Here is a 57,671-nt window from a genome sequence, read left to right on the forward strand (position 1 = left end):
ATCTACAGAAATATTATCCGAACATAAAAAAATAATGTAAAGTAAATCAATAAGAAACGGTATAAAAACGTGCTTATTAGAACTTACTTTACATTATTTCTAACTTTACATAATTCCCATAATGTAAAGCTTTACATTATGGGAAGACCTGGATTTCAAATGCATTAGGTGTCCATGCATGTCGTTCAAGAAAACGTGTAAAATATATTCGTTTGCCAGAACTGCTTATGGATTTAGAAACAGCCAGAATTCAAGGAACATATCGCAAGATGATGAAGCAGTTGGGAAAACTTGATCTACTTATCATCGATGAATTTTTATTATCATCAGTAAATGAAACAGAAGTCAACAGCATTCTAGAAATCATGGAATTGAGATGTAATAAAAAATCAACGATACTTTGCAGCCAATGGACACCTGAAGGATGGTATCAAAAACTTGGTGGTGGACCGATAGCCGATGCAATATTAGATCGAATCATCAATAGTTCTTATAAAATATTACTGGAAGGTACTTCCATGAGAGAAGAATATTCAAAACTCAAATAGCTAAGAAGCCAGTCTGTATGGACTGGCTCTCTTATCGGACGATGTGGCTCTAACTAGCGGTTTGGTGGTGGCTCTCATATAGCGAACAGAGTGGCTCTCGCCACCCGTCATATACACTGAGGTATACTTTTTATATTTTTGGTGTTATTTTGGTGGGAATATCATTTATGCCCATTAATGAATATTTCACTTTAAAAATCGAATAGTATTACTTGTTTGATGTCGTCATCACACCTGTGTGATGACGATTTTTCTTTTATTTTTGTTTTTCTTTGTAAGCACTAAATAATAAAGTCTATTTGTAAAGTTGATTGAATTGATAAGATAGATCCTATAATTTAACGGGAGGATTTAAATAAATCTTTCAGTTTTATTTTTATATAAAATAGATTTAACTATAACCTTACTGTAAAATCAGAATTTCATTATTGATCAGATTCATCGGAATAACTGGTCAGAATAATCAGAATATTAGGAACAATATTGGTTAATTAGGAATATCGGAATAATTGGTCAACTTGAGCAGAATAATCAATAGCAGATGCCATACTTGATAGAATAGTAACGTCTTCATATACTATTCATATAAATGGTGACAAATCAATGAGAATACAAAAAAGGATTAATAAAAAGATGCCACTATGGTCAAATCTATAATGACTATTTTATCATCACACTAGTGTGATGACGTCATCAAATGAGTGAAACGGTGTCATCTTTTTAGTGAAATACTCACATTAAACTATGATAGAGTTATTATCATACATTTTTAATAAACTTATATACAGGATTTGTAACTCTAGTATTATAGTTATGTCCTTGTACTATAACAGTTATTATCAAACCATTACCATTCTTGCTTTATATCACAGGAAATATACCAGCATGTACTTCTATTGACGGGTTTAACTTTATAGGTAATCCATTTTACAAATGTTTCCTTCTTTGTATCTGCATTATAATCGTAAGCGTAAAATGAAAAAGCCATATTATTGATCAACAACATTGATTATAATTGTGGCTATAATAAATATCCCACTCGTATTATGTTTTTGAAATCCAATTATAATATTGACTTTTATCATCTATATACTGGAAGCTGAAATAACGCAGTGTCATTTGTATATTGTGTATGGAATTTTAAAAAAAGTTCCTTTGTATTTTTATGAATAGAATATGCTAATTGAGCTGAATATGTTTGATTTTTCTTTATTATTCTAGGCTTATTATGAATCAATGAACAATCAATATATTCAATTTGTTGATTTGAATCATCAACCACATCGAAATTCTTTTGATTAATTATAAAATTATCTTCAATATTATTGTTTTTATAAGTGAAATCTATGATAACGATTTCGCAATCAGAATATGTCTGTACTTTTGATATATTATTGATAGTAAAAGTATAAAGCTGTTTATCATTTACTTGGACTCCATACTCGGTTCCAATTGAAAGTGTTTCATTAATTTCTTTATTTTTTTTCATAAAGCTAACAAAAATAATCACTATAGTGAATACCACCAATAGAATTATTGGTATCATTTTCTTTATTTTCACACTTTTACCTCCTCAAAGTATTCTTATATATTATTCAATAAAAATAATTATGATTTTACGCTAATGAATCTATACTTTAATAATAATTTAAAAATAACGATTTTGTACAAAAGAGTCTATTATTTTAGAGCTTTTTTCACCTCTTGTTTATATTCTTCTATTGACTGACTTGCATTAGTCACTTCTTCTTTCACAATTTCATATGCTCCCAAATTTCCACCACAAATCATTTTTACTTGAGAAGCGATAGGTCCTTCATAATCATAGAGATAGAGTATATATTGTTGATTTTTCTCAAGAGGTGTAAACATTTCTTGTTCTCTTAAAATTGTAATGCTATCTTTTAATTCGGATTGAGAGTATAATATATCATTAATATGAAATGTTATTTTAACAAATGGAATGCCTCCATATTCAAAAGATGGACTGATATCAGTTACTGTACCTTCAAGAATATAAGGTGCTTTAATAAGATCATCTTCGTCTAAATAATCTCCTACTATTTTTGCAGTAGAATTATCAGGGATATGTTTTACAACAGTTACTTGCTTATTATGGGAATAAAATATAAATATTATAAAAACAAATATAATAGCTGTAAGACAAACGATTAAAACTTTCCATTTTTTTAGTACTGTTTTCATACAATCTCCTCCTACCATATTTTATGATAACCAGTAATGTCTCCAGCATATAGACTAGCTGAACCTTTTAAACCAGTTGAACGCATCAATTCACTTTGCCAATTTACATGTCCTAACCCTAATGTATGTCCTAATTCATGAGCAACTACTTCTGATCTCTGTGTATCATTTTTAACTGCTGAATCGTTTAAATATATTGTGTATTTTGTAGTGTTTCCGGCCCATGAAGCAGTATCATAAGCTTTACTTTCTATTTTATAAGTAGAAGTCTCTAAACTGATGCTTGCACCTTCGTCATTCCATTGTTTCATACCATTTTTAATAGAAGTAGTCCAATTTGTACTTCCATTTTTAGTATATTGAAGTTTAAAGTTTTTCTTTCCATATTTGACAGAAGAGCTTATTACATAATGGGCTGCATGTTTTTGATATTTTAGGTGTTAAGGCATTAACGATATGATTTGATGAAATGAAAGTTAAAAATGTAATTATAAATGTAAATATAAAGATTTTGCTATATTTTATTATATTCGATAATATATATTGTAACTTCTTGTAAATTTATTTTATAATATTGACTACACTCTAAAATTTATGATTATTCATAAAATACAAAACAGAGATTATAATATGGGTAATTATAAAATATTGTGTTATATATTTAACTCATTTACTTTTATGGTCATACATTTATACATTGGAATCACCTTCTTTTATAACTAACTAATAAAAGTCAATTCTAAATAGACTAACTGTCATAATAATACAAAATAATATATATTAAATATTATACATATATCTAAACCATTAAAATATTATAGTGATAACAATTAAATGTATGACTTTCTATATTTAGTTTATCATATATACTTTTAATTTAAAAGTTCTTTTAATATGATGATTATATTTTTTGATAAGTTCTTTTTTTACAAATTTATGCTATACTTATTACAGTAAATGTTTCATAAAAAATCTTAATAATGCCTTAAGATTTTATAAGAACAAAGGAGAATTATTTTTATGAAAGCATCTGAAAAATTATCATTAATATCACAGGTACAGGATGATGTAGATTATCTCTTGAATAAAAAAATATCATGTCATTATCCAAAAAGTCTTTGCTTTTTGGATAATGGGATTATCTCTATATTCAGTATTTTGTTTTATCATTGATAATATCAATATATATTATCAGCTCTACAATTTTTCTTTTTATTATCCAATAAAGAACTCATGTCAAATTGGTTTCAATTGTATTCTTTTAATTCTATTATGGAAATCAATCAACAAAGTAATTTCATTACAGGAAAGGAGATTTTTAAAAACTTGGTTCATATTTCCTTTGCTTATTTCTTCAGAACAAATTATGAGCTGCATAATGACTTATATAAATGCTGATTTCCTTTTTACCTTTTACTTGACTTTTCCAATGTCTATGATTATCAACATTATCATGTTATTTTACATACATTACTATATAAGACAGAGATATATTCTTTGGATCATAGGAATAAATATTGTATATTTAATATTTAGCTTTTTATACTCAATATATTTCCCTACATTGACGAATATTTCTTTGTTTACACAGACATTGTTTTCATTAATAGACATTATCAAAACATATCTAATAGCTTGCATTCTATCGAATTTATTTGTTGTGCTATATATGGGAGGTGAGAACAATGAACAACATATCTGAACAATCTAAAGCATTTGAGTCAAATATACGTTTACAGATTATTGCTAGTTTGTATAAAAGTGATCTTTCATATAGACAATTAAAAGAGATATGTAATTGTAGTGATGGCAATATGGCAACACATCTTAATAAGCTCATTCAAAGTCAGTTCATTTTAAAACACAAAAGAATTTACAATGATAAACCATTAACAACATATCATTTGACAGACTATGGAAGAAACGAATTCATAAAATACGTTGAAATACTAAAAACAGTGATAGAAAAGGAAAGAATCGAAAATGAAAAAGAAAATATTATTGATAATCAACCTGTTACTAATGATTTTTCCGTTGAATAATGTAAGAGCTTATGATGATGAATAAAAAGAATATAAAAAACTCCCTATTTTCATAAGGAGTTTAACTTTACATATGGAGCGGGTGATGGGAATCGAACCCACGTAGTCAGCTTGGAAGGCTGAAGTTCTACCATTGAACTACACCCGCATACTCTGGGGCGGTCGATGGGAATCGAACCCACGAAATGCCGGAGCCACAATCCGGTGCGTTAACCACTTCGCCACGACCGCCAAATCTTGTATACCTCAATCAGGCAAATACAAGTATATAAGATTTTAAAGCATTTGTAAAGTTATTTTTTTATTTTTTCAAAATTATTTTATTTGAGTATGAAAATAAGAAGTGTTATAAGTGAGAATCTCGTTAAAAATTTGATAGTTATATAAGAAATGAGAGTTTGTTAAATAGTTTGAAATATGTAATCGTGATATATAAATGATGTCTTCTTTTATAGGGATCATATCTCAATGAAGAATTCATCATTTTTTTACTTTATGATTGAATAGCAGGAATATAGATGATTTGATCGTTTTCTATTCCAAATAAATAGACTGGCTGATAGAAACCTTTAGAATCTTCAACATAGACGAGGTTCGCAGAATGGATAATGATTTCCTGATCCAAACTCATCATCCAATCCTGATTGAATTTTCCATCTTTTATAAGTTCAAAAGCCTGTTGTTGAGAAATGATTGGAAATTGTTTATAAGAATCATAGGTTTTTAAATCATAACCTAAAGAGATAAGTGTTTTATTTGCGTTGATTTGACAAGAAATAGAGCCATTGAGGTATTGATGATCAACGATATCCTGAACTTCAAATATGTACTGTCCATCATCTAATGATGTAAAAGTGGCTTGTTGAGGAATCTGGATGCCTTCTTTTTGAATAATGTCTTTAACTTCTTGTTCAGTTAAATTGTCTTGTGGTGTATCTGATTCATTGGTATACCAAAGATGGAAAGTTCCACCACTATAATCAATATTGGCTAGGATTTCTCTGTTTTGAGAATAGAAATAAATAGTTTCATCATAGATATCTGTTTGAGTATCATCAATAGTTAATCCATACTTGTTGAAAAAAGGTTGAATGATATCATAACATTCATCTTGTGTATACTGTTTGGTTTTATAGACATCTTGCAAAGATGGCTCATCAGATAATGGAACAAGACTAGTCACTTCAATATGTGACATATCAACAGTTTTATAATAGTTTTGTTGCAGATTACCTAATTCCTGTTTGGAATAGGAAATAAATATAGTAGAGAAAGCAATGATTGTTAATAGGAGAGGTATTTGAGCCATAAATGTATGTATCATATTTATTTGATGCTTTTTATATTTTTGATAGATGTAACGTCCTAGAGAATAGAGTCCAAAACCTATCATACATCCTAAAGCATTATTCAAAATATCATCTATTTCAAATATACCACGATTGGTTAACAATTGTGTAAGTTCAATACACAGCGTCAAAAGGATTCCAACTATGTAAGTCACCCACCAATGCTTCATTTTTGAAGATACAAGCGGTAATAAGAATCCTAAAGGTATAAACATACATATATTTAAAATGATATTACGCCATTCACGCATATCAAAATGATTTATAGCGAGTCTATATGAGCTAAATAATTCAGTGCTGGCTTTCATATCAAAAGAATAGCTTGGACGACCTAGCGTTGCTATTATGACAACTAAAATATAGCCTATCAATAATCCTCTATAAATAAGTTTTTTGATATCTAGCGGTGTTTGTTGATATTTTTTTGATTTGAAGATGTAAGCCAAATAAACAATAGCCAGAATACCTACAATAAAGCAGGCTACTCCAACTGAAGGAATTGCTAATCTTAAAAATTCAGATAATCGCATTTATATTCTCCTTTACTCATGTGTTGGTGAACATTATAACATATATAAGTCATATATCAAAAATCATTTTTGTATCATTCTGTCAAAATCACGTGTGATATGATATAAGCGGATAGTGATTATCTTTATGTTGTGATAAAATATATATAAAAGATGGAGGGACTTATAATGAAAGTAATTATGAATGCAGATGATTTTGGTTTTTCAAAAGGTGTTAATTGAGCTATTTTAGAAGGATTTCAACAGGGAATTTTGACTTCAACAAGTTTAATGGTCAATATGCCTGGTTTTGATCATGCAGTTTCGTTGATGAAACAATATCCTGATTTATTACATGTGGGGATTCACCTCGTTACAACAGCGCAATATTCAATTGTGAAAGGATTAAAGACATTAACTGATGAAAATGATCATTTTTATCGTGATCCACAAATCATTGAAAAGAGTGATCAAAGTGAACTTGATTTGGAATATCAGGCTCAAATGGATAAGTTTTTAGCAACGGGTTTACATCCTGATCATATTGATTTTCATGTTTGTACAACACCTAAACAATTAAAGGCAGCTATGAAACTGGCTCAAAAATACAATTTACCAATGCGTGCTCAAACACAGGAAATAGAAGCTATTTTAGCACAAAATGGTATTCGTTATGCACCATGCCATATTCCAGATTTTTATGATCATGGGACTGTAGAAATGTTACTGGAATTATTGAATCAAAGTTTAAAAGAACAAAGAGAAAGTGTTGAATTTGCTTTGCATCCAGCTTATGTTGATCAAACTTTATTAGAATTAAGCAGTTATAATATCCAAAGGGCAAAAGAATTGGCAACATTAATGGATCCAAGAGTTATGGGATTTATACAAGAGCATCCTATTGAATTGATTCATTTTGGAAACATATAAAAATGAATTTGAAAATGTCATGATAAAAAATCCCATATTTTGTTGGATTATGTTACAATGTAAATAGGGAAGGAGAATATCTATGAAAAAACTATTAAAAACGTTGTCGTTGTTATTAGCTGTTTTCTTATTAACAGGATGTATGAAAATGACAATCAATCTTGAAGTCAATGCTGATAAAAGTGTCAATACATCTATGGACTTTTTGATGGAAGAAAGTGCTTTGACAGCTTCACAAATGACAAAAGAAGAATTTGTTGAACAAATGAAAGAACAGATGTTATCTTCAGAAGAAACAAAAAATGTCAAAGTGATATCAATTGAAGAAACAATCAATGCATCAAATTGGGTTGGTGTACGTATGGAAGGGTTAGCTTCAACAGCAGATGAAATGGGAGTGAACATTACTGAAGAAACCATTGATGGTAAGGATTGTATAGTTCTTAAATTACCAATGGAAGATCTCAGTCAACAAATGGATTCTCAATTATTACAATCAGCAGATTACTCTGTAGATAAGATGAAAGCATTAGGTTTAGAAATGGTTATTAATGTCAAAATGCCAGGGAAAGCAACATCTAATGTAGGAACTGTTGATGGACAAAATGTAAAAATTGATCTTTTAGAATTAGTAAGCCAGTCTCATGCAACAAATGAAATCGTAATTTCATCACCAAAATCAGCTGGTATGGATATGACATTTATTTTTATTGGAATTGGGGCATTAGTTATTATTGGAATTGTTGTGTTTGTTTTAAAAAATAAAAAGAAAACAAAACAAACATTGATAGAAGACAATATAGATTCTCAATTAGATGAATCTGTAGAGTCTACGCCAGATACGCAAACAGAAACAATTCAACAAGAACAGATAATAGAACAGGATCAAAAACAACCACAAGATCATACAGATGAAAATAACGGCTAAGCCGTTATTTTTAATATACACTATGATAATAGATAATCATGAGTAATAAAACAATTAATAAAATAGAAATCGTTTGATTGATTTTTTTAAACATATATTTCATAGACTCACCTTATTTTTAATATATGCAAATATTTCAAAAGACTTTTCATTATATCAAAAAAATGTTAATATATTTCAAAAAGATAGAGGTGAAAAAATGCTAAAATTTACAAAGATGGAAGGACTAGGAAATGATTATATTTATGTAGATGGAATCCATCAAAAAGTGGATATGACCCCTGAGTTTATTACCCGCATCAGTGATCGTCATTTTGGTATTGGTAGTGATGGTATGATTGTGATTTTACCTTCACAAAAATATGATTTTTTCATGCGTATGTTTAATCGTGATGGTAGTGAAGGAAAGATGTGTGGGAATGGGATTCGCTGTTTTGCTAAATTCGTTTATGATCATCATTTAACAGATCAAACTTATTTGGAAATTGAAACATTGGCTGGGGTCAAAAGAGTCTGGTTACATGTTGAAAATGGAACAGTGCAGTCAGTCAAAGTAGACATGGGTCAACCGTCTTTGAATACGCAGGATATACCTTGTCTTTTTAATAAGGAACAAATGGTTGATGAACCCTTAAACATCAATCATCATATTTATCGTTGTACAGCTGTTTCTATGGGGAATCCCCATGTTGTAACATATGTTGATCAGCTTGATTTTGAAATTGAAAAGATAGGTCCATATTTTGAAAAAAATGAAATGTTTCCTGAATCAGTCAATACTGAGTTTGTTCAGGTGATTGATCGCCAGCATTTAAAGATGCGTGTCTGGGAAAGAGGATCAGGAGAAACAATGGCCTGTGGAACAGGAGCCTGTGCCGTCATGTATGCCAGCTATGTCAATGGATTATGTGACTCACAGGTTGATGTGGAACTTTTAGGTGGTATTTTAAATATTCAATATCAGGACGGACATATTTTCATGGAAGGACCAGCCAGAACAGTTTTTGAAGGAATAATGAATGAGGAGGATTTTAAGAATGTATAGTACAGCACAAGAAATTATTCAATATATTAGAGATGCAAAGAAACAGACACCTGTAAAGGTTTATGTTAATGGACATGATTTACCAACAGATGACTCTATCAAAGTATTTGGAACAGAAACAAGTCGTGTTTTGATTGGTGATTTGGATAATGTTCAAAAATATTTAGAAGCTCATCAAGATCAAATTACAGAAACGTATTTAGAACAAGATCGTCGTAATAGTGCTATACCTATGTTAGATATGCGAAATATTAATGCACGTATTGAACCTGGAGCATTTATTCGTGAAAATGTGACAATTGAAGATAATGCCGTGATTATGATGGGGGCTGTCATTAATATTGGTGCTAAAATTGGTGAAGGTTCAATGATTGACATGGGAGCTGTCTTAGGTGGTCGTGCTGAAGTTGGAAAACACTGCCATGTTGGAGCTGGAGCAGTCTTAGCAGGAGTTATTGAACCACCTAGTGCCAAACCCGTTGTTTTGGAAGATGATGTTTTAATTGGTGCGAATGCAGTTGTTGTAGAAGGTGTTCGTATTGGTAAAGGTGCTGTTGTTGGAGCTGGAAGTATTGTCTTGAATGATGTGCCAGCTGGAGCTGTTGTTGCAGGAAATCCAGCACGTATCATTAAAGAAGAAAAAACAGATGAAACAAAAGAAAAGACACAGTTAATGGATGATTTAAGAAAAATTTAAGGTGAGATTATGGAAGATGTCAAACGCTGGAGAAGAGATTTACATCAGATTCCCGAATTAGGTTTAAAAGAATATCAGACGGCAGAGTATTTACGTCATGAATTAGAACAGATGGGATATCATTGGGAAAGTATTATCGAAACAGGAACGCTTGTTTATATTGATTATGGTTGTCAGTCAACTTTGGCTTTTCGTAGTGATATTGATGGTTTGCCTATTCATGAAAAAAATCAGGTGGATTATGTTTCAAAACATCCAGGCTGTATGCATGCCTGTGGTCATGATGGACATATGAGTGCCTTATTAGGTTTTGCGAAACGTTTAAAAGAAATCAAAGAACCATTGAACTATAATATTCTTTTGTTGTTTCAGCCTGCTGAAGAATCACCAGGCGCAGCACGTCTGGTTGTAGAATCGGGTGTCTTAGAAAAATATCATGTGAAAGCTATTTTTGGAATGCATTTAATGCCAATGATTGAGGAAGGCAAAATTGCCTGTAAAAGTGGACCGTTAATGGCTATGTGTGGTGAAATGGATGTGACCATTCATGGACAAGGAGCACATGCAGGATTACCGCAGGAAGGTATTGACAGTATCATGATTGCTAACCATGCCTATATGCAATATCAGACAATGATTTCCAGACATATTTCACCGTTTTCACCAGTTATTTTCAATATTGGGGAAATACATGGTGGAACAGCACGTAATAGTGTCGCTACACAAACTTGTATGCATGGAACATTACGCTGTTATGATGAATCTCTTTTTCATAAAATGGCACAGGAGATACAAGCTATTCATGATGGTTTAATGAAAAGTTATAACTGTCAGATTGAATGGAGTTGTCCACCTATGTATCCACCAGTGATGAATCATCAATCATTGTATCAGCAATTGAAAGCATGTGTGGATCCATCGACATATATTGAATTGGATGAACCATTGATGTTAGCTGAAGACTTTGCTTTTTATCAAAAAGCAATTCCTGGGGTATTCTTTTTTGTAGGTACAAAATGTCAGGAATATCAAAGTGGATTACATACGGAAACGTTTAATTTTCATGAAGAAGTTTTAGAAACGGCAGTTGATTTATATGAGAAATTGGCTAGAAATATAAAGGGGGTATAAATTGTGGAAGATTGGTATACAAGAGGGGAAAATGCTTTTTTAAAAGCTTATGGTCGTTATGATGTTGTTTTAGAAAAAGGTGAAGGTGTTTATTTATATGATACAAATGGACGTCGATATTTAGATTTTTATGCAGGTATTGGGGTCAATTCATTAGGATATCATTATCCTGCCTATGTTGAAGCTATGCAAAAACAGATGGCAACATTAACACATGTATCAAATTATTTTTATACACCAATTGCTATAGAGGCAGCTGAAGCTGTCAAAAAAGCAACACAGTTAGAAGCCGTCTTTTTCTGTAATTCAGGAACAGAAGCGACAGAAGGCGCTTTAAAACTGGCTAGAAAATATTATTATTTAAAACATGGTAAAGCAGATAGTGAGATTATATCATTTCATCATTCTTTTCATGGACGTTCAACAGGTTCTGTCAAATTAACAGGGAATCCAGCTTATCAAAAAGCCTTTGGACCACTCATTGATGGTGTCTGTTATGCCACATTAAATGATATCGAAAGTGTCAAAAGTCTCATTAATGAACGTACTGCAGCTATTATTGTGGAACCTGTTCAAGGTGAAGGTGGTGTTTATCCTTGTGATAAAACCTTCATGCAAGAATTAAGAGCTTTATGTAATGAACATGATATTTGTCTGATTTTAGATGAAGTTCAATGTGGTATGGGACGAACAGGAACAATCATGACTTATTTCCAATATGATATTTTACCTGATATCGTGTGTCTTGCAAAAGGAATTGGCTGTGGAATTCCAGTTGGTGCTTTTGTGGCTAATAAAAAATGGGCACAAGCTATGGAACCAGGAGATCATGGAAGTACATATGGTGGTAATCCATTTGCTTGTAGGGCAGTCAAAACAGTTTTTGACATCTTAGAAAAAGATCAGATTCTACCACATGTTCAGGAAGTTTCGCAGTATCTCATTCAACGTTTAGATGAAGTTGTTGATCAGTTTGATTGCGTGATAGAACGTCGTGGACTTGGTTTGATGCAAGGATTAGTATTGAATCAAGAAGCGAAAAGTGTTGTGAAAGCATTGTTAAATGACGGTGTTATTGTTGTAACAGCTGGCAGCAATGTGATTCGTATGTTACCGCCACTGATTATCACTCCACAACATGTTGATGAATTTATTGAGAAATTGAAAAAAATTTTAAAAAAATGATCATAAAAAAAAGAAAAACCCCTTACTTTTTGCGTATATAGAAGTAAGGGGGTTTTTCTATGCATAAATATCCAATTGAATTACAAGATGAAGAAAAGTCGTGTGGAGCTTATTGTATTGATATGATTTTAAAATATTATCATTTTTATGATGAAATCAAAAATATAAAGAAAAAAGCCAGATTAAATCAAAATGGAATCTCTATAAGAGGTATGATTGAATGTTTAAAAAGTTATCAGATTGAAGCCAAAGCCTATGAAGCTACTTTAGAAGATGTTGTTAGGGAAGTAAAGTGTCCATGTATTTTATATATGATTTATGATGGAATAGGACATTTTGTTGTGTTATATGAGATTAAAGATGAAGAGTATATCATTGGTGATCCAGCAAAAGGATTAGTCAAAATGTACATAGAAGAGATGAATGAACATTATGGGCAAAGAGTCATTGTGATTAAACATGTGGGACGTGTTCCTCAGCTTCATTATAAAAGTTATAGACAATTTTTAAAAGATACCTTTTTTGCTTATCAGCGTTATATGATATCTTTGATATGGAAAGGTCTATGGATTGCGGTTATTGGTTATGGCAGCAGTTATTTTTTTCAGATTCTGATTGATTATATTCATTTGAAAACTGCCTTTTTCTATATGGCCATATTAGCGATGGCTTATACAACCTTAGAATGCATACGTACATATATGACACAATTAAAAATGAAAGAAATGATTCATCTCCAAAAGGCTATGGATGAAGATTATGTTTTTCAGTCACTTATGAATATGTTGAAACAGTCACATTCATTTTTTTATCAGGATCATGGTGTGATTCAAAGTCAATTATTAAGTCTTTTTGATTTGACAGAAATGAGTCTGGAGTGTTTTGAGAAATTCTTTTTAGATGGTTTATTCTTTGTTGTTTTATTTGTGGGTATGTGTTTATTGAATATCTGGTTAGCCTTGATTGTAGCAGTGACTTTTATAGTCATATGTGTCATCAGTTATTTTCGATTAAAAGATTTTCAAAGCATAAATAAAAATTATTTAGAAGCACATTATCTTTTTAGACATCATGTGTTAGAATTGATCGATAATCATTCTTTAATTCGCTATTTTCATTTGTTTCAAAGACAACGTGAAAGAAGTTATCATGTGTATTTAGATGAAGCTTTATTAAAAGAAAGACAAGCCTTATTTTTAAATCAATTTCAGTCTTTAATTCAATATTTGATTGTTTTATGTTATGGTATTGTTTTATTGGTAGGATTTTATCTTTTTCATCTTCAACATATTACAATGGGACAGTTGATCATGTTTTATATGCTGGTTTCTTATTGCATTCAGCCTGTTTTAAATATGGTTGCTTTAGCCAGTCAGTATAAACAGGTCAGTTTGATTTATGATAAGTATAAGAATTTTGAAGTTGATTTAGAGGAATCAAAATGTACTCTTGATCAACCGATTACAACTATTCGTTATGATGATGTCACTTATGCTTATGGTTATCAGTTACCAGTTTTAGAACATATTGATTTAAATATCCAACATCATCTGTGGATTAAAGGTATTACAGGTAGTGGAAAAACAACCCTTTTAAAGTTATTATTAGCAGAAGACTTAGCATATCAGGGTGATATTTATATCAATGATTTAGAATTGAGGCAGATTGATTTGGCTTCTTTATATGAACATATTGGATATTTAAATGAAACGCCAACATTTTTACATATGACACTTCAAGATAATTTTCTATGTCAGGATGAAAAGAAAATACAATTCTATTTAAAAACATTTGGACAGGAGAGTTTAAATGATATGATGCATATTGTCTTGTCAGAAAATGGATATCCACTATCCCTTGGACAAAGACAGGTTGTTGCATTGATTCGCATCTTGTGTCGTGACTGGGATGTGCTGATTTTAGATGAGGCCTTTTCACATATGGATACACGTTTAGCAAATAAAATTTTACGTTATCTGATGAAAAATGATGAAGGAAAAATTTATATTATGATTAACCATCAAACAAAGATAGTGAACAAGAATATGGAATGTGTTATAATTGAAAAAGGAAAAATAAAGAAATAAAGGGTGAGAAGATGAATATTGATTTTGTATATGAAGATGAAAAGCATTTATGTCAGGAAGATTATGAAGCTGTTTTTCGAAAAATTATTGAAACAACATTACAGACATTGCAGATTGATGATGATGTAGAATTATCATGTGTGATTGTTGATGATGAACAGATTCATCAGATGAATCGTGATTATCGTCATATTGATCGTGCAACAGATGTGATCAGTTTTGCATTAGAAGATAATGAACAATATTATGTGGCCGGTATGCCAAGAAGCTTAGGGGATATATTCATTTCATATGAACATGCCTGTCAGCAGGCACAGGAATATGGACATTCATTAAAACGTGAAATGTGCTTTTTAATGACACATGGACTTTTACATTTGCTTGGTTATGACCATATGAATGAAGATGATGAAAAAGAAATGTTAGCTTTACAAAAAGATATTTTAAATCAGTTAGGAATAGAAAGAGGTTAGAATATGGATTATCAAGAACTTGTTGATGAAGCATTCAAAGCTTCGCAAAATGCATATGTTCCTTATTCTCATTTTCGTGTGGGGGCCTGTTTATTGTTGAAAAATGGACAAAAAATTTATGGCACAAATATTGAAAATGCGGCTTATGGTTCAACAATGTGTGCTGAACGTAATGCTGTGTTTCAGGCTTATTGTCAAGGCTATCGCCAGGATGATATTGCAGCACTAGCCATTGTTGGTGACTGTTCACCACTTATTTCACCATGTGGAGCCTGCCGTCAGGTTTTGGCTGAATTGTTAGATCCCCTTACACCTATTATTTTAGGAAGTAAAGATTATTATGAAGTCACAAATATGCAGGAGTTATTACCTCGTGCATTTACAGGAGAGAGTTTATGACATTTAAATCAGGATTTGTAAGTATTGTTGGACGCCCTAATGTTGGAAAATCAACATTATTGAATCATATTTTAAAAACAAAATTAGCGATTACATCATCAACCGCACAAACGACACGTAATACGATTCAAGGTATTTATACAGATGATGAAGCGCAGATTATTTTTATGGATACACCAGGGATTCATAAACCACAGGATGGTTTAGGATCTTTTATGAATACCAATGCTTTAAATAGCATTTATGGTGTGGATATTGTCTTATTGCTTGCGCCAGCGAATGAAAAGATTGGTCGAGGAGATCGTTTTATTGTCAGTCGTTTAAAGGAAGCAGATGGACCTGTTTATCTTCTTTTAAATAAGATTGATTTGTTGTCAAAAGATGAATTAATTCAAAAGTTAAATGAATGGAAAGAAATGTTTGATTTTAAAGAAATTATTCCTATTAGTGCTTTAAATGGGGATAATGTTGAACATCTCATGGATACAATCAAAAGTGATTTAAAAGAAGGGGTTATGTATTATCCTAAAGATCATATTACTGATCATCCAGAACGTTTTATTATGGCAGAATTTATTCGTGAAAAGATTTTATATTTTACTCATGAAGAAGTGCCTCATAGTGTTGCGATTGTGATTGAAAGTATGACTGAAGATGAAGATGGTGTTCATGTCATGGCGGCGATTGTTGTGGATCGTCCAAGTCAAAAAGCTATTATTATTGGTAAACAGGGAAGTATGATTAAAAAGATTAAACAAAATGCCAGACGTGAAATGAAACGTTTTTTACAAACTCCAGTTACATTAGAACTTTTTGTGAAAGTAGAAAAGAATTGGCGTAATAAACAAAAGTATTTAAGAGAGTTTGGTTATGATGAAAATGACTATTCATGAGGAAGTTGTTGAAGCTGTTATTTTAAAGAAAACACCGTATAAAGAAAATGATATGATTTTACATATTTATAGTCATGAATATGGGAAAATGAGTGTGATGGCACGTGGAATTCGTAAAATGACAAGCAAGAATGCCCGTGGGTGTCAAGAAATGATGTTAAGTGAATTGACGATTGCCTTAAAAAAAGGAATGAGTACATTGATTAAGGCTACACCACTTGATTATTTTAGGCACATTGAAGAAAATTTGGAAAGTGAGATTGTTGGACAGTATATTCTAGAATATTTCTATCGCTATATTGAAGATAATCAACCTTTAGAAAAAGAATATAGAATGTTATATGAAGCTTTACATGCTTTGGATTTGGGATATCCACCATTGCTTGTTTATCTGCTTTTTAATGTCTTTATTTTAGAACATAATGGGGTATCTTTGGATGTTGATGGCTGTGTTTTGTGTGGTTCACCTCAAGTTGTTTCTATTTCATTGGAAGATGGAGGATTTTTATGTTCAAAACACATAGGACATCATCAGCCCTATTCTCAGGATATTTTAAAAGCTTTTCGACATATTCATAAGATTCCCATAACCGCTATTGATCATTTACATATTTCTTCATCAGCCATTCAGGTATTAGTGCCTTTAATGGAATCGTTGATTGAAGAATATACGGGAATTCAGTTGAAAACATCACGTTTTATTCATCAAATTGTGTAGAAATTCTACACAATTTTATTTTTCTTCAAAACAAATTAGTGTATAATATGAGCATATAAAGGGGAAATGTTATGGGACAATTTTTACCAACAACAAAAGAAGAAATGTTAGAAAGAGGATGGCAACAGCCTGATTTTGTCTATATTAGTGGAGATGCCTATGTTGATCATCCATCATTTGGTGCAGCGATTATTACACGTACTTTAGAAAGTCGTGGTTTTAAAGTGTGTTTTTTAGCACAACCAGATTGGCGTCGTTTGGATGATTTTCAGCGTTTTGGCAAACCACGTCTTGGCTTTTTGATTTCTAGTGGTAATATTGATTCAATGGTGAATCATTATAGTGTATCCAAGAAAAGACGAAAAAAAGACAGTTATTCTAATAATGGAGAAATGGGTCATCGACCTGATCGTGCAGTGATTGTTTATAGTCAAAAAGTGCGTGAAGCTTATCATGATGCAACCATTTTGATTGGTGGTATTGAAGCCAGTCTAAGACGTTTGGCTCATTATGATTATTGGGATGATAAAGTCAGAAAATCTATTTTAATTGATGCGAATGCAGATTTATTGATGTATGGAATGGGAGAAAACAGCATTATTGAGATTGCTGAAGCATTGGATGCTGGACTTGACGTGCATGATTTGACTTATTTAGATGGAACAGTTTTTAAAACAAAGGATTTATCTATGATTCCAGATGATCATATCATGTTACCATCGTTTTTTGATATGACTCATGATAAAAAAGAATATGCCAAATCATTTGGTATTCAATATCGTAATACTGATCATTATAATGCCAAAACATTGGTTGAACCATACGAGGGATTTTATGTCGTACAAAATCGCCCTAATCGCCCATTAACGCAGATGGAGTTTGATGATACATATGCTTTGCCTTATCAAAGAACGTATCATCCAAGCTATGATTATATTCCAGCGATTGAAGAAGTGCGTTTTTCACTTATCAGTAATCGTGGCTGTTTTGGGGCCTGTAATTTCTGTGCTTTAAACTTTCATCAGGGACGTATCATTCAATCACGTTCTCATGAGTCGTTAGTTGAAGAAGCTAAGAAAATTATCCAGGATCCAGATTTTAAGGGTTATATTCATGATGTTGGAGGACCAACAGCGAATTTTAGATTTCCTAGCTGTGAAAAACAAACGACACATGGAGCCTGTCCGACCAGACAGTGTTTATGGCCAAAACCATGTCGTCAATTAAGAGTCGATCATAGTGATTATTTGGCTTTGCTTAAAAAACTAAGAAGTTTAGAAGGTGTTAAAAAAGTCTTTGTTCGTTCGGGTATTCGCTATGATTATTTAATGTATGATCAGGATGATACATTTTTTAAAGAACTGATTCAACATCATATCAGTGGTCAATTAAAGGTTGCTCCTGAGCATATCAGTAATCAGGTTCTCGATAAAATGGGGAAACCTCATCGTGAACTGTATGAAAAGTTTGTGGATAAGTATAAACGACTCAATAAAGAGATGAACAAAAATCAGTATCTTGTTCCTTATTTGATGTCATCGCATCCAGGTAGTGATTTAAACAGTGCTATTGAATTGGCTGAATATTTAAGAGATATCCATCATCAGCCAGAACAGGTTCAGGATTTTTATCCAACTCCTGGAACTTTATCAACAGCTATGTATTATACAGAGTTAGATCCACGAGATTTGACACCTGTTTATGTTGCGAAAACACCAAAAGAGAAAGCAATGCAACGTGCTTTGATGCAATATCGTCGTCCACAAAATTATCATCTTGTCTATGAAGCTTTAACATTAGCAAAAAGAACAGATTTAATTGGTTTTCAAAAGAAATGTTTAATTAAACCAAAAGGTCAAAAACGTCCACTACGAAGGGGGTCATGATATGAAACGTACTGCTTTCTTTACATCATCCATGCATATCAATATTCGTTATCATGTTTATGAGCCTCAAGTTGTGATTCGTGTAAAAGGCATTGTGCAGATTCATCATGGTTTAGGAGAACATGCTGGACGTTATGAACATTTTGCTTCTTTTCTAGCAAGTCAAGGCTTTGTGGTGGTAGTGAGTGATTTCGCTGGACATGGACGTTCTTTAATTGATTTTGAACAGGGATATTTTGGAGAACATGATGGGCCTATGCATTTGATTGAAGATATGCATCATTTGCAGATGATTATTCGTGAAAAGTATCCTGATTCACCTTATTTCATGCTGGGAGTTGATTTAGGCTCTATTTTGATACGTAAGTATATGACTGTTTTTGGTGACTTTATTGAAGGAGCTTTATTACTGGGAACACCTTCAAAAGTTGATTTCTTCTATTTGAAACGTATTTATTTACGTTTATTAAAGATGTGGAAGGGACCACTTCATAAAGCACAACAATATTCTCGCTATCTTCGTCATCGTTTAAATAAAAGAATTCGCATGACAAGTGATATGGACTGGTTAACGAGTGATGAGGATGAAAGACAGCGTTTTCTGGATGATCCTATGTCACATTTTGCATATACTGTTCAGGGATATCGAGATATTATTCATATGATACAGGAAGTCAATACTGAAAAAACAATCATGAGTATTCCTTCGTTTTTATCAATATATATTGGTATTGGTGAAAATGATCCTATGTGTCCTCATATTCAAAAACTTATTGAAAAATATAAAAAAATACCGCTTCAGGATCTGACATTTGAAATCTTTTCAGGGCAACGACATGCCTTGTTGTTTGAAAAAGATAAAAAGTTGGTTTATAAGAGTATACTGAAATGGCTAAATGAAAGGACATATTTATAAAGTACACTCATTGTTGGTTGACAAATGACTACTATAAGGGTATAAATACGAAGTAAATATATAAATAAAAGACTTGGCTTGTGCTAGGTCTTTGCTATTTTATATAGGTATAAACATAAATAAAAAGGGGTATAAATATGGCAAACAAAGATATGGATAAATTAATTGCTCATGCAAAAAATTCAGGATTTGTTTATCAGGGTTCTGAAATTTATGATGGGCTTGCAAACACTTGGGATTATGGTCCTTTAGGTGTGGAAATGAAAAATAATATTAAGAAATTATGGTGGAAACGTTTTATTCAGGAATCACCATATAATGTTGGATTAGATTCAGCAATTTTTATGAATCCACGTGTCTGGGAAGCTAGTGGGCATGTTGGTGGATTCAGTGATCCATTGATTGACTGTAAACATTGTAAAACAAGACATCGTGCTGATAAATTGATTGAAGATTATGATCCAAATATTCATAGTGATGGTTGGGCACCAGAAAAAATGATGGAATTTATTAGAGAACATCATATTCAATGTCCAAACTGTGGAAGTGAAGACTTTACAGATATTCGTGAGTTTGAATTGATGTTTAAAACATATATGGGTGTTGTCAAAGATGCCAAAAGTGTTGTTTATTTAAGACCTGAAACGGCTCAGGGAATTTTTGTGAATTTTAAAAACATTCAAAGAACATCACGTAAAAAAGTTCCATTTGGAATTGGTCAGATTGGGAAATCTTTTAGAAATGAAATTACACCAGGTAATTTTATCTTTAGAACAAGAGAGTTTGAACAGATGGAATTAGAATTCTTTACAAAGCCAGATACAGATTTAGAATGGTTTGATTATTGGAAAAATCAATGTATGCAATTTTTATTGGACTTAGGATTAAGTGCAGATAATTTAAGATTTAGAGATCATGAAAAAGAAGAATTATCATTCTATTCTAAGGCAACGAGTGATATTGAATATCTTTATCCATTTGGATGGGGTGAATTATGGGGTATTGCTGATCGTACAGATTATGACTTAGGTAGACATCAGGAATATTCTAAGAAAAATCTAGAGTATTTAGATCCTGAAACGAATCAAAAATACTTACCATATGTTATTGAACCATCAGTAGGGGCAGATCGTTTATTCTTATCTGTTTTAGCTGATGCTTATGAGGAAGAACAGTTGGAAAAAGAAACACGTCTTGTGATGCATTTCCATCCAGCTGTGGCACCTGTAAAAGCAGCTATTTTACCACTTACAAAAAAACAAAGTGATAAAGCTATGGAAGTTTATCAGTTGTTAGCTAAGGAATTTAATGTGGAATACGATGTTGCTGGACAGATTGGAAAACGTTATCGTCGTCAGGATGCAATAGGAACACCATATTGTATAACTGTTGACTTTGACAGTGAAAATGATCAGTCTGTCACATTAAGAGATCGAGATACAATGGAGCAGGTTCGTTTACCAATTCATGAACTTGTAGATTATCTTACAAAAAAGATTCGTTTTTAATAAAGGAGGGCATATATGGCACGTCTATCACAGGAAAAGATAAATGAAATCAGGCAGAGCGTTGATATTGTTGATGTGATTGGCGAGTATCTTCCTTTGGAAAAGAAAGGAAGAAATTACATAGCATTATGCCCTTTTCATGATGATAAACATCCTTCAATGTCTGTTTCGCCTGATAAGCAAATTTTTATGTGTTTTGTGTGTGGTACAGGAGGCAATGTTTTTACATTTTTACAGAAATATTTAAAAATATCATACATAGAAGCTGTTAAAAAAGTTGCCGAAATAGGTCATATTGATTTAAGTGAATATCATTTAGATGTCGTTTCATCACCGATTTCTAAAGAAAATGCTTCACTTTATCAAATGCACGAAGAAGCACAGAAAATTTATAGTTACTATCTCAATACAAAATTGGGACTGGAAGCAAAAGCTTATTTAACGAAACGTCATTTTTCTGATGAATTGATTAAAGAATTTCAAATTGGCTATGCACCTTTGCAGTCAACTTTATATCAGGCATTTGAAAAATTGGGCTTTCAGGAAATAGATATGGTCAAGTCTGGGCTGATTGTAGAATCATATCAGCATTTTGACCGTTTCCAAGATCGTATTATGTTTCCATTATATAATCAGCAAGGACAGGTTGTTGGATTTAGTGGACGTATTTATAAACCAACACAAACTGACAGCAAGTATATCAATTCTCCTGAATCTGATATTTTTATCAAAGGACAGACGCTTTATCATTACCATCAATGTAAAGAAGCGGTTAAAGAAGCTGGATTTATATACTTACTGGAAGGATTTATGGATGTCATAGCGATGTATAAAGCAGGTATTGAGAATACAGTCGCTATTATGGGAACAGCTCTGACAAAGGGACATATTCAGGCTTTACGTCGTTTGACACATCATGTTCATTTGTGTTTGGATGGTGATCAGGCTGGGCAAACAGCTATGAGTAAAGCAGCCAGAGAATTGGAGGAAGCTGGTTTTCAGGTATCCATTATTGTTTTACCTGATAATCATGATCCTGATGAAATCTATGAAGAACATGGTAAAGAAGGATTACAGGAAGCCCTTAAAAAGACATTGAAACCGATTGAATTTTTAATGAATTTTGAGTATCAGAAAATAGATTCTCAAAATTATGATGATCGTAAAAATTATTTAGAGAAAATGTGTTATGAAATTGCTAAAATTCATGATCCTATTGATCAGGATTATTACATTCAGGTTTTATCGAAACAGTCAGGTTTTTCTTATGATCTGATTCATCAGCAGATCAATGGGATGAAACCTCAATTTCATCAGGAAACAAGAGTCCCACAAAAGAAAATAACACATTTAAAGGATAAATATCAGCAAGCTGAACATGATTTGTTATTTTATATGTTAAATCATAAAAGTGTCGCTTTGAAATATGAAGCAAAAGCAGGTTTTATGTACAATGATCAATATCGTATCATTGCTTCTTATATTATTGACTACTATCGTCATCATAATCAATTAGAAATTGCAGATTTGATAAATAGTATACAAAAAGAAGATTTGATACAAACTGTGGTAGAGATTGCACAATCTCCTTTGCCTCAAGAATATGAAGAAAAAGCGATAGATGATTATATAGAAACCATAGGAAATCATGCAAAGAAAATGAAAAAAGAACAGTTATTAGAACAATTTCGTTATATATTAGATCCTCAACAAAAGGCACAGATTTTAAATGAGATTGTTAAATTAGGAGGTCAATAAAAAGTAATATGAAAAAGGATATGAAAAAGAAAGCAACACCAGTGACATTGGATGATTTGAAGAATTTAATCAAAGAAACAGCTGAAGCTATGGGTGGTAAATTATCTCAAGATGATTTAGATGCCTTTTTAACAAAGTATGACTTAGATGATGAATCAGCTGAAGAATTATTATCTTTTATTACGGATAATGATATTTTAATTGAAGATGGATTTGATGCTTTAGATGATATTGATGATGATCAGTTAATGAGTGGTATGGCAAGTGATTTGGATGATCTTGAAGCATTAGAAACATTGGATGATTTGGATAATTTAGATGATTTAGATTCAGATATTGACAATGATGTTGCTGATTTAGACTTTGGTGGCGATTTTGACATGTTAACAGGAGATACTGTTAATATGTACAGCAATGAGGAAGAAGATGATTCTAATCAGCTTGGAAGCAATGTAAAAATTAATGATCCAGTGAAAATGTATTTAAAAGAAATTGGACGTGTTGAATTATTAAGTCATGACGAAGAAATTTCTCTTGCGAAAAGAATATTAGACGGTGATGAAGAAGCTAAAAAGAAATTGGCAGCTGCCAACTTACGTCTTGTTGTATCTATCGCAAAAAGATATGTTGGTAGAGGAATGTTATTCCTTGATTTGATTCAAGAAGGAAATATGGGACTTATCAAAGCTGTTGAAAAATTTGATTATACAAAAGGATTTAAGTTTTCTACATATGCAACATGGTGGATTAGACAAGCTATTACACGTGCTATTGCAGATCAGGCTAGAACAATTCGTATTCCAGTTCATATGGTTGAAACGATCAATAAATTAACAAGAGTTCAAAGACAATTGATCCAAGAATTAGGACGTGAACCTTCAGCAGAAGAAATTTCTGAAAAGATGGATGGTATGACACCAGAAAAAGTACGTGAAATTCAAAAGATATCTTTAGAACCTGTATCATTAGAAACGCCAATTGGTGAAGAAGATGATTCACATTTAGGAGATTTCATTGAAGATGAAGGGGCAATGTCACCAGATGATTATGCTGCGAATGAATTATTAAAAGATGAATTAAATGAAGTTTTATTAGAATTAACAGATCGTGAAGAAAAAGTTTTACGTTTACGTTTTGGTCTTGATGATGGTCGTACGAGAACACTTGAAGAAGTTGGTAAAGAATTTAATGTCACACGTGAACGTATCCGTCAGATTGAAGCCAAAGCTTTAAGAAAATTAAAACATCCATCACGTTCAAAACGTTTAAAGGATTTCTTAGATCGTTAATATGAAACTATCAAAAAGATTACAAGCCATTGCGGACTTGATTATCAAATATAAACATGGAGAAAGTCTTGGAGATATAGGAACTGATCATGCTTACTTACCTTGTTATTTAGTGAATGAAAATGTCATTCAAAAGGCTTATGCCTGTGATATAGCGAAGGGACCTATCCAAGCATCTATAGAAACGATTGGGAGTTATCATTTAGAGAATAAAGTCATACCACTGCTTGGCAGTGGTATTCATCCACTTTTAGATCAACAAGTCGATATGATTAGTATTTGTGGTATGGGTGGTAAGTTAATTGTGGATATATTAGATGAATTTCCTGAATATATCCAAGATCAACGATTATTTTTACAGGCTAATGTAGGTTTAGAAGTTTTACGTGAGTATCTTTATTTACATCAGATAGAAATTATTGATGAAGATATTGTGAAAGATGCACATCATATTTATGAAATTATGGTTTGTCAGAAAACATCAAAACAACTTTCTTATCAGGAAGAAGATATTTATTTTGGACCTTATTTAAGACAAAAGAAAAATACTTTATTTTATGAAAAATGGAGAAGACAATTACATATTTATCAAAATATATTGACTTCTTTAGAGGAAAACCATCCTCGTTATCAGGAAGTTTTACATATGATTGAAATGATAGAAGGTGAGCTCAATGAAGGCTAAAGAGATTATTGCAGTTATGGAAAAGCATTTTCCTCTTTCTTTACAGGAAGAATGGGATAAATGTGGATTACAGATTGGTCAGATTGAAACAGAAGTTTCTAAGATAATGATTGCGTTAAATGCTGATTTACAGACTATTGATGAAGCCATTAGGAATCAATGTCAGATGTTAATTACACATCATCCATTTTTATTAGATCCCATTGTGAATATTGATCAGGATGATTTTATGGGCGCATTTATTTTTAAAGCTATTGAACATCATATCGTTGTTTATAGCTCACATACGGCTTTAGATAATGTGGCAATGAATGAATGGCTCATGGAAGCATTAGGGGTTCATGATATTGAACGTGGTGAAGATGGAATCACACGTATAGCCACTTTGAATCAGCCTATGACAATGGATGATTTTCTTGACCATGTACAAACAACTTATCATTTAAAGCATTTTCAATATGCTGGACATGCTGATATGGTTCGTAAGGTTGCGATATGTGGGGGAAGTGGAGCAGATTTTATGTCACAGTTCTATGGAAAAGCAGATGCCTATTTAACTGGAGATACCAAATATCGTCATGCGAAAAATGCAGTTGACCATCATATGTTATTGGTTGATATTCATCATCATGCAGAAAACATTATGGTGAGAAAATTAAAAGAATTATTAGAAAAGGAAGTGAATGTAGAGATAATAGAAGGAAGTTCTCCAGATTATTATCACTACCGATAATATGATTTTGACAACCATGTGTTATATTCAAAAGGATCATCAGACACTTATGCTCCATCGCATAAAAAAAGAAAATGACATCAATGGTGGAAAATGGATTGGTGTTGGTGGTAAATTTGAAGAGGGTGAAAGTGCTGAAGAATGCATGAGACGAGAAATCTATGAAGAAACAGGTTTAACAGCTTTAAAACTTCAACTTCATGGATTTGTTGTTTTTCCTAAACTTTACCACGGTCAGGATGAAGGGATGTTTGTTTATACATGCTGGGATTTTAGTGGTGAAATTCATGAATGTGATGAAGGTATTTTACAATGGATCGACAATGATCAGATTTCATCTTTACCTATGTGGGAAGGTGATTATCATTTCTTTGAATGGATTCAAGATTCAAAATTTCATAGTGCAAAGATTGTTTATGAAAATGATCAGTTAATAGATTATCAGGAAAGTTGCTATTAAGGTTTAAAAATGAAGAAAATTGTAATTGGATTGATTGCTGCTTTCTTTTTTATAGGTATTTATTTTTATGTAACTGGTCAAAGAGCATCAGTACTGGAAAAGGAACTTGCAACAGATATTTTTCATGAAATTCCACAAAAGCCCTTAGAAGATATTCTTCATCAGGATATGACGCAAGAGTCAGTTGATGAAGTTTGGCTACGCATATCTGAACTTTGTGATTATGGTTATGATTTGGATCAGTTAAATGAATATCAAAAAAACTTTTGGCTGATTTCTTATTTTATAGGTGAAACAGGAAATGGTGGTATTGAACAATTTTTTTTATAATGGTTATGAATTTGTTGAACCTACACTTCATACTTTACAAATTTTAAAGTTGAATGATAGTTATCAATATTTAAAGAATGCACAAGAGATTTATCCTCATGAGATTGTAGAAATGTATAGTGATCCATAAATGTCTGAGCAGTTAAATAAAATAGATGAGTACTATTACAATGATGTAGAAGAAGAATGTTATCATTTTCTTATTCAATATCTTCAAGAATATAAAGATGAATTTATAGAAAAATGAATTGATGAAATAACAATTTGAATTTTAACACTCTTAGGAGTGTTTTTCTTTATAGTGTCGTTTGTCTTGAGTGTGGTCAAGGTTTCATCTATAATATTTATGGAGGTGGAACATGAAAGATTTATATTTAATGAGGCATGGTGAAACATTATTTAATCAAAGAAGAAAGATACAGGGATGGTGTGATTCTCCATTAACTGAAAAAGGCATAGAACAAGCTCAAAAAGCAGGAGAATTATTAAAAGATATTCATTTTGATCATTGTTATAGCTCTACGTCTGAAAGATGTTATGATACACTTGAACTTGTGACTCATCAACCTTATCAAAGATTAAAGGGAATTAAAGAAAGATATTTTGGTGTGTTTGAAGGTGAAAGTGAAGATTTAAATCCTCCTGTTGATAAATATGATGATTTCTTTCCTATTTATGGGGGAGAAACAAGATTACAGGTTATGGAAAGAATGGTAACAACGCTAAAGGATATTATGGAACAGGATGCATGTCAGACTGTTTTGGCTGTATCACATGCTGGAGCTTGTCGTTGTTTTTTATCACATTTAGGGCAACCTGAACAATTATTGAATGGTCAAAAATTAGGGAATTGTAGTATTTTACATTTTCATTATGATCAAGGTCAATTTACATTTGTTGAAATGCTGAACATTTAAGAAATGAAGCACTCTTAGAAGTGCTTTTTATTGTGAAATGATTTTTGGTAATGATTCAAAAGCGATTCCATTATACCAATCATTAAGTATTGATTTTCAAAAAAATATACAGTCTTATTTAGTGGGATTACGCACTTTATCTATTTATGAAAGATGGATTGAACATCATGAAAAAGAAGCTTTAATGATTGATCAAAAATTAGATACATATCAATCATCTTATCCATATCGTGTTGAAATAGAAATGCAAAAAGATCTTATTCAAAATATTAATTCTTTAAGAACCATAGATTTTGTAGATTTATAGTATTGTAAAAATAAAAAACAGGAGTACAATAATTGTTTGTATAGGGAAAGGGGAGAAAAGGATGGATCAAAGTCGAAAATCTACAGATTTGATTTATGGTAGTATAGCAAAATCTATTTTTTGGTTTTCAATCCCACTATTGATTGGAAATCTATTCCAGCAACTATATAATACTGTAGATGCATATGTCGTAGGGAATTATGTTTCTAAACAGGCATTGGCTGCTGTTGGGGCGTCTTCACCTATCACAAATATGCTTATTGGTTTTTTTATGGGATTGGCAACAGGTGCAGGAGTTGTGATTGCTCAATACTACGGAGCCAATGATTCTAAAAGATTAAAACAGGCTATTCATAGTTCAGCAGCTTTAACGATTGTTATGGCTATTTTCTTAACGATTGTTGGTGTTTTATTCACTAATCCACTTCTACATATGATAGGTATACCTGCAGATGTGTTTCCTGAATCATCAACATATTTAACAATTTATTTTGGTGGAATCACTTTTGCATTAATTTATAATATGGGGGCAGGTGTTTTACGTGCTGTTGGAGATTCAAAAAGGCCACTCTATTTTCTAGTAGCAGCCTGTTTAACAAATATTGTGTTAGATTTATTGTTAGTGAGAGGTTTCCATATGGGTGTGGCAGGAGCAGCTATTGCAACTGATGTTTCTCAGGCATTAAGTGCTTTACTGGTTTGTATTGTCTTGATGAAAAGTGATGAAGTCTATGCTTTAAAAATAAGAAAAATTCGTTTTCATCTTCCTATTTTAAAGCGTATTATTATGATTGGATTGCCTACGGCTTTACAACAAAGTATTGTGTCTTTATCTAATGTCGTGGTGCAATCTTATGTCAATGTTTTTGGCTCAGATGTTGTGGCAGGTTATTCAGCAACGATTCGTATTGATGGTTTTGTGAATTTGCCTTTACAAAGTTTTAATATGGCAATTACAACATTTGTTGGACAAAATATTGGAGCTAAGCGATATGATCGTGTCAAACGTGGTTCAAAGATAGCTTTATGGATGACTTTTGCGGTTGTGGGAGCTATGACTGTCTTTTTATTCTTCTTTGGAAGAGATGTTATTCGTATCTTTAATAGCGATCAGGCAGTAGTAGAAGCAGGATGGAAAATGTTATTTGCCTTTTTAACATGTTATATGTTATTACCAATTGTGCAGATTTATAATGGTGTTTTAAGAGGAGCTGGAAAATCATCTATCCCAATGTATATTATGGTATTTAATTTTGTTATTTTAAGACAGATTTATTTAGCTATTGTAACTTCAATGACATCTGATGTTTTCTTTGTTTTCTTTGGCTGGCCAGTGACATGGATCAGTGCTGCTATTATGTTTATTATTTATTATCATAAAGTGAAATGGTTACCTGATGATTAAGTTTTCCTTTCTGGAAAACTTTTTTAATAAAAAAATGCATGAAAACATGCATTTAGTCTAATATTTTTGTTAAGTCTATCGGTTGTTTAAAGAAGGTCTGAGGATCATTTTCATTAAATTGATGTAAGAATTCTATAACTTGATTTGTTAAATAGGTTGGTGTAGATGCACCTGAAGAGACTGCAGCTTTCTTTTTCCCTTTTAACCAGTTAATATTTAAATCATCAAGACTCTCAATCATATGAACTTCTTTCTTTTCACTAGCAATGCTTGCTAGTTTTTGAGTATTGTTAGAATGAGGATCACCCACAATGAAAACAATATCAATATCTTCTTCCATGTTTTTAATAGCTTCTTGTCTGATTTTCGTTGCTGTACAAGTTTCTTTTTCGATTGTGACATGAGGAAGTATCGTTTTGGCATACTCACATAAATCATAGACATCGTATAAAGACATGGTTGTCTGATTCGTCATCACATAATGCTTATTTGGATCCATCATTTGAATATCATTTTTGCTGGTAATCAAATGAACTCGTTTTTCATCAATAGAAATAGCACCTTCAGCTTCAGGATGTCCTTTTTTTCCAATATATAAAATGTCATATCTTTCATTCAATTTCTCTTTGATTAAATCATGTGTCTTAATCACATCTAAACATGAGGCATCAATGACATTGAGGCCTTTATTTTTCGCTTTTTCAAATACCTGCTCACTAGCACCATGAGCAGTGACAATGACAGTTCCATGTTGAATCTGATCTAATAATTCTAGACGTGTTTGACCAGGAATATCAATTGTCTGAATACCTCTTTCTTTTAATGCATCAACAATATATTGATTATGAACAATCATTCCTAAGATATAAATAGGTTGTTGTTCATTTTGTGCGTTTTTAGCTATTTCAATAGCACGGACGACACCTTTACAGTATCCTCTTGGGGTAATAGCTTTCACTTGCATACCTTTTCACCTCCACTTCATTGTATCATAATTTCTTGTGATGATGAAGAAATCTTTATATAATGAAAGCAGGTGGTTGATGATGCATATTCAGGAAGTTTCTCAACAATTAAATTTATCTAAGAAAGCGATTATGATTTATGAACAAAAAGGGCTCATTCATCCTCAAAAAGATGTTCATGGTTATCGTGTTTATCAACAGAAAGATATTGAAAGATTGATGCAGATTAAATGTTTAAGACAACTTGATTTCTCTATTTCTCAAATTAAAGATATACTGATCAATAATCAATATGATATTTTTGATCTGAAAAAAGAAGAATATGAAAAACAGATTTTTGATATTGAAACATCATTACAATATATTGATGATGTGAAAAAGAGTTTGACGCAAAAACAGACATTAGATAATTTAAGCCATCAGCTAGAACAAACCAAACAATTGAAAAAAATCAATTCTTCTACACAAACCATCCTACCCTTTGAAAAAATCATAATTTGTTTATCTATTTTTATTTATGCTTTATTTTTATTTGATAATGAGTCATTTTTATCTATATTGGCTTCTTTAGCCATGTTACTTATTTTAGTGATTCACTTTTCTTCTACATTTAGACTGTTTTTATATGAAATTTATCAAAAAATAAAAAAATAGTTGCTTTACCCCAAGGGTAGTGCTGTAAAGTCAAGGTGAGGTGAGATACCATGATGATATTTTGGGTAGCTATTTTACTGATATTGATAGTGATTATGGTTTTGAAAGGCTTATGGAATGTTTTTATGCATAAACGATTAGTTCAACTGTTTCCATATCAGCTTGAAAAAGATGAAATAGAATGGAATGAGGAATATGCTGAAACTTTAAAAGAAAAAGCAATATCTAAACAGGAAATTGATGATTTTCAGTTATTAAAAGTTTTACAGAAATGTGACTTTACCTATACGAATATAGGTAGAGAATATATGTATGGTCGTATGTTATCAAAACAATGTGATCATCGTTTGTTAGAAATGATGGTTCAGCGTTATCAGAATCCTCAAATCTTATCTGATACACTTTATCAACTTTATCAGTTAAGTAAAGAATATGACGCATGTTTAGGCTTGTTTCAGCATTCTCAAGTCTTTTCGTTATGGGAAAAACGACTTATCATGTGCTTAGGTTTTTGTCCGATTGTATTTATCATCATGTGGTTTTTCTTAGGTGAGCTGATTTTTTTACCACTTTGTATATATGCAGCTTTGATGATTCTTTTGAATACTTATTATAGTCAACGTACAAAGACTATTGTGACGGAAACAATGAGTTATTGTTTTATGATTGAGGCTTTATCACATTTGGTTAAACATCGTGTTTTTCCTGAAGAAGATATTCAAAAATTAAAGCCAATGCTTAAAAAAGCAAAGACATATACAGTATTGGCACGTGTCATTTATAAGATTTCTAAAATAGATGTTTTCTATTTCACACAGACAATCCAAAGCTTCTTTATGTTATCACTACATCAATATCTCATATTATTAAAGCATCAAGAAGACATGGAAAGCTATATGCTTACTTTCTATGAATATTTAGGAACTGCAGATGTTGCTTTAAGTGTGCGATTAGTACGTGAACGTTATGTCACATGTTTGCCTGAATTAACACAAGATAAACAGCTTTCATTTGTCGAAGCTTACCATCCTTTAATTTCTAATCCTGTAAAAAATAGTTTTTCAACAACACGTTCTTGTATGATTACAGGATCCAATGCATCAGGTAAGTCTACATTCTTAAAAATGATTGGTATCAATATGCTGATGGCGAAAACTTTGCATACATGTTTTGCAGATGAATGGAAGTGTTATCATTATACGATTCATAGTGCCATTCATATGAAAGATGATTTAACATCAGGAGATAGTTATTATGTAAAAGAAATTAAAACTTTAAAAGCCATGATAGATGATGTGAAAGAAAAGGATTGTATGATCTTTATTGATGAAATTTTAAGAGGAACAAATGAAAAAGAACGTGTGATGATTTCTCAGGCTATTTTGACTTATTTATTTCAAAGTTCATCATTGATTTTGGTGACAACACATGATTTATCTTTGGTTGAAAAGTTTCCTTGGATTGATCAGTATTGTTTCCGTGATGCGATTGTGAATAATCAATTATCCTGTGATTATAAAATACATCAGGGACGTTGTACAGTAGGAAATGCGATTGCATTATTGGAAATTTATGGATATGATGCAGACATTATCAATGCCATAAGAAAGCCTAACTAGGCTTTCTTACTGGTAACATATTTTCAAAAGTCTGTGATTCCACTTGAACATTTTTATCAATATCCTCATCTATGTCATCTAAATCAAAACTCTTCACAGCTTTAACAACACGGAAAGCTGTTTTGGCGTTATGCAAAACAGGACGTAATTGATTGATAATAGGAATGAGCTGATTAGCCGTATAAAGTGTTTTTTGAGCTGTCTGAATCGTTGATGAAAGATTCATCTGATGAAGTGAATATCTCATAGATTGTAATAATGATGGTTTTTGATACATCATTGGTGGATAATAGGGATAAAAATCATAGGGTGGATATTGTGGATACATGATTAACACCTCCTATGTTAAGATATGTTAAAAGAAAAAAGATGATACTTGTGTTTTGGATAAAGAAAAATAACGACTTTGAAGAGAAATCATCAAAATCGTCATGAGATATTTTATGCTCTTTGTTTATAAATGAGAAGATTAACAATACTGCCAAGCATGATATAAATCATCCAAAAAAGAATAAATCCAACATAGGAAGCATCAAGAAGAGGATATGGAGCAGTTCCTAAGCCACTTGTCATGATGTTATATGCCATAGATAAAGGAATGAATGTTAATGTCCATATATTTATGGACCAAAATAGTTGTTTGGCTTTTGTCTGAGAAGATTGATCTGATATGACCATACCAATACCATAAATCATACATCCAAAGATAATCAAAATGAGTCCAGTGAGTGTTGCGATTGCAGTTTGTTTTTCATTCCATATCATTGCGGCAATAATCAATCCAAGGGCATTCATTGTTGTTGCGACGATTGTAAAAATGACACCATTAGGTTTTTCGTGCGTTGATATAGACTCACAAGGAGTGGGCTCAATACCTTTGAGTAAATAGTCTGTTGTCACTTCAAAAAAGTCACTCAATAAAATAATCTTTTCAATGTCTGGTAAAGTTTGTTCGCTTTCCCACTTAGAAACTGATTGACGTGAAACACCAATTTGATTGGCAAGTTCTTCTTGTGATATCCCTTTTACTTTTCTTAAATGTTGTATTCTATCAGCAATATTCATATATAGTCTCCTTTCTTAGGCACCTATATTATAACAAAGATTGTAGAAGCAATACTACCAACTGATGTGGTCATTTTGACAACTTTTACGTTCTTTTTGTCACTTTGTTTGCTTTTGCTTAATAAAAGGCTTTTTATTATTGTATCTAGGATTATTTGTAATATCAAGATATATGTCAAATATGTCTTTCCATCTTTTTTGCTTTGACAAATAATCAAAGAAAATATAAGATTTTATCAAAGTTTTTTGCTTTTTTAAAAGTTTTAGTGTATAATCATATGGCTAAAAGGAGGCGATTATATGAAATTATTTGAACAATATCAATTTCAACCTTTTGTAAAAGAAACATTACAAAAGTTGAATTTTCAATCACCAACAGAAATTCAAAAATCAGTCATTCCACTTGTTTATAAACATCGAGATGTGATTGGCATATCACAGACAGGAACAGGGAAAACACATGCTTTTTTAATTCCAATTATGGATATGATAGAGACATCAGCAGATTGTGTGCAGGCAGTCATTACTGCTCCTACAAGAGAATTGGCACAACAGATTTATGATCAGGCTAAAGTTTTTACAAATTATAATAAGAATTTAAGGGTTTCATTAATCATTGGTGGTAAAGATAAACAAAAAACAATTTCAAAGTTGAATGTTCAACCTCATTTGGTTATTGGAACACCTGGACGAATTAAAGATTTATCTTTAGAGGAACAGGCTCTTAAAATTACAACTGCGGATATATTTGTCATTGATGAAGCAGATATGACATTAGAGTATGGTTATTTAGAGGATATTGATGCGGTACTTGGAAAGATGAAAGAGAATCTTCAGATGCTTGTCTTTTCCGCAACAATTCCACAAATGTTAAGACCGTTCTTAAAGAAATATATGGACTCACCAAAGATTATAGAAATTGATGAGCATCTATCAACATCACGTAATATTTCACATTATCTGGTTCCAACGAAACATCGTCAGCGTTATGAAGTTTTAAAAAATATTATGCAGGTCATTGATCCCTACATTTGTATTATTTTCTGTAATAAACGTGAAGAAGTTGAACAGTTAAGTCATCAGTTGCGTGAAGATGGCTATAAGGTTGGAGAAATACATGGAAATCTGGAACCAAGAGAAAGACGACAGATGATGCGTCGTATCAAAAATATGGAATATCAATATATTGTCGCAACTGATATTGCTGCAAGAGGGATTGATATTGATGGTGTCAGTCATATTATTAATATGGAATTTCCAACTGAGCTAGATTTCTATATTCATCGTAGTGGTCGTTGTGGACGTGGAAAATATACGGGTGAATGTTATAATATGTATGATACGTATAATCAACAAATGGTTGAAGCCTTGGAGAAAAAAGGTATTCATTTTGAAGTCAAGGAATTAAAAGGACAGCAGTTTAAACAAAGTCAAGAACGAGAAAAACGTAAGACACGTGTTAAACATCAAACTGAATTAGAAAAGAAAATCTCAGCTATTGTCAGAAAACCAGCCAAAGTGAAACCTGGATATAAGAAAAAACGTAAAAGACAAATTGAAGCTATGGTTCAAAAAGAAAGACGTGCGATGATTAAACAGGACATTAGAAGACAAAAGAAAGAACGTGCAAAACAGGCACAAAGAGAAAAACGTGAAAGAGAGGCACAGTAATGTTGAAGATTGGTAGTCATGTTTCCATGAGTGGAAAAGAAATGATGCTAGGATCAGTGAAAGAAGCTTTATCCTATGATGCAACGACATTTATGTTTTATACAGGTGCTCCACAAAATACTGCCAGAAAACCAGTGAGTCAGTTACGTGTTGAAGAAGCCAAAGCATTGATGGCAGAACATCATATTGATATTCAGGATGTTGTTGTTCATGCGCCATACATTATCAATTTGGCAAATACGATTAAGCCTGAAACATTTGAGTTGGCTGTACGCTTTTTAAAAGAAGAAATTGAAAGATGTGAAGCTATTGGTATCAAACGTTTGGTTTTACATCCTGGTTCTCATGTCAAAGCAGGGGATGAGGCTGGCTTGGATCAGATTGTAAAAGGATTGAATGAAGTTTTACATGAAGACCAAAAAGTACATATTGCTTTAGAAACAATGGCAGGTAAGGGAAGTGAAGTTGGAAAAACTTTTGATCAGCTTCAGTATATTATTGAACATACAAAGTTATCTTCTTTACTGGGTGTTTGTTTGGATACTTGTCATTTACATGATGCAGGTTATGATTTAACTCATTTTGATGACTTGTTGAAAGAGTTTGATCAAAAGATAGGTTTAGATCGTTTATTGGTTGTTCATGTGAATGATTCTAAAAATGAACGAGGAGCTCATAAAGATCGTCATGAAAATATTGGATATGGATATATTGGTTTTGATACACTCAATACTATTGTTCATCATCCTCAATTAAAAGATGTTCCAAAGATTCTTGAAACACCTTATATTGACGGAAAAGCTCCTTATCGTGAAGAAATTAATATGTTTGTTCATCAAACATTTAATAATGGTTTAAAATAATGATTTAATAATACAAGTATTTTTTGACAAGTGAATTCACTTGTCAATTTTTTTATATAGTTTTCTAGAACAAAATGATATTGTTCATGTTGTAAGGCATATTGATTGTTTTTAATCATGTTTAATAATCTTTGTTGTGTAGATTGATCAAGTTCGATATCAAATTCTTTTAAAAGAACTTGAAAATCATCTAATTGAAGTGATGATATATATTCATTGTTTTGATTTGTCATAATTTCCTCCTTAACTATATCCTATGTAGGCGTTAAGAAAATAGACCACATTTTTGATAAGACTTGCGTCAAATATCAATTGTATGATAGAATATGAGCGTTTTAAATAGAAAGGATTAGAAAGATGAGTAAAGTTAATCAATTAGGAAATTACAAAGGAATTGAAGTCAAAGTGACTTCACGTCAAGTATTAGACGAAGATGTTGAAAAAGAAATCCAACATTTATTATCACAAAAGAGTCAATTGGTTGAAAAAGAAGGAACTGTTGAAAACGGGGATGTCACAACAATTGATTTTAAAGGATTAAAAGATGGAGTGGCTTTTGATGGTGGGACTGCTGAAGGATATCAATTAGAAATTGGTTCAGGATCATTTATACCAGGATTTGAAGAACAGATGATTGGTATGAAAAAAGGAGAAACAAGAGATTTAAATCTAACTTTCCCAGAAAATTATGGGGTTGCTGATTTAGCAGGTGCAGATGTTATTTTCCAGGTTACAGTTCATCACATTGCATCAAAAGTACAAGCTCAACTTGATGAAGAATTCGTTAAATCTTTCCAAATGCCAGATGTTGAGACAGTGGAAGATTTCAAAAAGAAAGTTAGAGAAAGTTTAGAAAATCAAAATGCTCAGACATTACGTGCTGAAAAAGAAAATAAAGTTTTAGGTGTTTTGATTGAAAACAGTGATGTAGAAGTAGATGAAGCTGATATTCAAAAAGCTTTAGATCAACATGTTCAATATGTCAGCAATGAATTAGCTGGACAAGGTATGGCTTTAGAACAATATCTTCAAATGATGGGAATGGATATGGATGCATTACATGCACAATTAATGCCAGCTGCTAAACAACAAGCTATTTTTGAAGCTATTATTGATGAAATTATTCGTGTTGAAAATTTAATGACAAGTGATGAAGATGTTGACCGTCAGGTTGATTTGATGTCACAACAATATCAAATGGATAAAAAAGATATTTTAGAAAAGATTGATTTAGAAGGTTTAAGACGTGATTTAAATCGTATTCAAGCAAGTCAATTGATTTTAAACAGTGCTAAATTTATTATGGAGTAAAGATTGTCTCAGGGCAATCTTTGTTTTTATTTATTTTATAAATCTGCTAATAAACATATTATGATATAATGGATATAGATGTTGGTGAGAGTTGAAAGAGAGATGAGACTATGAAAAATCAGAATATTTTTATAAGTTTAGGAATTGTCATTTATATTGTGATGTCTGGGATAGATAAATTTGTTTATAGGCTTCCAAATATGGTTTATATTCCCATTGCTATTTTAGGTATTATTTTGATTCTGATTGGTTTTTTAAAAATAAAAAAAGACAATCATTGACAAATGTGAGTAAGAAGATGTTATTTAAAGATAATAAAATATGAGGATTGTCCAAGATCGTTTAATGAAATGATAAAAATGGAGAGGATAAAGTGTGTCGGTATTAAGAAATTTTGAATATTATAAAGAAGAAATAGAATTAGCACTGATTCAAAATGCTGGTGTAGAAATTGAGCTTTATTCCATTGTAGCAAGTATGATAAGAGAATCATAAAATACATGTCCATTATCTATACGAGATGTATCTGCAAGGAGAAAAAGTGATATTTCAATGAAGTTTTATGGGCAAGCAGGTTTCCCGGATTTTGTTGTATTGGCAAGAGAAAAGGACAGTAATGCGAAGCTATATGGATGTATTGAAGTAAAAATGCCAACAGTTTCACTTGATGGAAATGATGAACAGTTAAATGGACATATTCAATCGTTTAAAAAGGTTCTTTATACAAATGGAATCAGATGGATATTTTTTGAGAATGATATAAAAAATGTTCTTTTTGATATTGAACTTGGAGATATAAATAAGAGTCAAATTCTTTGGAAATCACAGAAATATTGAGATGATTTATTACGATGTATGGCTCAAATCAAATGGGATTTATAAAAGATAGTAGAAATAAAAAATGCCAATATAAAAAAGCAATGATTTTTTGTCATTGCTTTTCTATCATTTTGAGTATTTCATCTTTTAAGACTTGGACCATGTCTTCTTGTTTGACTTTTTTTATAACTTCACCTTTTTTAATCAATAAACCTTCTTTAACACCACCGGCAATACCAATATCAGCATGTTTTGCTTCACCAGGGCCATTGACTGCACATCCCATGATGGCGACTGTGATATCAGCATGGATGGTATTCAAGAAATCTTCAATCTCATTTGCGACTGGAATCAAATCATATTGAATACGACCACAAGTTGGACATGATACCAAAGTTGGAACATGATCAATCAGTTCTAATTCCTTTAATAATGTTTTAGCAACTTTGATTTCTTCTACAGGATCAGCACTTAAAGAGACACGAATCGTATTACCAATACCCTGATATAACAATGTACCAATACCTAAACTTGATTTGATCGTTCCACCAAGCTTTGTGCCAGCTTCTGTGACACCAATATGTAAAGGACAATCAAAAGTTTGACTGGCAAGAGTATAAGCTTCGATGGTTAATAAAGTATTGGATGATTTTAAAGAAATGGCATAGTCATGAAAATCTAATGACTCTAAAATATCAACATGTTTTTTGGCACTTTCAATCATCCCTTGTGCCGTTAGTTTTCCATATTTTTCTAAAATATCTTTTTCTAAAGAACCACCATTGACACCAATACGAATAGGAATATGATGTTGTTTGCAGGCTTCTACAACAGCTTTAACCTTATCCATAGAACCAATATTACCAGGATTGATACGAATTTTATCAATACCATTTTCAATTGCCAGTAAAGCCAAACGATAGTCGAAATGAATATCAGCAATTAGAGGAATATGAATCTGTTTTTTGATATCAGCAATTGCTGATGCATCCTCTTTATCAAAAATCGCCACTCTTACCATTTCACAACCTGCTTTTTCCAACTCATGAATCTGTTTAACAGTTGCTTCTACATCTTTTGTTTTGGTATTGCACATAGATTGAATAATGACATGATTATTGCCACCCATTGTTAAATGTCCAATTTGAAATGATCTTGTTTCTGTTCTTAACATAATCTAACCTCGTTTCTGTTTTTATTATACACGAAGTTATTCAAAAAATAAATCTATTCCCTATTTTCTATTGAGAGTGATTTTTTCAAATATTAAAGTTATCGAAAATCAATAAACAATATTTTCCTTTTTTCGACCGTTATGCTATACTAACCAAAGGAGGGAGAGGAAATTTATGATCAAGTATGAAGATATACTTTTTTTTCGTGATCAGCATATTGTTGATGAATTGTATCAAAAACTGAAAACAGACAATGATAACGAAGAATTAGAAAAAGCATATCAACAGATATCAACAAATAATCAGACACAGTTACATACATTTTTATATCAGTATCGTCAGATTATGACTAAAATCTATAGCGTATGGAATGTAATCAGTTGGCTATTATTTGCAATCTTATTTATTGTATCAGGATCAATGATCTGTGCAACAGGGGTTGTTTATCTGTTTTTCTCAATTGATTTTTTTAAAGGGATTTATCAGTTGATCAGTGAAATAGGAGTAAGTTTGTTGGAGGGGCTCTTTCGTGTTCCAACAGAAACAATCACTTATTTTCAACAAGTTTCACCGATATTTTTATGTATTGTAGGATTAACATTTCTTTTTATTGTGTTATTTACGACTTTATATATAATCAGTTTATTTAAAAAAGATCATCAAAAACAAACATCAATACAAATGAGTCTTGATGATTGTTATCACAGTTTACAGTGTTGTCAAGATGATCCTTGGGATTATATTCGTCAATCTTTTGAAAAAAGAATACATACTAGACGAAACCATCATTTTTTTGAACGCTATTATTATGCCTATATCAAAATTGCTCAAAATCATGAACTTGTAGAAGGGACTGTTCAAGATTTAACAAAAAAAGAACAAATCATTTTATACATTCGTACTTTTACAAATAGTATTAAAAATATTTTTGGTGCATTTTCAATGCCTATCTATATATCAACAGCTCTTTTGATTTCTTATTATAGAAATTTTCAGGCTGTGAGTGCATTAAGATTAAAAAATATTTTAGAATATATACCTTTAGGAGATTGGATTTATAGTCTTTTAGATTTTTGTTATGGAATTGTCAGTCATTTTCCATTATTTTATTATTTTGAAATCTTAGATTTAGAATTCGTAAAAGTCATTTCTTTTTGTATTTGTTTAACAATTGTATGGGGTCTTTATACAATTATAAAGACACGTATTAGTGAAATCAAAAGACAATATTTACGTCGTCAACAATTCTATTTGAAAAAACATCAAGGGTTATATGCATCAAATGAGAAGTTCCCTAAAGTTTATCAATATAGTGTACAATGGACTGTTTTTGTTGTATTTGTATGTATAGCTATAGGATTATGGCAGGCTTTCTTGGCATCTTTTCCATATGATGGAGAAGCAATTTTTGCGATGATGAAACAAAGACAAGTTGTCTTAGATCAGATGCAGCCTTATGTTGAAGAAAAAAATCATATTTTAGGGAATTGGGAACAACGTCTTTCACCTGAATATATAGCAGTTGATTCTTTAACGGATATGGAAAAAACAGGAACTTATAATAACCCTTATTTAAGAATTTATACATATTATACACAAGAGGATGCTACAAAAGCTTTTGAAGATCAAAAAGACAGTTATGATTATTATAAGAAGAAAGAAGATCAATTACAATTAGCCTATTCATCAAAGGGATTTATGATTGTAGATCATGGAATTGTAATGAAAATGTCAAACGCTTCTTCATTGTTACAACAGACATTATCACAAGAAGATATCACAACAATGATTAAACAAATAGGATATACAATTGAATAGAAGTAAACATATCATCATATATGTCGATGGTTTTTTATTGATGATTATATTGATTTTAGGGATTTTTTATTCTTTGAATATACCTCTATTTCAAGAAGAAAAAGCAGTGGAAAACACTGCTTTAATTATTCATAGAAATAGTATAAAAAGAGCATATAATTCAACGAGAAAGCCTAAAAAACGTCCAATTTGAGTGCTCTTAAGATAGCCAAATTTTTGATAGGTTTCAGGTGTACAAAAGGGAAATAGAATGAGTGTCATACCTAGACATAACATACCACATCCTGTCGTTATGTTTTTTTGAAATGGTAAAAGAGATAAAGCACTTGTTAATAAAAGGAGAATAGATAAGATAATACCAAGATAAAACCATTTCAGTTGTTTTTGGATTTTGTTTAAAGCTTCAGTATGTGCCAATTGACATGTTTGTGAGCAATAGGCTTGAGTTTTTGTCTGGTCTAAAAAATATCGAGCTTCTTTTCCACAATAAGAACATTTGACATGCTGATTGATGATTGGTATGTGTGAATCTTTTGTATCTGTAAGTTCAGGTAAACTGATTTGGAACAATTCAGCAAGTTCAATAAGATTTTTCATTGAGGGTTCACTTTGGTTTGTTTCCCATTTTGAAACAGCTTGTCTACTAACACCTAATCTTTCAGCAACATATTCTTGAGATAATTTCATTTGCTGTCTCTTCTTTTTTATATTTTGACCTAATGACATTTGATAAACCACCTTTCATTGTATAATCATTATATCAAATGATATTCAAAAGACCACCAACTCTTTGTCAACTATCAGTTGCTTTATAAAAAAAGCACTTTATTACAAAGTGCTTGACATATCTAGGATAATTTTTTCAAATTCATTTAAAATTGTTTCAAAATAATGGAAAGCATCATCGTATAATTGATCTTCTAAAGGATTGACTAAAGCATCTTTTAAAAGGTCAACAGGATCTTTGCTGCCACCTGATTTTAAGAAGTTGAGATAAGCTTCTTTTTGTTTTTCATCACCATTTAATAAACGTGAGACAATGGCTAAAGCAACAGTCATTCCTAAAGTATATTTATAAACATAATAGTTATAATAGAAATGAGGAATATAATAACAAGAATAACCTACATATTCATCCATTGTTATTTCCGGTCCATAATATTCAGCGTTTTTAGTATAATACAAATCTGTAATCATTTGTGATGACATTGGTTTTCCTTCTTTAGCCCATGTGTGTAAAATATGCTCAAAGTCAGCATACATAGGTTGTCTGAAAATAAGACCAACACAATTTTCTAGGAGTTCATATAAGAAATAGGCTTTTTCTTTTTCACTTGAAGCATGATCTAACATGTAGTTAATGAGCAATGTTTCATTGACTGTTGAAGCAACTTCAGCGACAAAAATACGATAATCACAATTTACTGGTGACTGGTGATGACAAGATAAATAACTATGGGCACTGTGACCTAATTCATGAATCATCGTTGAAAGTGAATTATAATCACCAATAAAATTCATAAGAATATATGGATTTGTATCATAGCAGCCACTTGAATAGGCACCAATACGTTTACCAGCATGTGGATAATAATCAATCCATCTTTCTTCTCTGGCTTTTTTGATGATGTTGACATAATCTTCACCAAAGATTTGAACAACATCTAAAATAATATCAAAACATTCATCAATTGTGTATTTCTTTGTCTGGTATTGAACCAAAGGAATATTCAAATCATAATTATACATCGTATCAAGATTTAAAATCTTCTTTTTTAAAGCGTTATAACGATGAAATAATGGACGATATTGTACATTTGCTTTTTCTAAAATTTTAAAGAATAAAGATGTTGGTACATTATCATCAAAAAGACTGGCTTCCAATGGTCCTTCAAAGTTTTTCACATCAGCATAAAATGCATCTTTTTTCATAACACCAGATAATGTTGCAGCATAAACATTTTCAAATTTCTTATATTCTTTAAAGAAGTTATGATACGCTTCTTTTCTGACTTTAGGATCTTTGTTTTTAAGAAATTCTGTTAGGGTTGCACTGTTCAAGACTTTTTCTTTTCCATCTACATGAACAGGGTCATAATCTAATCTTAAAGCATCAAACACTTGAGAAGAAATATCAGAAATAGAAGATGTTTTAGAAACAATAGTTTCTAATTCCTGTGATAAGACATGCTTTTTTTGTCTTAAAACTTCCTGTAAACTATAACGATAATCTTCTAATTTTTCATCTTCAAGATATTGAGCAACTTTATCACTGTTTTCAATCATCATAACAGTATAGAAATCTAAAGATGAAGTCACTTGATCATAGAATGAAAGAATGGCGGCATACATTGTTTGATATTCCTGGTTATTAGGTTCAACATCACAATGTAAATGCGCAAAACAATGTAATTTTTGAATATAACGAGATAACATTGTTTCATCTTGATGAAACTTTAAGAATTGATCATCATTTTCTAAAAAAGAATCTTTTTGTTGAAGCAAAGATGATAATAAATCTTTTGCTTTTTCTAAATCTGTATAAAATTCCTGTTTATTTGCATAGATACGAGATAAATCCCATGTATCCTCAATTGCAATACTTTTACGTTCCATATGTTCCTCCTTTTTGCATATACACATGATAATCCTATGACTAACGAAAGTCAAATTGATATATCAAAATAAAAGATTTCTTTAAATGTCTTATCTAATGCAATACATAAAATTAATGCCAGTTTAGCAGTAGGATTAAATTGTCCATTTTCAATAGATGAGATTGTCTGTCTTGATACACCAACCATATTGGCCAATTCCATTTGTGAGAGCCCTTTTTCATTTCTTGCTTTTCTTAAATGATTTTTAAGTACTAATTTTTCATTCATATTAAACGCCAACCATGATAGATATATATTGATAACCATTGATAAGACAAAGAGCAATCAAACCAAGCCCACATATGAAATAGAATTTATTTTTGTCATACCATCCACGCATACTCAATGACAATCCAGCTATAGGCATAATCAAGATATAAATGGTATAAAAGACTGTTGGAACTTCCTGAAATTCAAAAGAAAAGAACATCAATGTGAGAGCAACAGTTACAAGAAAAGACATACCTTTCAATAACGCTTTTCTTTGGCATTGAACTTGTCTTTCATCTTTTTCATGACGATATAAATCAAGAATTTTATTTTTATCCATATGTTTCACCTACCAAATCAATAACCACAGATAACTTATAGAAAACATCAAGAAAACAAGGAAGAAAAGGCCTATATATAAGTATTTCGATATACGTAAATAATAGAAATAAGCAAGAAAGTATGATGCAAGAAACGTCAATAACAGGGTTGTTGAGGTATAAAAGATTTCCTGTTGGAATGGGGTTATAAAAGAGAATAACATCATTGCAAAACACAAAATGATAAAAACAGTCATTAATATAGGAAGTGTTTTTTGATCAAGAAAAAAGTCATATTCTTTATTCATTGTTTTTTGATTCTTTTTTAAAATATCTTCTTTATGCATTATATCACCTCATGTCAAGTTTTCTTTACACTTTTATTATAGGATGATAAAAAATGTATGTCAAGAAAACTTGACATACAAGATAAATAAAAAACTCTATCTCATTAAGCGATAGAGTTCACTAATTTTGCTAATTTAGATTTTTGTCTGCTAGCATAGTTTTTATGATGAATTCCTTTGCTGACAGAAGCATCTAATTTAGATGCAGCTACATTGTATGCAGCAATTGCAGCTTCTTTATTTCCAGCTTCAACTTCAGCTTTTACGTTTTTAATTGCTGTTTTTAAAGCACTTTTATAAGAATTGTTGATTAAACGTTTTTTGTTGTCATTTTTATAACGTTTGATTTGTTGTTTCATGTTTGCCATTATCTTTCACCTCACTTTGACTTTTGCCATGTTATTCTATCAAAAATAGATGATAAATGCAATGTTTTATTGATAATTGATTATATTTTTTTAATTTTGGTAATGCTTATAATGGTGAGAATATGAATAAATATTATACACGTAGCGATTTAGCCATAGAATCATTGGCTTATGCAACACGAGATAAAGATTATAAACATCATCAAAAACAAGATGGAGATATTTCTATTGAAACATTTGAAATATTACAGACCAGTCCTCTTTATCCTCATGATATAGGTAAATATATTGAAATCAGTTTTCTTGATTATCAGGATTTTGAAAAAATTTCACAACATTTTCAAAAGCAGTTATCTCTCCTTATTAAAGAGAAGGTCAAGAAAATAGATCCGCTTATCTTATGGATAGGATTGGGAAATCCCACTCTCACAAGTGATGCGATTGGACCGAGAACATTGAATCAGATTCGTGCCACGCATCATTATTCTATTGAGGAAAGACATCGTCATCAGTATTATGATACGATGTGTATTGCCCCAGGGGTAATGGCACATACGGGTATGGAAACTGCCAATTTGTTGTTGGCATTGGTACAGGAATTTCAGCCTGATCTGGTTATCGCTATTGATGCATTGTGTGCACAAAGTTATGAAAAGATCTGTCGTGTGATTCAAATGAATAATGTGGGTATATATCCAGGAAGTGGAATTGGCAATCATCGTAAAAATATAAGTGAAGCAACAATGGGTGTTCCTGTTTTGGCTATTGGTGTACCAACAGTCATTCATGTTTCTAGTTTAGTGAGTGATGTTTATAATCTGTTAGAGGGTTATTTTAAAGAATCTTTAGATCCTTCAACAGCCTTAAAGGTAGGAAAACGTAAGCGTTATGAAGGACGATTGAATGAAGTGCAAAGACGATTGATATTAGGAGAAATTGGACAGTTAAGTGAACAAAAGCGTATCCAATTATTAAATGAAGTTTTAAATCCCATTGAAAATCAATTTGTTATGAGTGATAAACAGATTGATTTTGATATTGAAATGTTATCTAAATTATTATCAACAAGTATTAATAGTATAACTTATTAAGAAATTCTTTTATGAATTTCTTTTTTATGTACTAAAAATAACTTTTTTTGCATATAGTTCATTGTATAGTTAGAGGAGGGAAGGTTTCATGAATAAAAATATAAAAATTATTTTCAAAATAGTTGTGGTGATTGTGATTTTATTCAATCTTCCTTTTCAAAGCATTTATAGTGAAAGTGTTGAAAATGTTGTGTCTTCATTAACAACAACTCATGTGAAAAAGCAGCTTAATGGAAAATCAATTTATATTTATAATACGCATCAAGGTGAGAAATATGCAACAAAGTCAGTGAAAGAAGGGAGTCGTTATTTAATGCAATTGTTAGAAAACAGAGGTTATGAAGTCGATTATGAAACAACGGATTTTGAATTGTATAAAACCAAAAATCATATTGATTATGCCAAATCATATAGTGTTTCACAAAAGTATTTAACACAGGCAGTTGAAAAACATGGAAAGTATGATTTAGTGATTGATTTTCATAGGGATTCTATTAAAAAGAACTTATCAACAATTACTGTGGATCATAAAAATTATGCAAAATTAATGTTTGTTGTGGGAAAGGGAAGTTCTCATTACAGTGCAGTCAATAAGCGTTGTGAAAAACTGGCTGATATGTTGAATGAAAAGATTCCTAAAATATGTCGAGGTGTTTATCTTAAACAAAGTCATTATAATCAAGGTGTTACTGATAATATGGTGTTAATAGAAGTTGGAGCAAATGAAAACACATATGAAGAAGTTCAAAATTCTTTGAATATTTTAGCAATGGTTTTAGATGAATATTTAAGTGCATGAAACAGTTTTGGATTGATTTGTGCTGTGTATTGCTTCTTATATGTGTGATGAGCTTATTCTTTGGTGATCATCAGGTATCTAAAACTTTGTTTGAAAGACAGATTGATCAGTTTGAAGAAGATGTATCTTCAAGAAAAGAAATTCAGTCAGTCATTACTTTACAGGATACATCGGATAATCGTGTAGGGACAATGATGGAAACATTGAGTCAATGGTGTGTCAATATTATTGAATTTATCGCAAAAATATTTTCTGATTTTATTAGTCTGTTTATTTCATGAAAAAATGTCGGTATGTTAAACACATCGACATCTTTTTTATTGAAAGATAGAATTACCTACAAATTCAGCGAGAATTGAAGTTTGTGGTACACTCACTTTGGCTTCTACAAAGTAATCTAGCAGTTTACAAAGACGATTAGCTTCAATGTATTCTTTAGATTCTGGGGATACTTGTAATAATAACTTTTGAGCAATTGGTTTTAAGACAGCGAGCTCATATACCATAGATGTATTAAAAATAGCATCGGCTTCTTCCTGATAAGGATAAATATATTTGTCTTCTCCATTTTTTACATTTTTCCAACGACGGATTGTTTCTGTAGCATCAGCATTTCTAAACTGATAGTCACGGACAATACGACGAATCAGGCGATAATCCGATGTTGGAATACGATTATGATTATCATAATTTAAATGAGTTAAAGCATTGATATATATTCTCATTTTCGCATTTTCAGGTATATAGTATGAAGTACGTGGATTTAATCCATGAATACCTTCAATGATAAGAATTTGACGATCAGATAATACAGTAGGATGTTTATCATATTCTCTTAAACCTGTTTGAAAATGATAACGAGGTAAATAAACAGGTTTATGATGAATCAGATGAAGCATGGTTTCATTGAAACATTTTAAGTCCACAGCTTCAATATTTTCAAAATCATAACTGCCATCAGGAAGCTTAGGAGTTTGTGTACGATTCAAATAAAAATCATCCATGGAAATTGTGATAGGGCTCATCCCTAATATTTTTAAATGAATACCTAAACGCTTAGAAAAAGTTGTCTTACCTGCAGAACTAGGACCTGCAATTAAAATCATTTTGAGATGCTCTTTTTCTTTGGCTATATATGTTGCTAATTCAGCTAATTTCTTTTCAATCATCGCTTCTGACATTAACATCAGTTCATTGATTTGACCTTTGACAATTTTTTCATTCATCTTTGCGACAGTAGGCACATCTATTAACTCTCCCCATTCTTCATATTCTTTCATGATTTGGAAAAGTTTATAGTGTTGAAAAGTGGCATCATAACGTCCTAAACGTAATCCTGGCGCAAAGAACTGTAGAGAAATCTGTTTGAGATATGAAGCATCAGGGAGCATAAAACCATAAAAATAATCATAAATGCCTTCCATTTCATAAATACTGCATGTGTCTTTTGAACGATATTGTAATAAATGAGCTTTATCTTCAAGATGATTTTGTTTAAAAAAGTCAATAGCCTGATTTTGTGGCATGACATGACGTGTTATTTTGGATTGTTTTTGAATCAAATCTAACATCCTTTGTTTGATTTGATCAACATCCTGTGGTGTCAGACTTTCCTTTTTTTGAATAGAGCAGTATAGTCCATCCTGAAACGTAAATTCAACATGAATCACAGCATCTTTAAATAATTGTTTTGTCGCCACAATAAAAACAAATGTGAGCGTTCTTTCATAGATTTGTTTACCAATGATGTTTTGTTCATCGACCCATTCAATAGTCGCATCATTTTCAATAATATGATTGAGTTCGTATAATTTCCCATTCACTATACCAGCATAAATCTGCTGGTCTGGAAAATACTTTTTCGCAATTGCTTCTAAACTTGCAGGCTGATTGATTTCAATTTTATGTTGATGAATAGTCAGTAACATATTAACACTTCCTCTATCAAATATCTTATCATGTTTTCACAATGATTGATATGTATAATATCATAAAAATATATGGAATTGATGCAAGGAATACAAGAAAAGCATTAATGATAAAACATGCTTTGTAAGCATGATAAATATTTATTATAGGTATTAGACATTGTAAATAAAGACATTATATAATAAGTATGAAAAGAGGAGGAAATACAATGGAAATAGGACAACAAATCAAGAAATATCGTGATCAACTACATTTATCACAGGAACAGTTAGCTGATAAAATTTACGTCACACGACAGACAATTTCAAATTGGGAAAAGAGGCACAAATATGCCGGACATAAGTATTTTGATTAATTTGGCTGAGTTCTATAATGTGGGTATCCCTGAAATTATTGATGGAGAAAGGAAGGGTGAGAAAATGAATGAAGAAGTCAAAGAAACAGTATTAAAGTTATCGGATTATGCGGAAACAATAAATCAAAAAATAAAGATAAAATTATTTTGGTTAACGATTGCTGCTTTGTTAGGAATGATAGCGTTTTTAGTAATTGAAACATTAGGTTTGAATACACCAGACAGTTTATACGAATATATAGCAAGTGCAGGGCTGGGTTTGGACTTTGGTATGTTAATTGTGATTGCAATGTACTTGTCGGGTGTTCTTGGAAAGATAAAAGCAAGACGAATGAAGCTTAAGAATATTCACTAGATATAAAAGTTTGATAATTAAGATGCGGATTCATTTTTTTATCTTGAATATAAATGTTTATTTGTATATTTTTTAGCTCATTTATGATGAAATTATTGGTAATCATATGTTTATGATTAAAAAAAGAACAAGAAATGAATTGTCATAAAGCAATGATTTCGTGTTCTAGTATTGTTATGAGAAAATTATTTTATTTTCAAATTATTTATAAAAATTGGGAATGTAAACTTGCTAAAATACCTTCTGTGATAGTAATAGTGATGATTTGTAATATTTCTTCTTTTGATGTTTGTGGGCTTTCTAGATGCCACCATTTTATAGCAACTAAGATGTTTGAAGCAATAATTTTTGAAAAATAATTAGCAATTTTGATTTGAGAATCACTAATGTGATAATGATAAATAAGTTCGTTTAATAAATAATGACTATAGATTGTCAGCATTTCATCAAAAATATTTATGGGTAAATCATTATTGTATAACACTATAAAAATATCTTTATGTTTATTAAAATAATCTAATAATGAACTAAAATATGGTTTAAAATCATTCTCTTTTTTTAAATGAAGAGTAATAAATTGGCAATGAATATTTTTTTTAAATTGCTTGATGAGTTCTTCAACTATTTTATAAATTAAATCGTATTTGTCTTCATAATTTCTATAAAAAGTAGAACGATTGATTTGACATTCATTAATTAATAGTTTAATGGTAATGTCTTGGAATTTATAGCGTTCTAATAAATTGATAAAATGTGATTCAATATTTTCTTTTGTTTTGATGTTTCTTAAATCTTTACTCATTTTTTCCTCTCTAATGCAACATTCATTATGAAAAAGTTGCATATGCAACTTTTTTAAGTGATTTATCGCTTGTTAATTATTTATCATAATTATATCATTATTTATAGAAATAATAAAGATATAAGGAGATAAAGTATGAAAAACAAATATTACCCTCATCTATTTAAAAAAGGAAAAATTGGAAACGTTGTTATCAAAAATAGAATTGTACGTAATTCTATGGGAACGTACTTAGGTAATCCAGATGGTACAGTCACTGATAGACAAATTAAAGCTTATGCACAAGCTGCTGATGGTGGTGCTGGACTTATTTTTATGGATAATGCTGTACCTGTTCCTATGACATCTTGTGGTTTAAGAGCGGACAAAGATGAATTTATTGCTGGATTAACTTTGTTGGCAGAAACAGTCAAAGAACATGGAGCAACTCCTGGTCTACAATTGGCACATCCTGGTAGAGATGCAGCATTTGTAGGAAGTGCTGATGTTATTGGAGCATCACCAATTACTTTTGAACCATGGTATGAAATGGGATTTAAAATGCCTAGAGCTTTAACTATTGAAGAAATTCATGATTTAGTAGAGAAATTTGGAGATGCTGCTTTAAGAGCAAAAAAAGCTGGGTTTGAAGTCCTTGAAATTCATGGGGCTGCTGGATGTATTCCTACAAATTTCTTATCACCTCATGATAACAAACGTACTGATATGTATGGTGGATCACTACATAATCGTATGAGATTATTGATAGAGATTGTCAGAAATATGAAACAGAAATGTGGAGCTGATTTTCCTATTGGTGTTAAATTAAGTACTGAAGATTGGGAACCAGAAGGAATTCGTATAGAGGAAACAATTGAAGTTGCGAAAGCATTAGAAAAAGAAGGTGTATCTCATTTAAATATGATGGGTGGGACACATGCAACTGCATCTCGACAATTCTTATTGCCAAATGCTTTTAATGCTGAACATACAAGAATGATTAAAGATGCTGTTCATATTCCTGTATTTATTGGACACAATATTTTCTCTCCTGAAGAGGCAGAAAAAATGCTGGCTGAAGGAAATGGTGATTTTGTGGCTTTAGGACGTTCTCAATTGGCTGACCCAGCATGGGCTAAAAAAGCGAAAGAGGGGAAAGCAAGAGATATTAAACCATGTATCAATTGTATGATCGGTTGTATTGATAAAGGAATGTTAGGTCATACACCAATCCATTGTACAGTGAATCCAACTTTATACAGATTTGAATGCAAACCTATTGTTGAAGCTGAAGTTAAGAAAAATGTAGCAATTGTAGGTGCTGGTCCAGCAGGATGTGAGGCAGCATTGACGGCATCTTTACGAGGACATAAAGTCACTATTTTTGAAAAGAGAAGTTTTGGTGGTGCTATGATAGAAGCAAGTAAACCAGACAATAAGGCAAATATCAAACGTTTGATTAATTATTATGAAGACCATATTACCCATGATCCTAATATTACTTTAGTTAAAAAAGAAGCAAATTATGATATGCTTGTTCAAGGTGGCTATGATGCTGTTATTATTGCCATAGGAGGTAAAACAAGAATTTTAGATGTTCCAGGTAGTGATAAGTCATCAGTTGTTTATGCAAATGACTATTTAAATGGTTCTCGAGTTGTTGATGGAAAAAATGTCGTTATTATTGGTGGAGGTATTACAGGAGCTGAAACAGCACTAGAATTAGATAATGATGGAAAAAATGTAACCATTGTAGAAATGGCAGATACTTTCTTAGCTAATTCTGGTTCATCTTGTCAAGCTTATAATATTGCCATTGCTCAATCAAATATAAAAATTATGACTGGTAAACGTTTGGTTGCTGTAGAAGATAATGGGGTAGTTTTAATTGACAGATGGGGTAACGAAAATACTGTTGATGCTGATAATGTTGTTATTGCAGCAGGATTTACTCCTCAGTATGATCTTGCAAATCAATTAGAAGAAAATACAGAAATGGAAGTTTATAATATAGGGGATAGCAAGAAAGTTCGTCAAATTTACGATGCTATTCATGAAGGATTTATAGCAGCCAGACAAATCTAATATTTGCTCTGTTATATTATCATATTTTGTTGAATCTATTCTTTTTATCCTTCCCAAAATGAATAGATGATAAAAATGAATGTCATAAAAATGATGTTCATTTTTTATATGTGTGCCGGGCATGGCATGAATTCAGTTGGAGATAAACCAACCACGGGTATTTACCGCCAAGTGTAGTGAACCACAAGCCGTTGACAGTGATGTCATGGGTGAAGGAAGTGGTGTAGCGATTCTTTCGAGCGTACGAACAGAAACCTGATATAAGGCTAAATGGTGGATAAGGTTGCATAACAAATCGAAGTCCAAAAGGTAAACGTAAAACCAAGACAGTAAATCAGGACGTTGTGAAAGAAAGAGGGTTCATGAATTACCCCGGGAGGTCTTATGGACGAGGAAGTCTAGTAAACTTTAAAATCAGTGATAGTACCCTCGGTCGAAAAAGGTTTGCCATAAGAAGTCAGATGAAGTCATAGTAGGTAGAGATACTGAAGGACTGAAACGTTTATAGAGTGCAAATCACTATAAGCAATGTCTGGACAGTCCGAATATGAGGATAGCCTAGAACTATGGAGCGCAACCATAGATGGTAAAGGTAATTGGGATGGTTCCGGATAGATTTACAAATAGAGGAGGAGCAGCAAATGAAATTAATGGAAAAGATTTTAAGTCAGGAGAACTTGAAGATAGCTATCAAAAAGGTCAAGAAGAACAAAGTGTTGAATGCCAAATTAAATAAAAAGAAAAATAAAGAAAATAGTCAAAATAAAAGAAAAAGTCTTATCAAAGTGAATGAATAAGAAATAATCACTTTAAATGATAAGACTATTTTAGTATGATAATAGTTGGAAAGAATGAAAAAGTAATCAAGGAATATATTCAAAATCAATTGCAGGAAGATAAGCTATATGATCAAATGAGTATGAGAGAATTCATAGACCCGTTCACGGGTGAGCCAGTAAAAGGAGGCAAAAAATAAAAGCCCTTAAAGGGCTAGCCAGAAAAGGCGTTGCGGCTGTCAGGCTTCAGAGTGTGAAACACAGCGCAACAGAATGCCCTTCTAGGGCGCGTACATACCACGTCTTTTAGGCGTGGTTATGATACGTTTAGCTTTTTTTGAATAAATAAATTATAAGCAAAAGGATTGATAGAAAAAGTGTTATGGTAGATATTTCACAGTACAGTTTATATTGGTTTATTTTCTTTTGAATGTTTGTTTGGTATATCTTAAAATCATATTCAAATAGTTTTCTTCCCACTTGAATGTCATTTTTATTATAATTTTGTGGTTCATATAACCCTTTTTCCTCATAAATGTTTTCTTTTGTTAATGGGAAAATTAAAGTAGAGTAAATTGTAAATGTATAAGAAGTATTATTTTGGTTTTTATTTGATTCAATATAACTGGTAAAATTGTAATTTCTTTTTGCTATGTTTTTATCTAAAGCATTTTCAAAATCTTGTTGCAGTTTTTCAAATTCATCTTGATTTTCTTGGGAATATTTTCCGCTAATTGAAAATTGTGCATAAGTGTTTGCATCATGCAATGAATAATGTAATGCAGATGTTTTTAAATAAATCGTGTCTTCATAATAAATATGAGGATATTGAAATATATCACAATCACGAAATAAAATAAGCAAATCTTTTTCATTATATTGACTTCTTTGAAACTTAGCTTCATCTAATCCCCTGGCATATCCTTTTATTTGAGTGGAATGAAAAAAAGAATCATCATCTTTATTCTCAACGTATAAATCTAATCTCCAAGAGCAAAACCAAAGAAACAGGAGACTTAATATTGACGATAGACCTAATAGAGAAATGATGATTTTTTTTAACATAAATACTCCTTTAATAATCTATAAGATTTTTTGATGTATTTTAGTTGTTTTAATATAAAAAAGCATGATGAATTTTGATAGTATTTTCCCGTTTCATAACACATTAATTCTTCATTGAGCATTGCGTGATTAAATGACATATATCCATCTTTCCTTTCTAAATATATTGCTTTCAAATATATCACTCCAGCGGTATACCACTATTACTAGTATTTTATCATGTTTATACATTTAAGACAAAATTTAAGAATAATAATTAAATTAGATTCTGTATTTACTGAGCAAAAGTTTTTTTATATAATTATGATGTTGAAAAGATAGGGATAGAAATGGATAACAAATCAAAAATTAAATATCTAAAATTTGGAGTGGTTATAGGCTATGTTTGTGTAACAATATTTGTTATATATTTTTTATATAGTTTTATTGCTGGACGTGTCACTGCTCCTTTAGGCAGCGATGAGTGGTATGTTCAATTTGAAAAATCAAGCCAATTAAAGTCAAATCTTCCTATTGCTTTTATATTCATGGTTATTGGTTCAGCTTTAATATATTTTTGTCAAAGACCATATCAAAGATTAAAAAGTGGTATTCAAGGAGAGGCAAGAACACAGAATGTATTAGAAAACCTACCTTCAAACTATACTATTCTATCTAATATTCCTATTGAATATGAAGGTCAGAGAAGTGAGATAGACAATCTTATTTTAAGCAACAAAGGGATTGTTATTGTTGAAACGAAGAATTATAAAGGCAATATTCAAGGTAATGAAGATGATAGGGAATGGAAAATCACTAAAACATCAGGAAAAGGAAACCATTATCAAGATTCTATAAAAAACCCTATCAAACAGGTAAAAAGACAAACATATATACTGTCACAGATTTTAAAACAAAATCAGATTCATTGTTGGATTGATGGATATGTATTCATACATCAAGCACATGTTTTGTAAATTCTGATGTTGTTTTTACTCATTCTGGTAATTTGATTCAGACAATTCTATCTTCAGGAAAAGAAAATACTTTAAGTGAAGAGGATATGGAAAGAATTAAGAAAGTATTAGGCCAATAAAAAATACCAACCGAAGAAGGGATGGTGTTTTAATTATAATATGAATCCAAAAAAATCTGTAAATGAAGTAAATATTTTAAAAATTTCTCGTTTTCCATACTATTCAATCAGAAGTTTTATTAAAAGTTCGATTTGTCTCATTTTTTAGGGATTTTTTTATGACGGTGAAAGTTATAACAATAACAACTATTTCATTATTTCTTTTCCCAAATCATAGTTTCTTTATCTTCTGATTCATAACCACAAGTTTCCCAGAATTCATATGCATCTTTGTCTGAAGGATTTAAGTTAATTGAATTAAAATATTTGTTAATCAAATTGATTCCGTTTTGCTGAATATCTGAGATGATGGATTGTCCAATTCTTTGTCTTTGCTTAGACTTAACAACTTCAAATTCATAAATTGTAAGTGATTCTCCTTCTAATGCTAAAGAAATGAAAGCTATTGGAATATTGGGTTCAGATTCCCTATAATAATAAAGTGTATACGTATCGATTCCATACAAACATCCATATGGAAATTGACTAATCTCGCCACGTTTTTTATATTCTTTTAGAAGTTTATCGTTACATTGTTTATATTTGATATCCGTCTTCATACTTACTCCTCCTCTTTGTTATATAAATACAGTATTTTGAGATGGCTCCCATAGGTTATTTGGGTTATTATTCCCGAATAGGTAAAGCCTTTATATTGTTTTCTGATTTTATTATTACTATCATTCTTGAACATTGTCAACAATCTATCCCAATATCCTATACCAGCTATTATAGTAAAAATAAGAAAAAACAAACATCATCAATCTATGTCGAAATATCCAAAACAAATTTATGTATTTCACAAATTTTGCATTGAGAAAAGTTTGCGTTTATGGTATAATACATGTGTAATAAAAAATTATACATATCATATGAAATAGTCTTTTTTTACACTGCTATATGATTATTCTCATGTAAAAACACCGGAAGTCGAAGACATCTGCACCACCTCAATTGCATAAAGTGCAGTTAATTGCAAATAATCATTATAAGTAGTTAAAGAATATAATATCGATTTTGTATGATAAAAGTGTAGAAAACATAATACTGAAATAAAATGATATAGATATAAAATATATATTTGGGGTAAGGATATGTGAAAAGAGAAGATATCAGCAATCTTCATGGTAAGGAATATGATAAAGCTGTAAAAAGATTAAAAAGAAAGACGACTGTTAAGAAGATATTATCTGATATTGTAGGAGTTGTCTTATTTTTTGGAATTATTTTTGGTGGATATAAATTATGGTCTGATTATAAATCAGGAAATGCTTATAATGATGATTCATACAAAATAGAAACAAAAAGAGATAGTAGTTATAATGGTATATATAGTTTAACAAAACTAGATGAAAATGGTAATAACACTTGGGATGGACTTATGCTTTATGTTGAAAACGATAAAGTTGTAAGTTGTGCTAATTATGACTTTTATACTTTTGATGATTTAAGTGAAATGAACGGTGGAAAGAAAGTTGATGAGTCATATTTTGAAATGGGCGATCAAGATATATCTGAATTTGGTGATAAAGTTAATTCGATTAAAATTCCTAAATCTAAAAATTTTAGTTACATAAAGAATGGTTTTTCAGTATCTGGTGGAATTACTTATTTGGGTAATGGCGGAATTCCTGTTGTAAAAGGAGTTTTTCTATGTACAGATAAAATCGATTTTGATAAAGTTACAGATACAAGTACAGATTACGATTATATGAAATCATGTGATATTGTTTCTGGATATGATGAAGATAGTCAGGAAGTATGGTTAAGCAAATTATTGTCTAATGAGAAATCAATTTATCATGATGGTTATAAGTTAATTCATTATAGCGGATATGATGATTTAAATAAGAATTGTAAATTAGACAACGGAAGTTGTATTGAAGGATTAAATAAAGATTTAGGTACTAATTTATCTGAGTGGTAGGAGGTATAGAATGAAAAAAATATTTTATATAGTAGGATTAATAATGTGCATTGCTTTAGTAGGTTGTTCTAATAATTCGTCAGAAAATATAGATAATGAAACACAAAATAATACTGAAAGTGTAACATATGTTATGACAGAAGAGTCTGAAGATATTGATAGTGAAACAAATGAGTGGTTTGATATAACAAATAAATAT

The 57,671-nt window shown here is 31.2% G+C and carries 64 protein-coding genes, 2 tRNA genes and 1 pseudogene (1 of these 67 running past the window's edge); 46 read left to right on the plus strand and 21 right to left on the minus strand.

Features of this window, described 5'->3' with window-relative positions; genetic code table 11:
- Positions 1 to 152 precede the first annotated feature (152 nt).
- Positions 153 to 548 (plus strand): ATP-binding protein, encoded by a 396-nt coding sequence (locus B5G32_RS03500; RefSeq protein ID WP_087245704.1) that lies wholly within the window; start codon positions 153 to 155, stop codon positions 546 to 548.
- A gap of 1,081 nt (positions 549 to 1,629) precedes the next feature.
- Here the strand turns inward: B5G32_RS03500 and B5G32_RS03505 are convergent.
- The 3 genes from B5G32_RS03505 to B5G32_RS03515 form a co-directional block, all read right to left on the minus strand.
- Positions 1,630 to 2,109, minus strand: coding sequence for a hypothetical protein (locus B5G32_RS03505; RefSeq protein ID WP_087244608.1), 480 nt, complete (start codon positions 2,107 to 2,109; stop codon positions 1,630 to 1,632).
- A 119-nt stretch (positions 2,110 to 2,228) separates the two neighbouring features.
- The gene (locus B5G32_RS03510; RefSeq protein ID WP_087244607.1) at positions 2,229 to 2,753 is read right to left on the minus strand and encodes a hypothetical protein; all 525 of its coding nucleotides are present in this window, start codon (positions 2,751 to 2,753) and stop codon (positions 2,229 to 2,231) included.
- An 11-nt stretch (positions 2,754 to 2,764) separates the two neighbouring features.
- Complete coding sequence (locus tag B5G32_RS03515; protein ID WP_087244606.1) at positions 2,765 to 3,064, minus strand: matrixin family metalloprotease; 300 nt, start codon at positions 3,062 to 3,064, stop codon at positions 2,765 to 2,767.
- A gap of 709 nt (positions 3,065 to 3,773) precedes the next feature.
- Here B5G32_RS03515 and B5G32_RS13775 point away from each other — a divergent pair.
- Together B5G32_RS13775 and B5G32_RS03520 are read left to right on the plus strand one after the other, a co-directional pair.
- Complete coding sequence (locus B5G32_RS13775) at positions 3,774 to 3,926, plus strand: hypothetical protein (protein WP_158093963.1); 153 nt, start codon at positions 3,774 to 3,776, stop codon at positions 3,924 to 3,926.
- A 512-nt stretch (positions 3,927 to 4,438) separates the two neighbouring features.
- Positions 4,439 to 4,795, plus strand: a complete 357-nt coding sequence (locus B5G32_RS03520) for a transcriptional regulator (RefSeq protein WP_087244604.1) — start codon at positions 4,439 to 4,441, stop codon at positions 4,793 to 4,795.
- A 74-nt stretch (positions 4,796 to 4,869) separates the two neighbouring features.
- On the opposite strand, the gene B5G32_RS03525 is transcribed toward B5G32_RS03520, so the two are convergent.
- From B5G32_RS03525 to B5G32_RS03535, 3 genes are all read right to left on the minus strand, one after another.
- Positions 4,870 to 4,943, minus strand: a tRNA-Gly gene (locus B5G32_RS03525).
- 6 nt (positions 4,944 to 4,949) lie between these two features.
- Positions 4,950 to 5,026, minus strand: a tRNA-His gene (locus tag B5G32_RS03530).
- A gap of 262 nt (positions 5,027 to 5,288) precedes the next feature.
- Entirely contained in the window at positions 5,289 to 6,674 is a 1,386-nt protein-coding gene (locus B5G32_RS03535; protein ID WP_087935865.1) for a VanZ family protein, read from the minus strand.
- 225 nt (positions 6,675 to 6,899) lie between these two features.
- On the opposite strand from B5G32_RS03535, the gene B5G32_RS03540 reads away from it, so the two are divergent.
- The 24 genes from B5G32_RS03540 (at position 6,900) to B5G32_RS03650 (ending at position 29,333) form a co-directional block, all read left to right on the plus strand.
- Complete coding sequence (locus tag B5G32_RS03540; protein WP_255374738.1) at positions 6,900 to 7,583, plus strand: ChbG/HpnK family deacetylase; 684 nt, start codon at positions 6,900 to 6,902, stop codon at positions 7,581 to 7,583.
- Positions 7,584 to 7,665: 82 nt separating this feature from the next.
- Positions 7,666 to 8,511 (plus strand): hypothetical protein, encoded by an 846-nt coding sequence (locus B5G32_RS03545; RefSeq protein ID WP_087935867.1) that lies wholly within the window; start codon positions 7,666 to 7,668, stop codon positions 8,509 to 8,511.
- A gap of 199 nt (positions 8,512 to 8,710) precedes the next feature.
- The gene (gene dapF / locus B5G32_RS03550) at positions 8,711 to 9,556 is read left to right on the plus strand and encodes a diaminopimelate epimerase (RefSeq protein ID WP_087244598.1); all 846 of its coding nucleotides are present in this window, start codon (positions 8,711 to 8,713) and stop codon (positions 9,554 to 9,556) included.
- Positions 9,549 to 10,253, plus strand: coding sequence for a 2,3,4,5-tetrahydropyridine-2,6-dicarboxylate N-acetyltransferase (gene dapD / locus B5G32_RS03555; protein ID WP_087296734.1), 705 nt, complete (start codon positions 9,549 to 9,551; stop codon positions 10,251 to 10,253). Before dapF ends, dapD begins: the two co-directional genes overlap by 8 nt.
- A gap of 9 nt (positions 10,254 to 10,262) precedes the next feature.
- Entirely contained in the window at positions 10,263 to 11,384 is a 1,122-nt protein-coding gene (locus tag B5G32_RS03560) for a M20 metallopeptidase family protein (RefSeq protein WP_087935868.1), read from the plus strand.
- 3 nt (positions 11,385 to 11,387) lie between these two features.
- Positions 11,388 to 12,569, plus strand: a complete 1,182-nt coding sequence (locus B5G32_RS03565) for an aspartate aminotransferase family protein (RefSeq protein WP_087935869.1) — start codon at positions 11,388 to 11,390, stop codon at positions 12,567 to 12,569.
- 59 nt (positions 12,570 to 12,628) lie between these two features.
- Positions 12,629 to 14,656, plus strand: coding sequence for a cysteine peptidase family C39 domain-containing protein (locus tag B5G32_RS03570; RefSeq protein ID WP_087935870.1), 2,028 nt, complete (start codon positions 12,629 to 12,631; stop codon positions 14,654 to 14,656).
- 11 nt (positions 14,657 to 14,667) lie between these two features.
- Entirely contained in the window at positions 14,668 to 15,129 is a 462-nt protein-coding gene (ybeY, locus tag B5G32_RS03575) for an rRNA maturation RNase YbeY (protein WP_087244593.1), read from the plus strand.
- A gap of 3 nt (positions 15,130 to 15,132) precedes the next feature.
- A complete protein-coding gene (gene cdd, locus B5G32_RS03580; RefSeq protein ID WP_087244592.1) occupies positions 15,133 to 15,528 on the plus strand; it encodes a cytidine deaminase in 396 nt (131 codons plus the stop codon).
- Positions 15,525 to 16,421, plus strand: coding sequence for a GTPase Era (era, locus tag B5G32_RS03585; protein WP_087935871.1), 897 nt, complete (start codon positions 15,525 to 15,527; stop codon positions 16,419 to 16,421). Before cdd ends, era begins: the two co-directional genes overlap by 4 nt.
- The gene (recO, locus tag B5G32_RS03590; RefSeq protein WP_239386183.1) at positions 16,399 to 17,139 is read left to right on the plus strand and encodes a DNA repair protein RecO; all 741 of its coding nucleotides are present in this window, start codon (positions 16,399 to 16,401) and stop codon (positions 17,137 to 17,139) included. Before era ends, recO begins: the two co-directional genes overlap by 23 nt.
- Positions 17,140 to 17,210: 71 nt before the next feature.
- Positions 17,211 to 19,025: a YgiQ family radical SAM protein gene (locus B5G32_RS03595; RefSeq protein ID WP_087244590.1), complete on the plus strand. Its 1,815-nt coding sequence runs from the start codon at positions 17,211 to 17,213 to the stop codon at positions 19,023 to 19,025.
- Between the two features lies 1 nt (position 19,026).
- Positions 19,027 to 19,941 carry an alpha/beta fold hydrolase gene (locus B5G32_RS03600; protein ID WP_087244589.1) on the plus strand — a complete coding sequence of 305 codons (915 nt, stop codon included), beginning with the start codon at positions 19,027 to 19,029 and terminating at the stop codon, positions 19,939 to 19,941.
- A 137-nt stretch (positions 19,942 to 20,078) separates the two neighbouring features.
- Positions 20,079 to 21,449: a glycine--tRNA ligase gene (locus B5G32_RS03605; RefSeq protein WP_087296740.1), complete on the plus strand. Its 1,371-nt coding sequence runs from the start codon at positions 20,079 to 20,081 to the stop codon at positions 21,447 to 21,449.
- 15 nt (positions 21,450 to 21,464) lie between these two features.
- Entirely contained in the window at positions 21,465 to 23,207 is a 1,743-nt protein-coding gene (dnaG, locus tag B5G32_RS03610; RefSeq protein ID WP_087935872.1) for a DNA primase, read from the plus strand.
- Between the two features lie 8 nt (positions 23,208 to 23,215).
- A complete protein-coding gene (rpoD, locus tag B5G32_RS03615) occupies positions 23,216 to 24,496 on the plus strand; it encodes an RNA polymerase sigma factor RpoD (RefSeq protein ID WP_087244586.1) in 1,281 nt (426 codons plus the stop codon).
- A gap of 1 nt (position 24,497) precedes the next feature.
- Entirely contained in the window at positions 24,498 to 25,181 is a 684-nt protein-coding gene (locus B5G32_RS03620) for a tRNA (adenine(22)-N(1))-methyltransferase (RefSeq protein WP_087244585.1), read from the plus strand.
- Positions 25,171 to 25,914, plus strand: a complete 744-nt coding sequence (locus B5G32_RS03625; RefSeq protein ID WP_087935873.1) for a Nif3-like dinuclear metal center hexameric protein — start codon at positions 25,171 to 25,173, stop codon at positions 25,912 to 25,914. Before B5G32_RS03620 ends, B5G32_RS03625 begins: the two co-directional genes overlap by 11 nt.
- Before the next feature lie 16 nt (positions 25,915 to 25,930).
- The gene (locus B5G32_RS03630; protein ID WP_343286325.1) at positions 25,931 to 26,374 is read left to right on the plus strand and encodes an NUDIX hydrolase; all 444 of its coding nucleotides are present in this window, start codon (positions 25,931 to 25,933) and stop codon (positions 26,372 to 26,374) included.
- Between the two features lie 9 nt (positions 26,375 to 26,383).
- The gene (locus tag B5G32_RS03635; protein WP_087935874.1) at positions 26,384 to 26,704 is read left to right on the plus strand and encodes a hypothetical protein; all 321 of its coding nucleotides are present in this window, start codon (positions 26,384 to 26,386) and stop codon (positions 26,702 to 26,704) included.
- Positions 26,685 to 26,834, plus strand: coding sequence for a hypothetical protein (locus B5G32_RS13780; RefSeq protein WP_158093964.1), 150 nt, complete (start codon positions 26,685 to 26,687; stop codon positions 26,832 to 26,834). The genes B5G32_RS03635 and B5G32_RS13780 overlap by 20 nt, the downstream gene beginning before the upstream one ends.
- A 229-nt stretch (positions 26,835 to 27,063) precedes the next feature.
- Positions 27,064 to 27,621 (plus strand): histidine phosphatase family protein, encoded by a 558-nt coding sequence (locus B5G32_RS03640; protein WP_087935875.1) that lies wholly within the window; start codon positions 27,064 to 27,066, stop codon positions 27,619 to 27,621.
- A gap of 37 nt (positions 27,622 to 27,658) precedes the next feature.
- Positions 27,659 to 27,928 carry a hypothetical protein gene (locus tag B5G32_RS03645; protein WP_087244580.1) on the plus strand — a complete coding sequence of 90 codons (270 nt, stop codon included), beginning with the start codon at positions 27,659 to 27,661 and terminating at the stop codon, positions 27,926 to 27,928.
- A gap of 61 nt (positions 27,929 to 27,989) precedes the next feature.
- Entirely contained in the window at positions 27,990 to 29,333 is a 1,344-nt protein-coding gene (locus B5G32_RS03650) for an MATE family efflux transporter (RefSeq protein ID WP_087244579.1), read from the plus strand.
- Between the two features lie 52 nt (positions 29,334 to 29,385).
- Here the strand turns inward: B5G32_RS03650 and B5G32_RS03655 are convergent, their stop codons facing one another.
- The gene (locus B5G32_RS03655) at positions 29,386 to 30,297 is read right to left on the minus strand and encodes a 4-hydroxy-3-methylbut-2-enyl diphosphate reductase (protein WP_087935876.1); all 912 of its coding nucleotides are present in this window, start codon (positions 30,295 to 30,297) and stop codon (positions 29,386 to 29,388) included.
- An 82-nt stretch (positions 30,298 to 30,379) separates the two neighbouring features.
- On the opposite strand from B5G32_RS03655, the gene B5G32_RS03660 reads away from it, so the two are divergent.
- Together B5G32_RS03660 and B5G32_RS03665 are read left to right on the plus strand one after the other, a co-directional pair.
- Positions 30,380 to 30,952 (plus strand): MerR family transcriptional regulator, encoded by a 573-nt coding sequence (locus tag B5G32_RS03660; RefSeq protein WP_158093965.1) that lies wholly within the window; start codon positions 30,380 to 30,382, stop codon positions 30,950 to 30,952.
- Between the two features lie 50 nt (positions 30,953 to 31,002).
- Positions 31,003 to 32,571: a MutS-related protein gene (locus B5G32_RS03665; RefSeq protein ID WP_087935878.1), complete on the plus strand. Its 1,569-nt coding sequence runs from the start codon at positions 31,003 to 31,005 to the stop codon at positions 32,569 to 32,571.
- Here B5G32_RS03665 and B5G32_RS03670 read toward each other — a convergent pair.
- Positions 32,564 to 32,899 carry a hypothetical protein gene (locus B5G32_RS03670; RefSeq protein ID WP_087244575.1) on the minus strand — a complete coding sequence of 112 codons (336 nt, stop codon included), beginning with the start codon at positions 32,897 to 32,899 and terminating at the stop codon, positions 32,564 to 32,566. The genes B5G32_RS03665 and B5G32_RS03670 overlap by 8 nt on opposite strands.
- A 113-nt stretch (positions 32,900 to 33,012) precedes the next feature.
- Entirely contained in the window at positions 33,013 to 33,636 is a 624-nt protein-coding gene (locus B5G32_RS03675) for a helix-turn-helix domain-containing protein (RefSeq protein WP_087935879.1), read from the minus strand.
- A 300-nt stretch (positions 33,637 to 33,936) separates the two neighbouring features.
- Here B5G32_RS03675 and B5G32_RS03680 point away from each other — a divergent pair, with 300 nt between their 5' ends.
- Together B5G32_RS03680 and B5G32_RS03685 are read left to right on the plus strand one after the other, a co-directional pair.
- Positions 33,937 to 35,307 carry a DEAD/DEAH box helicase gene (locus B5G32_RS03680; protein WP_087296751.1) on the plus strand — a complete coding sequence of 457 codons (1,371 nt, stop codon included), beginning with the start codon at positions 33,937 to 33,939 and terminating at the stop codon, positions 35,305 to 35,307.
- Positions 35,307 to 36,170 (plus strand): deoxyribonuclease IV, encoded by an 864-nt coding sequence (locus tag B5G32_RS03685; protein ID WP_087244572.1) that lies wholly within the window; start codon positions 35,307 to 35,309, stop codon positions 36,168 to 36,170. The genes B5G32_RS03680 and B5G32_RS03685 overlap by 1 nt, the downstream gene beginning before the upstream one ends.
- Here the strand turns inward: B5G32_RS03685 and B5G32_RS03690 are convergent.
- Positions 36,143 to 36,403, minus strand: a complete 261-nt coding sequence (locus B5G32_RS03690; RefSeq protein ID WP_087244571.1) for a hypothetical protein — start codon at positions 36,401 to 36,403, stop codon at positions 36,143 to 36,145. The genes B5G32_RS03685 and B5G32_RS03690 overlap by 28 nt on opposite strands.
- Positions 36,404 to 36,527: 124 nt before the next feature.
- Between B5G32_RS03690 and tig the strand changes: the two genes are divergently transcribed.
- From tig to B5G32_RS03700, 3 genes are all read left to right on the plus strand, one after another.
- A complete protein-coding gene (gene tig, locus B5G32_RS03695; RefSeq protein WP_087935880.1) occupies positions 36,528 to 37,481 on the plus strand; it encodes a trigger factor in 954 nt (317 codons plus the stop codon).
- 110 nt (positions 37,482 to 37,591) lie between these two features.
- Positions 37,592 to 37,762, plus strand: coding sequence for a hypothetical protein (locus tag B5G32_RS13910; RefSeq protein WP_164483489.1), 171 nt, complete (start codon positions 37,592 to 37,594; stop codon positions 37,760 to 37,762).
- Between the two features lie 271 nt (positions 37,763 to 38,033).
- Positions 38,034 to 38,318 carry a hypothetical protein gene (locus B5G32_RS03700; RefSeq protein WP_087935881.1) on the plus strand — a complete coding sequence of 95 codons (285 nt, stop codon included), beginning with the start codon at positions 38,034 to 38,036 and terminating at the stop codon, positions 38,316 to 38,318.
- A gap of 94 nt (positions 38,319 to 38,412) precedes the next feature.
- Here the strand turns inward: B5G32_RS03700 and ispG are convergent, their stop codons facing one another.
- Complete coding sequence (gene ispG, locus B5G32_RS03705; RefSeq protein ID WP_087935882.1) at positions 38,413 to 39,474, minus strand: flavodoxin-dependent (E)-4-hydroxy-3-methylbut-2-enyl-diphosphate synthase; 1,062 nt, start codon at positions 39,472 to 39,474, stop codon at positions 38,413 to 38,415.
- A gap of 175 nt (positions 39,475 to 39,649) precedes the next feature.
- On the opposite strand from ispG, the gene B5G32_RS03710 reads away from it, so the two are divergent.
- On the plus strand, positions 39,650 to 41,293 hold the full coding sequence (locus B5G32_RS03710) for a hypothetical protein (RefSeq protein ID WP_087935883.1): 1,644 nt from the start codon (positions 39,650 to 39,652) through the stop codon (positions 41,291 to 41,293).
- Between the two features lie 129 nt (positions 41,294 to 41,422).
- Here the strand turns inward: B5G32_RS03710 and B5G32_RS13915 are convergent, their stop codons facing one another.
- The 6 genes from B5G32_RS13915 to rpsT form a co-directional block, all read right to left on the minus strand.
- Complete coding sequence (locus B5G32_RS13915) at positions 41,423 to 42,019, minus strand: helix-turn-helix domain-containing protein (RefSeq protein WP_204209606.1); 597 nt, start codon at positions 42,017 to 42,019, stop codon at positions 41,423 to 41,425.
- A 102-nt stretch (positions 42,020 to 42,121) separates the two neighbouring features.
- Positions 42,122 to 43,909: an oligoendopeptidase F gene (gene pepF, locus B5G32_RS03720; RefSeq protein ID WP_087296756.1), complete on the minus strand. Its 1,788-nt coding sequence runs from the start codon at positions 43,907 to 43,909 to the stop codon at positions 42,122 to 42,124.
- Positions 43,910 to 43,959: 50 nt separating this feature from the next.
- Positions 43,960 to 44,178, minus strand: coding sequence for a helix-turn-helix transcriptional regulator (locus tag B5G32_RS03725; RefSeq protein ID WP_087935884.1), 219 nt, complete (start codon positions 44,176 to 44,178; stop codon positions 43,960 to 43,962).
- Position 44,179: 1 nt separating this feature from the next.
- Complete coding sequence (locus tag B5G32_RS03730) at positions 44,180 to 44,500, minus strand: DUF6442 family protein (RefSeq protein ID WP_087935885.1); 321 nt, start codon at positions 44,498 to 44,500, stop codon at positions 44,180 to 44,182.
- A 9-nt stretch (positions 44,501 to 44,509) separates the two neighbouring features.
- Positions 44,510 to 44,827 carry a DUF6442 family protein gene (locus B5G32_RS14350; RefSeq protein ID WP_087304626.1) on the minus strand — a complete coding sequence of 106 codons (318 nt, stop codon included), beginning with the start codon at positions 44,825 to 44,827 and terminating at the stop codon, positions 44,510 to 44,512.
- A gap of 104 nt (positions 44,828 to 44,931) precedes the next feature.
- Complete coding sequence (rpsT, locus tag B5G32_RS03740) at positions 44,932 to 45,195, minus strand: 30S ribosomal protein S20 (RefSeq protein ID WP_087244562.1); 264 nt, start codon at positions 45,193 to 45,195, stop codon at positions 44,932 to 44,934.
- 122 nt (positions 45,196 to 45,317) lie between these two features.
- On the opposite strand from rpsT, the gene gpr reads away from it, so the two are divergent.
- From gpr to B5G32_RS03755, 3 genes are all read left to right on the plus strand, one after another.
- A complete protein-coding gene (gene gpr / locus B5G32_RS03745; protein WP_087935886.1) occupies positions 45,318 to 46,286 on the plus strand; it encodes a GPR endopeptidase in 969 nt (322 codons plus the stop codon).
- Positions 46,287 to 46,374: 88 nt separating this feature from the next.
- Positions 46,375 to 47,085: a stage II sporulation protein P gene (spoIIP, locus tag B5G32_RS03750; RefSeq protein WP_087935887.1), complete on the plus strand. Its 711-nt coding sequence runs from the start codon at positions 46,375 to 46,377 to the stop codon at positions 47,083 to 47,085.
- Entirely contained in the window at positions 47,082 to 47,366 is a 285-nt protein-coding gene (locus tag B5G32_RS03755; RefSeq protein ID WP_087296761.1) for a hypothetical protein, read from the plus strand. Before spoIIP ends, B5G32_RS03755 begins: the two co-directional genes overlap by 4 nt.
- 36 nt (positions 47,367 to 47,402) lie before the next feature.
- On the opposite strand, the gene B5G32_RS03760 is transcribed toward B5G32_RS03755, so the two are convergent.
- Positions 47,403 to 49,013 (minus strand): nucleoside kinase, encoded by a 1,611-nt coding sequence (locus B5G32_RS03760; RefSeq protein ID WP_087935888.1) that lies wholly within the window; start codon positions 49,011 to 49,013, stop codon positions 47,403 to 47,405.
- Positions 49,014 to 49,222: 209 nt separating this feature from the next.
- On the opposite strand from B5G32_RS03760, the gene B5G32_RS03765 reads away from it, so the two are divergent.
- Positions 49,223 to 49,369: a helix-turn-helix transcriptional regulator gene (locus tag B5G32_RS03765; protein WP_087298223.1), complete on the plus strand. Its 147-nt coding sequence runs from the start codon at positions 49,223 to 49,225 to the stop codon at positions 49,367 to 49,369.
- Entirely contained in the window at positions 49,344 to 49,724 is a 381-nt protein-coding gene (locus tag B5G32_RS03770; RefSeq protein WP_087304622.1) for a hypothetical protein, read from the plus strand. The genes B5G32_RS03765 and B5G32_RS03770 overlap by 26 nt, the downstream gene beginning before the upstream one ends.
- Positions 49,725 to 49,929: 205 nt before the next feature.
- Here B5G32_RS03770 and B5G32_RS03775 read toward each other — a convergent pair whose 3' ends face one another.
- Complete coding sequence (locus tag B5G32_RS03775; RefSeq protein WP_087246110.1) at positions 49,930 to 50,526, minus strand: TetR/AcrR family transcriptional regulator; 597 nt, start codon at positions 50,524 to 50,526, stop codon at positions 49,930 to 49,932.
- 135 nt (positions 50,527 to 50,661) lie between these two features.
- On the opposite strand from B5G32_RS03775, the gene B5G32_RS03780 reads away from it, so the two are divergent.
- The 3 genes and pseudogenes from B5G32_RS03780 to B5G32_RS14095 form a co-directional block, all read left to right on the plus strand.
- Positions 50,662 to 52,590 (plus strand): FAD-dependent oxidoreductase, encoded by a 1,929-nt coding sequence (locus B5G32_RS03780; protein ID WP_087304621.1) that lies wholly within the window; start codon positions 50,662 to 50,664, stop codon positions 52,588 to 52,590.
- 641 nt (positions 52,591 to 53,231) lie between these two features.
- On the plus strand, positions 53,232 to 53,387 hold the full coding sequence (locus B5G32_RS13785; protein ID WP_158093966.1) for a hypothetical protein: 156 nt from the start codon (positions 53,232 to 53,234) through the stop codon (positions 53,385 to 53,387).
- Positions 53,388 to 53,431: 44 nt separating this feature from the next.
- A pseudogene (locus B5G32_RS14095) lies at positions 53,432 to 53,566 on the plus strand (IS200/IS605 family transposase); the annotation flags it as partial.
- A gap of 127 nt (positions 53,567 to 53,693) precedes the next feature.
- On the opposite strand, the gene B5G32_RS03790 reads toward B5G32_RS14095, so the two are convergent.
- On the minus strand, positions 53,694 to 54,431 hold the full coding sequence (locus tag B5G32_RS03790) for a hypothetical protein (RefSeq protein ID WP_087304620.1): 738 nt from the start codon (positions 54,429 to 54,431) through the stop codon (positions 53,694 to 53,696).
- Positions 54,432 to 54,760: 329 nt separating this feature from the next.
- On the opposite strand from B5G32_RS03790, the gene B5G32_RS03800 reads away from it, so the two are divergent.
- Positions 54,761 to 55,387 (plus strand): nuclease-related domain-containing protein, encoded by a 627-nt coding sequence (locus B5G32_RS03800; RefSeq protein ID WP_087245941.1) that lies wholly within the window; start codon positions 54,761 to 54,763, stop codon positions 55,385 to 55,387.
- Between the two features lie 313 nt (positions 55,388 to 55,700).
- On the opposite strand, the gene B5G32_RS03805 is transcribed toward B5G32_RS03800, so the two are convergent.
- The gene (locus B5G32_RS03805; protein ID WP_087304619.1) at positions 55,701 to 56,105 is read right to left on the minus strand and encodes a hypothetical protein; all 405 of its coding nucleotides are present in this window, start codon (positions 56,103 to 56,105) and stop codon (positions 55,701 to 55,703) included.
- Positions 56,106 to 56,641: 536 nt separating this feature from the next.
- Between B5G32_RS03805 and B5G32_RS03810 the strand changes: the two genes are divergently transcribed.
- Positions 56,642 to 57,472 carry a hypothetical protein gene (locus B5G32_RS03810; RefSeq protein ID WP_087935889.1) on the plus strand — a complete coding sequence of 277 codons (831 nt, stop codon included), beginning with the start codon at positions 56,642 to 56,644 and terminating at the stop codon, positions 57,470 to 57,472.
- A 10-nt stretch (positions 57,473 to 57,482) separates the two neighbouring features.
- Positions 57,483 to 57,671, plus strand: the 5' end (the start) of a protein-coding gene (locus B5G32_RS03815; RefSeq protein WP_087298220.1) for a hypothetical protein. The gene runs 354 nt beyond the window's last position; 189 of the gene's 543 nt are visible here — the first part of the coding sequence; its start codon is at positions 57,483 to 57,485; its stop codon lies off the right edge, out of view.

Origin of the sequence: Massilimicrobiota sp. An80, assembly GCF_002159255.1 — a bacterium.
GTDB classification, from domain to species: domain Bacteria; phylum Bacillota_I; class Bacilli_A; order Erysipelotrichales; family Coprobacillaceae; genus Allocoprobacillus; species Allocoprobacillus merdigallinarum.

Excerpts from the sequence above, each read along its gene's own strand:
- B5G32_RS03510 (WP_087244607.1), bottom strand. The coding sequence starts at position 2,753 with ATGAAAACAGTACTAAAAAAATGGAAAGTTTTAATCGTTTGTCTTACA.
- B5G32_RS03515 (WP_087244606.1), bottom strand. The coding sequence starts at position 3,064 with ATGAAACAATGGAATGACGAAGGTGCAAGCATCAGTTTAGAGACTTCT.
- B5G32_RS13775 (WP_158093963.1), top strand. The coding sequence starts at position 3,774 with ATGAAAGCATCTGAAAAATTATCATTAATATCACAGGTACAGGATGAT.
- B5G32_RS03520 (WP_087244604.1), top strand. The coding sequence starts at position 4,439 with ATGAACAACATATCTGAACAATCTAAAGCATTTGAGTCAAATATACGT.
- B5G32_RS03535 (WP_087935865.1), bottom strand. The coding sequence starts at position 6,674 with ATGCGATTATCTGAATTTTTAAGATTAGCAATTCCTTCAGTTGGAGTA.
- B5G32_RS03545 (WP_087935867.1), top strand. The coding sequence starts at position 7,666 with ATGAAAAAACTATTAAAAACGTTGTCGTTGTTATTAGCTGTTTTCTTA.
- dapF (WP_087244598.1), top strand. The coding sequence starts at position 8,711 with ATGCTAAAATTTACAAAGATGGAAGGACTAGGAAATGATTATATTTAT.
- dapD (WP_087296734.1), top strand. The coding sequence starts at position 9,549 with ATGTATAGTACAGCACAAGAAATTATTCAATATATTAGAGATGCAAAG.
- B5G32_RS03560 (WP_087935868.1), top strand. The coding sequence starts at position 10,263 with ATGGAAGATGTCAAACGCTGGAGAAGAGATTTACATCAGATTCCCGAA.
- B5G32_RS03570 (WP_087935870.1), top strand. The coding sequence starts at position 12,629 with ATGCATAAATATCCAATTGAATTACAAGATGAAGAAAAGTCGTGTGGA.
- ybeY (WP_087244593.1), top strand. The coding sequence starts at position 14,668 with ATGAATATTGATTTTGTATATGAAGATGAAAAGCATTTATGTCAGGAA.
- cdd (WP_087244592.1), top strand. The coding sequence starts at position 15,133 with ATGGATTATCAAGAACTTGTTGATGAAGCATTCAAAGCTTCGCAAAAT.
- era (WP_087935871.1), top strand. The coding sequence starts at position 15,525 with ATGACATTTAAATCAGGATTTGTAAGTATTGTTGGACGCCCTAATGTT.
- recO (WP_239386183.1), top strand. The coding sequence starts at position 16,399 with ATGATGAAAATGACTATTCATGAGGAAGTTGTTGAAGCTGTTATTTTA.
- B5G32_RS03595 (WP_087244590.1), top strand. The coding sequence starts at position 17,211 with ATGGGACAATTTTTACCAACAACAAAAGAAGAAATGTTAGAAAGAGGA.
- B5G32_RS03600 (WP_087244589.1), top strand. The coding sequence starts at position 19,027 with ATGAAACGTACTGCTTTCTTTACATCATCCATGCATATCAATATTCGT.
- B5G32_RS03605 (WP_087296740.1), top strand. The coding sequence starts at position 20,079 with ATGGCAAACAAAGATATGGATAAATTAATTGCTCATGCAAAAAATTCA.
- dnaG (WP_087935872.1), top strand. The coding sequence starts at position 21,465 with ATGGCACGTCTATCACAGGAAAAGATAAATGAAATCAGGCAGAGCGTT.
- rpoD (WP_087244586.1), top strand. The coding sequence starts at position 23,216 with ATGAAAAAGGATATGAAAAAGAAAGCAACACCAGTGACATTGGATGAT.
- B5G32_RS03620 (WP_087244585.1), top strand. The coding sequence starts at position 24,498 with ATGAAACTATCAAAAAGATTACAAGCCATTGCGGACTTGATTATCAAA.
- B5G32_RS03625 (WP_087935873.1), top strand. The coding sequence starts at position 25,171 with ATGAAGGCTAAAGAGATTATTGCAGTTATGGAAAAGCATTTTCCTCTT.
- B5G32_RS03630 (WP_343286325.1), top strand. The coding sequence starts at position 25,931 with ATGTGTTATATTCAAAAGGATCATCAGACACTTATGCTCCATCGCATA.
- B5G32_RS03635 (WP_087935874.1), top strand. The coding sequence starts at position 26,384 with ATGAAGAAAATTGTAATTGGATTGATTGCTGCTTTCTTTTTTATAGGT.
- B5G32_RS03640 (WP_087935875.1), top strand. The coding sequence starts at position 27,064 with ATGAAAGATTTATATTTAATGAGGCATGGTGAAACATTATTTAATCAA.
- B5G32_RS03645 (WP_087244580.1), top strand. The coding sequence starts at position 27,659 with ATGATTTTTGGTAATGATTCAAAAGCGATTCCATTATACCAATCATTA.
- B5G32_RS03650 (WP_087244579.1), top strand. The coding sequence starts at position 27,990 with ATGGATCAAAGTCGAAAATCTACAGATTTGATTTATGGTAGTATAGCA.
- B5G32_RS03655 (WP_087935876.1), bottom strand. The coding sequence starts at position 30,297 with ATGCAAGTGAAAGCTATTACCCCAAGAGGATACTGTAAAGGTGTCGTC.
- B5G32_RS03660 (WP_158093965.1), top strand. The coding sequence starts at position 30,380 with ATGCATATTCAGGAAGTTTCTCAACAATTAAATTTATCTAAGAAAGCG.
- B5G32_RS03665 (WP_087935878.1), top strand. The coding sequence starts at position 31,003 with ATGATGATATTTTGGGTAGCTATTTTACTGATATTGATAGTGATTATG.
- B5G32_RS03670 (WP_087244575.1), bottom strand. The coding sequence starts at position 32,899 with ATGTATCCACAATATCCACCCTATGATTTTTATCCCTATTATCCACCA.
- B5G32_RS03675 (WP_087935879.1), bottom strand. The coding sequence starts at position 33,636 with ATGAATATTGCTGATAGAATACAACATTTAAGAAAAGTAAAAGGGATA.
- B5G32_RS03680 (WP_087296751.1), top strand. The coding sequence starts at position 33,937 with ATGAAATTATTTGAACAATATCAATTTCAACCTTTTGTAAAAGAAACA.
- B5G32_RS03685 (WP_087244572.1), top strand. The coding sequence starts at position 35,307 with ATGTTGAAGATTGGTAGTCATGTTTCCATGAGTGGAAAAGAAATGATG.
- B5G32_RS03690 (WP_087244571.1), bottom strand. The coding sequence starts at position 36,403 with ATGACAAATCAAAACAATGAATATATATCATCACTTCAATTAGATGAT.
- tig (WP_087935880.1), top strand. The coding sequence starts at position 36,528 with ATGAGTAAAGTTAATCAATTAGGAAATTACAAAGGAATTGAAGTCAAA.
- B5G32_RS13910 (WP_164483489.1), top strand. The coding sequence starts at position 37,592 with ATGAAAAATCAGAATATTTTTATAAGTTTAGGAATTGTCATTTATATT.
- B5G32_RS03700 (WP_087935881.1), top strand. The coding sequence starts at position 38,034 with ATGAAGTTTTATGGGCAAGCAGGTTTCCCGGATTTTGTTGTATTGGCA.
- ispG (WP_087935882.1), bottom strand. The coding sequence starts at position 39,474 with ATGTTAAGAACAGAAACAAGATCATTTCAAATTGGACATTTAACAATG.
- B5G32_RS03710 (WP_087935883.1), top strand. The coding sequence starts at position 39,650 with ATGATCAAGTATGAAGATATACTTTTTTTTCGTGATCAGCATATTGTT.
- B5G32_RS13915 (WP_204209606.1), bottom strand. The coding sequence starts at position 42,019 with ATGTCATTAGGTCAAAATATAAAAAAGAAGAGACAGCAAATGAAATTA.
- pepF (WP_087296756.1), bottom strand. The coding sequence starts at position 43,909 with ATGGAACGTAAAAGTATTGCAATTGAGGATACATGGGATTTATCTCGT.
- B5G32_RS03725 (WP_087935884.1), bottom strand. The coding sequence starts at position 44,178 with ATGAATGAAAAATTAGTACTTAAAAATCATTTAAGAAAAGCAAGAAAT.
- B5G32_RS03730 (WP_087935885.1), bottom strand. The coding sequence starts at position 44,500 with ATGGATAAAAATAAAATTCTTGATTTATATCGTCATGAAAAAGATGAA.
- B5G32_RS14350 (WP_087304626.1), bottom strand. The coding sequence starts at position 44,827 with ATGCATAAAGAAGATATTTTAAAAAAGAATCAAAAAACAATGAATAAA.
- rpsT (WP_087244562.1), bottom strand. The coding sequence starts at position 45,195 with ATGGCAAACATGAAACAACAAATCAAACGTTATAAAAATGACAACAAA.
- gpr (WP_087935886.1), top strand. The coding sequence starts at position 45,318 with ATGAATAAATATTATACACGTAGCGATTTAGCCATAGAATCATTGGCT.
- spoIIP (WP_087935887.1), top strand. The coding sequence starts at position 46,375 with ATGAATAAAAATATAAAAATTATTTTCAAAATAGTTGTGGTGATTGTG.
- B5G32_RS03755 (WP_087296761.1), top strand. The coding sequence starts at position 47,082 with ATGAAACAGTTTTGGATTGATTTGTGCTGTGTATTGCTTCTTATATGT.
- B5G32_RS03760 (WP_087935888.1), bottom strand. The coding sequence starts at position 49,013 with ATGTTACTGACTATTCATCAACATAAAATTGAAATCAATCAGCCTGCA.
- B5G32_RS03765 (WP_087298223.1), top strand. The coding sequence starts at position 49,223 with ATGGAAATAGGACAACAAATCAAGAAATATCGTGATCAACTACATTTA.
- B5G32_RS03770 (WP_087304622.1), top strand. The coding sequence starts at position 49,344 with ATGCCGGACATAAGTATTTTGATTAATTTGGCTGAGTTCTATAATGTG.
- B5G32_RS03775 (WP_087246110.1), bottom strand. The coding sequence starts at position 50,526 with ATGAGTAAAGATTTAAGAAACATCAAAACAAAAGAAAATATTGAATCA.
- B5G32_RS03780 (WP_087304621.1), top strand. The coding sequence starts at position 50,662 with ATGAAAAACAAATATTACCCTCATCTATTTAAAAAAGGAAAAATTGGA.
- B5G32_RS13785 (WP_158093966.1), top strand. The coding sequence starts at position 53,232 with ATGAAATTAATGGAAAAGATTTTAAGTCAGGAGAACTTGAAGATAGCT.
- B5G32_RS03790 (WP_087304620.1), bottom strand. The coding sequence starts at position 54,431 with ATGTTAAAAAAAATCATCATTTCTCTATTAGGTCTATCGTCAATATTA.
- B5G32_RS03800 (WP_087245941.1), top strand. The coding sequence starts at position 54,761 with ATGGATAACAAATCAAAAATTAAATATCTAAAATTTGGAGTGGTTATA.
- B5G32_RS03805 (WP_087304619.1), bottom strand. The coding sequence starts at position 56,105 with ATGAAGACGGATATCAAATATAAACAATGTAACGATAAACTTCTAAAA.